This is a genomic window from Embleya sp. NPDC056575 (assembly GCF_042793325.1).
Lineage (GTDB): Bacteria > Actinomycetota > Actinomycetes > Streptomycetales > Streptomycetaceae > Embleya.
On sequence record NZ_JBHTVA010000062.1, the window covers coordinates 1 to 57,671 of the forward strand.

Annotated in this window: 48 protein-coding genes and 1 pseudogene (1 of these 49 running past the window's edge); 21 read left to right on the forward strand and 28 right to left on the reverse strand. The window is 72.8% G+C overall.

Annotation, left to right across the window (positions count from 1 at the left end):
- Window positions 1–178: 178 nt before the first annotated feature.
- On the reverse strand, window positions 179–1,396 hold the full coding sequence (locus tag ACFRCG_RS36480) for a SchA/CurD-like domain-containing protein (RefSeq protein ID WP_380039542.1): 1,218 nt from the start codon (window positions 1,394–1,396) through the stop codon (window positions 179–181).
- 357 nt (window positions 1,397–1,753) lie between these two features.
- Here ACFRCG_RS36480 and ACFRCG_RS36485 point away from each other — a divergent pair, with 357 nt between their 5' ends.
- Window positions 1,754–3,457, forward strand: a complete 1,704-nt coding sequence (locus ACFRCG_RS36485) for an FAD-dependent oxidoreductase (RefSeq protein ID WP_380039545.1) — start codon at window positions 1,754–1,756, stop codon at window positions 3,455–3,457.
- Window positions 3,458–3,543: 86 nt separating this feature from the next.
- Here the strand turns inward: ACFRCG_RS36485 and ACFRCG_RS36490 are convergent, their stop codons facing one another.
- From ACFRCG_RS36490 to ACFRCG_RS36505, 4 genes are all read right to left on the reverse strand, one after another.
- A complete protein-coding gene (locus ACFRCG_RS36490; protein ID WP_380039548.1) occupies window positions 3,544–4,242 on the reverse strand; it encodes a class F sortase in 699 nt (232 codons plus the stop codon).
- A gap of 148 nt (window positions 4,243–4,390) precedes the next feature.
- Complete coding sequence (locus ACFRCG_RS36495; protein WP_380039550.1) at window positions 4,391–4,795, reverse strand: hypothetical protein; 405 nt, start codon at window positions 4,793–4,795, stop codon at window positions 4,391–4,393.
- 263 nt (window positions 4,796–5,058) lie between these two features.
- Window positions 5,059–6,093: a methyltransferase gene (locus tag ACFRCG_RS36500; RefSeq protein ID WP_380039552.1), complete on the reverse strand. Its 1,035-nt coding sequence runs from the start codon at window positions 6,091–6,093 to the stop codon at window positions 5,059–5,061.
- Window positions 6,094–6,354: 261 nt separating this feature from the next.
- Window positions 6,355–7,515 carry a PucR family transcriptional regulator gene (locus ACFRCG_RS36505; protein ID WP_380039554.1) on the reverse strand — a complete coding sequence of 387 codons (1,161 nt, stop codon included), beginning with the start codon at window positions 7,513–7,515 and terminating at the stop codon, window positions 6,355–6,357.
- 92 nt (window positions 7,516–7,607) lie between these two features.
- Here ACFRCG_RS36505 and ACFRCG_RS36510 point away from each other — a divergent pair, with 92 nt between their 5' ends.
- The gene (locus ACFRCG_RS36510; RefSeq protein ID WP_380039556.1) at window positions 7,608–8,798 is read left to right on the forward strand and encodes a M20 family metallopeptidase; all 1,191 of its coding nucleotides are present in this window, start codon (window positions 7,608–7,610) and stop codon (window positions 8,796–8,798) included.
- A gap of 66 nt (window positions 8,799–8,864) precedes the next feature.
- On the opposite strand, the gene aroC is transcribed toward ACFRCG_RS36510, so the two are convergent.
- From aroC to ACFRCG_RS36565, 11 genes are all read right to left on the reverse strand, one after another.
- On the reverse strand, window positions 8,865–10,097 hold the full coding sequence (gene aroC / locus ACFRCG_RS36515; RefSeq protein ID WP_380039558.1) for a chorismate synthase: 1,233 nt from the start codon (window positions 10,095–10,097) through the stop codon (window positions 8,865–8,867).
- A gap of 47 nt (window positions 10,098–10,144) precedes the next feature.
- On the reverse strand, window positions 10,145–10,963 hold the full coding sequence (locus ACFRCG_RS36520; protein ID WP_380039560.1) for a sulfite exporter TauE/SafE family protein: 819 nt from the start codon (window positions 10,961–10,963) through the stop codon (window positions 10,145–10,147).
- The gene (locus tag ACFRCG_RS36525) at window positions 10,960–12,003 is read right to left on the reverse strand and encodes a zinc-binding dehydrogenase (RefSeq protein WP_380039562.1); all 1,044 of its coding nucleotides are present in this window, start codon (window positions 12,001–12,003) and stop codon (window positions 10,960–10,962) included. The genes ACFRCG_RS36520 and ACFRCG_RS36525 overlap by 4 nt, the downstream gene beginning before the upstream one ends.
- A complete protein-coding gene (locus tag ACFRCG_RS36530) occupies window positions 12,000–12,908 on the reverse strand; it encodes an ABC transporter permease (RefSeq protein WP_380039564.1) in 909 nt (302 codons plus the stop codon). Before ACFRCG_RS36530 ends, ACFRCG_RS36525 begins: the two co-directional genes overlap by 4 nt.
- Window positions 12,909–12,923: 15 nt before the next feature.
- On the reverse strand, window positions 12,924–14,060 hold the full coding sequence (locus ACFRCG_RS36535; RefSeq protein ID WP_380039566.1) for an ABC transporter permease: 1,137 nt from the start codon (window positions 14,058–14,060) through the stop codon (window positions 12,924–12,926).
- The gene (locus ACFRCG_RS36540; RefSeq protein WP_380039568.1) at window positions 14,057–15,742 is read right to left on the reverse strand and encodes an ABC transporter ATP-binding protein; all 1,686 of its coding nucleotides are present in this window, start codon (window positions 15,740–15,742) and stop codon (window positions 14,057–14,059) included. The genes ACFRCG_RS36535 and ACFRCG_RS36540 overlap by 4 nt, the downstream gene beginning before the upstream one ends.
- A 7-nt stretch (window positions 15,743–15,749) precedes the next feature.
- Entirely contained in the window at window positions 15,750–16,832 is a 1,083-nt protein-coding gene (locus ACFRCG_RS36545; protein WP_380039570.1) for a BMP family ABC transporter substrate-binding protein, read from the reverse strand.
- A gap of 294 nt (window positions 16,833–17,126) precedes the next feature.
- Complete coding sequence (locus ACFRCG_RS36550) at window positions 17,127–17,486, reverse strand: cupin domain-containing protein (protein WP_126638606.1); 360 nt, start codon at window positions 17,484–17,486, stop codon at window positions 17,127–17,129.
- Between the two features lie 217 nt (window positions 17,487–17,703).
- Window positions 17,704–18,429 carry a FadR/GntR family transcriptional regulator gene (locus ACFRCG_RS36555; protein WP_160161488.1) on the reverse strand — a complete coding sequence of 242 codons (726 nt, stop codon included), beginning with the start codon at window positions 18,427–18,429 and terminating at the stop codon, window positions 17,704–17,706.
- A gap of 5 nt (window positions 18,430–18,434) precedes the next feature.
- Entirely contained in the window at window positions 18,435–18,920 is a 486-nt protein-coding gene (locus ACFRCG_RS36560) for a VOC family protein (protein ID WP_380039572.1), read from the reverse strand.
- A 103-nt stretch (window positions 18,921–19,023) separates the two neighbouring features.
- Complete coding sequence (locus ACFRCG_RS36565; RefSeq protein ID WP_380039574.1) at window positions 19,024–20,541, reverse strand: aldehyde dehydrogenase family protein; 1,518 nt, start codon at window positions 20,539–20,541, stop codon at window positions 19,024–19,026.
- 288 nt (window positions 20,542–20,829) lie between these two features.
- On the opposite strand from ACFRCG_RS36565, the gene ACFRCG_RS36570 reads away from it, so the two are divergent.
- The 5 genes and pseudogenes from ACFRCG_RS36570 to ACFRCG_RS36590 form a co-directional block, all read left to right on the forward strand.
- Window positions 20,830–22,227, forward strand: a complete 1,398-nt coding sequence (locus tag ACFRCG_RS36570) for an amidohydrolase family protein (RefSeq protein WP_380039576.1) — start codon at window positions 20,830–20,832, stop codon at window positions 22,225–22,227.
- A 54-nt stretch (window positions 22,228–22,281) separates the two neighbouring features.
- Window positions 22,282–23,301 carry a zinc-binding dehydrogenase gene (locus ACFRCG_RS36575; RefSeq protein ID WP_380039578.1) on the forward strand — a complete coding sequence of 340 codons (1,020 nt, stop codon included), beginning with the start codon at window positions 22,282–22,284 and terminating at the stop codon, window positions 23,299–23,301.
- Between the two features lie 2 nt (window positions 23,302–23,303).
- Window positions 23,304–24,728: an FGGY-family carbohydrate kinase gene (locus ACFRCG_RS36580; protein WP_380039580.1), complete on the forward strand. Its 1,425-nt coding sequence runs from the start codon at window positions 23,304–23,306 to the stop codon at window positions 24,726–24,728.
- Window positions 24,713–25,102, forward strand: coding sequence for a VOC family protein (locus ACFRCG_RS36585; RefSeq protein WP_380039583.1), 390 nt, complete (start codon window positions 24,713–24,715; stop codon window positions 25,100–25,102). Before ACFRCG_RS36580 ends, ACFRCG_RS36585 begins: the two co-directional genes overlap by 16 nt.
- Before the next feature lie 83 nt (window positions 25,103–25,185).
- Window positions 25,186–25,278, forward strand: a pseudogene (locus tag ACFRCG_RS36590) (VOC family protein); the annotation flags it as partial.
- Between the two features lie 183 nt (window positions 25,279–25,461).
- Here the strand turns inward: ACFRCG_RS36590 and ACFRCG_RS36595 are convergent.
- Window positions 25,462–27,348 (reverse strand): PIG-L family deacetylase, encoded by a 1,887-nt coding sequence (locus tag ACFRCG_RS36595; protein WP_380039585.1) that lies wholly within the window; start codon window positions 27,346–27,348, stop codon window positions 25,462–25,464.
- Between the two features lie 330 nt (window positions 27,349–27,678).
- Entirely contained in the window at window positions 27,679–28,698 is a 1,020-nt protein-coding gene (locus ACFRCG_RS36600; RefSeq protein ID WP_380039587.1) for an aldo/keto reductase, read from the reverse strand.
- Window positions 28,699–28,885: 187 nt separating this feature from the next.
- On the opposite strand from ACFRCG_RS36600, the gene ACFRCG_RS36605 reads away from it, so the two are divergent.
- The 11 genes from ACFRCG_RS36605 to ACFRCG_RS36655 all read left to right on the forward strand — a co-directional run bounded on the left by ACFRCG_RS36605 (window position 28,886) and on the right by ACFRCG_RS36655 (window position 41,958).
- Window positions 28,886–30,085 (forward strand): aromatic ring-hydroxylating dioxygenase subunit alpha, encoded by a 1,200-nt coding sequence (locus tag ACFRCG_RS36605; RefSeq protein WP_380039590.1) that lies wholly within the window; start codon window positions 28,886–28,888, stop codon window positions 30,083–30,085.
- Window positions 30,086–30,175: 90 nt separating this feature from the next.
- Window positions 30,176–30,673, forward strand: a complete 498-nt coding sequence (locus tag ACFRCG_RS36610) for a VOC family protein (RefSeq protein WP_380039592.1) — start codon at window positions 30,176–30,178, stop codon at window positions 30,671–30,673.
- On the forward strand, window positions 30,670–31,116 hold the full coding sequence (locus ACFRCG_RS36615; RefSeq protein WP_380039594.1) for a nuclear transport factor 2 family protein: 447 nt from the start codon (window positions 30,670–30,672) through the stop codon (window positions 31,114–31,116). The genes ACFRCG_RS36610 and ACFRCG_RS36615 overlap by 4 nt, the downstream gene beginning before the upstream one ends.
- 52 nt (window positions 31,117–31,168) lie before the next feature.
- Complete coding sequence (locus ACFRCG_RS36620) at window positions 31,169–31,951, forward strand: class I fructose-bisphosphate aldolase (RefSeq protein WP_380039596.1); 783 nt, start codon at window positions 31,169–31,171, stop codon at window positions 31,949–31,951.
- Window positions 31,952–32,494: 543 nt separating this feature from the next.
- Window positions 32,495–34,363: a 2-oxoacid:acceptor oxidoreductase subunit alpha gene (locus ACFRCG_RS36625; protein WP_380039598.1), complete on the forward strand. Its 1,869-nt coding sequence runs from the start codon at window positions 32,495–32,497 to the stop codon at window positions 34,361–34,363.
- A complete protein-coding gene (locus tag ACFRCG_RS36630) occupies window positions 34,356–35,411 on the forward strand; it encodes a 2-oxoacid:ferredoxin oxidoreductase subunit beta (protein ID WP_380039600.1) in 1,056 nt (351 codons plus the stop codon). Before ACFRCG_RS36625 ends, ACFRCG_RS36630 begins: the two co-directional genes overlap by 8 nt.
- Window positions 35,408–35,707 (forward strand): ferredoxin, encoded by a 300-nt coding sequence (gene fdxA, locus ACFRCG_RS36635; protein ID WP_380039603.1) that lies wholly within the window; start codon window positions 35,408–35,410, stop codon window positions 35,705–35,707. Before ACFRCG_RS36630 ends, fdxA begins: the two co-directional genes overlap by 4 nt.
- Before the next feature lie 66 nt (window positions 35,708–35,773).
- Window positions 35,774–37,924, forward strand: coding sequence for a hydantoinase/oxoprolinase family protein (locus ACFRCG_RS36640; protein WP_380039605.1), 2,151 nt, complete (start codon window positions 35,774–35,776; stop codon window positions 37,922–37,924).
- A complete protein-coding gene (locus tag ACFRCG_RS36645) occupies window positions 37,921–39,525 on the forward strand; it encodes a hydantoinase B/oxoprolinase family protein (protein WP_380039607.1) in 1,605 nt (534 codons plus the stop codon). Before ACFRCG_RS36640 ends, ACFRCG_RS36645 begins: the two co-directional genes overlap by 4 nt.
- Window positions 39,526–39,790: 265 nt before the next feature.
- Complete coding sequence (locus ACFRCG_RS36650; RefSeq protein WP_380039609.1) at window positions 39,791–41,302, forward strand: class I adenylate-forming enzyme family protein; 1,512 nt, start codon at window positions 39,791–39,793, stop codon at window positions 41,300–41,302.
- Window positions 41,299–41,958 (forward strand): RraA family protein, encoded by a 660-nt coding sequence (locus ACFRCG_RS36655; RefSeq protein ID WP_380039611.1) that lies wholly within the window; start codon window positions 41,299–41,301, stop codon window positions 41,956–41,958. The genes ACFRCG_RS36650 and ACFRCG_RS36655 overlap by 4 nt, the downstream gene beginning before the upstream one ends.
- A 66-nt stretch (window positions 41,959–42,024) precedes the next feature.
- Here ACFRCG_RS36655 and ACFRCG_RS36660 read toward each other — a convergent pair whose 3' ends face one another.
- Window positions 42,025–42,864, reverse strand: coding sequence for an alpha/beta fold hydrolase (locus ACFRCG_RS36660; RefSeq protein ID WP_380039613.1), 840 nt, complete (start codon window positions 42,862–42,864; stop codon window positions 42,025–42,027).
- 838 nt (window positions 42,865–43,702) lie between these two features.
- Window positions 43,703–44,311 (reverse strand): helix-turn-helix domain-containing protein, encoded by a 609-nt coding sequence (locus ACFRCG_RS36665; protein ID WP_380039615.1) that lies wholly within the window; start codon window positions 44,309–44,311, stop codon window positions 43,703–43,705.
- A 116-nt stretch (window positions 44,312–44,427) separates the two neighbouring features.
- Here ACFRCG_RS36665 and ACFRCG_RS36670 point away from each other — a divergent pair, with 116 nt between their 5' ends.
- Window positions 44,428–45,246 (forward strand): MBL fold metallo-hydrolase, encoded by an 819-nt coding sequence (locus ACFRCG_RS36670; protein WP_380039617.1) that lies wholly within the window; start codon window positions 44,428–44,430, stop codon window positions 45,244–45,246.
- Window positions 45,247–45,390: 144 nt separating this feature from the next.
- Here ACFRCG_RS36670 and ACFRCG_RS36675 read toward each other — a convergent pair whose 3' ends face one another.
- Complete coding sequence (locus ACFRCG_RS36675; protein ID WP_380011852.1) at window positions 45,391–46,662, reverse strand: aminotransferase class I/II-fold pyridoxal phosphate-dependent enzyme; 1,272 nt, start codon at window positions 46,660–46,662, stop codon at window positions 45,391–45,393.
- Window positions 46,663–46,803: 141 nt separating this feature from the next.
- Window positions 46,804–47,037, reverse strand: coding sequence for a hypothetical protein (locus ACFRCG_RS36680; RefSeq protein WP_380039619.1), 234 nt, complete (start codon window positions 47,035–47,037; stop codon window positions 46,804–46,806).
- A gap of 263 nt (window positions 47,038–47,300) precedes the next feature.
- Here ACFRCG_RS36680 and ACFRCG_RS36685 point away from each other — a divergent pair, with 263 nt between their 5' ends.
- Window positions 47,301–48,380 (forward strand): magnesium and cobalt transport protein CorA, encoded by a 1,080-nt coding sequence (locus tag ACFRCG_RS36685; protein WP_380039621.1) that lies wholly within the window; start codon window positions 47,301–47,303, stop codon window positions 48,378–48,380.
- Between the two features lie 28 nt (window positions 48,381–48,408).
- Here the strand turns inward: ACFRCG_RS36685 and ACFRCG_RS36690 are convergent, their stop codons facing one another.
- Window positions 48,409–49,938, reverse strand: a complete 1,530-nt coding sequence (locus tag ACFRCG_RS36690) for a hypothetical protein (RefSeq protein ID WP_380039622.1) — start codon at window positions 49,936–49,938, stop codon at window positions 48,409–48,411.
- A 563-nt stretch (window positions 49,939–50,501) separates the two neighbouring features.
- On the opposite strand from ACFRCG_RS36690, the gene ACFRCG_RS36695 reads away from it, so the two are divergent.
- Entirely contained in the window at window positions 50,502–51,419 is a 918-nt protein-coding gene (locus tag ACFRCG_RS36695; protein WP_380039624.1) for a 3-oxoacyl-[acyl-carrier-protein] synthase III C-terminal domain-containing protein, read from the forward strand.
- A 48-nt stretch (window positions 51,420–51,467) separates the two neighbouring features.
- Here ACFRCG_RS36695 and ACFRCG_RS36700 read toward each other — a convergent pair whose 3' ends face one another.
- The 5 genes from ACFRCG_RS36700 to ACFRCG_RS36720 form a co-directional block, all read right to left on the reverse strand.
- Window positions 51,468–52,040 carry a TetR/AcrR family transcriptional regulator gene (locus tag ACFRCG_RS36700; protein WP_380039626.1) on the reverse strand — a complete coding sequence of 191 codons (573 nt, stop codon included), beginning with the start codon at window positions 52,038–52,040 and terminating at the stop codon, window positions 51,468–51,470.
- Window positions 52,041–52,555: 515 nt separating this feature from the next.
- A complete protein-coding gene (locus tag ACFRCG_RS36705) occupies window positions 52,556–53,434 on the reverse strand; it encodes an ATP-binding cassette domain-containing protein (RefSeq protein WP_380039628.1) in 879 nt (292 codons plus the stop codon).
- Window positions 53,422–55,401, reverse strand: a complete 1,980-nt coding sequence (locus ACFRCG_RS36710; protein ID WP_380039631.1) for a dipeptide/oligopeptide/nickel ABC transporter permease/ATP-binding protein — start codon at window positions 55,399–55,401, stop codon at window positions 53,422–53,424. The genes ACFRCG_RS36705 and ACFRCG_RS36710 overlap by 13 nt, the downstream gene beginning before the upstream one ends.
- The gene (locus tag ACFRCG_RS36715; protein WP_380039633.1) at window positions 55,398–56,336 is read right to left on the reverse strand and encodes an ABC transporter permease; all 939 of its coding nucleotides are present in this window, start codon (window positions 56,334–56,336) and stop codon (window positions 55,398–55,400) included. Before ACFRCG_RS36715 ends, ACFRCG_RS36710 begins: the two co-directional genes overlap by 4 nt.
- An 8-nt stretch (window positions 56,337–56,344) precedes the next feature.
- Window positions 56,345–57,671, reverse strand: the 3' portion of a protein-coding gene (locus tag ACFRCG_RS36720; protein WP_380039634.1) for an ABC transporter substrate-binding protein. 200 nt of this gene lie beyond the right edge of the window; the window shows 1,327 of its 1,527 coding nt (coding positions 201–1,527); its start codon lies off the right edge, out of view — the gene reads right to left on this strand; it ends in the stop codon at window positions 56,345–56,347.

Below are 57,671 nucleotides of genomic sequence, written 5' to 3' on the forward strand. Positions count from 1 at the left end.
CGGACCGACGGCAACGAGGGCATGGCCGACACCCTCAAGGGCGGCATCGGCGGTGGGGGCGGGGGTGGGCCGGGCCGAAAGGGGGGGGGGGGCAGGGCCCACGGGGGGGGCGAAGGCCCCCCCCAGGGGCAGGGGGGCGCGGGGGGGGGGGGGCGCGGGGGGCCCCCGCCCCGGGGGATCAGGCGTCGCGGGCGGCGCGACGGTCGGTGACGGGGGTCGTCTCGCACGCGGCGAGCAGTCGGCGCAGTCCCTCGTCGGTGTCCAACTCGCCGTCCTCGCCGAGGTCGAGCAGTCGGCTCAGCCGGGCGGCGGATTCCCTGCGGTCGACGCCGAGCAGCAGCGCCGGGTCCTGGTCCGCCGGGCCGCGCAGGTCCAGCACGCGGATCAGGGTGTCGCCGCGCAGGAAGACCTGGCTGTGCGCGATCGGCCCGCCGGCGACGGCGATCGCCTGCTCGTCGTGCCGGCGCAGCAGCGTCGCGGCGGATTCGGCGCAGCCGTGCCGGACCGGGTACAGGAACGCGCGGCGGGTGGTCTCGGTCTTGTCCGACTTCTTGCCCGACGCCTTGTCCGACTTCTTGGCCGGCGCGCTCAGGTGGTAGACCTCGGCCAGCGAGGAGCGCATGAAGAACGCGCGGGCGGCCTCGGAGTCGTTCAGGTCGCGCGCCTCCTCCAGGTGCGGGTTCAGCGCCTCCTCGGCGGCGCGCACCTGGGGCTGCTCGGCCACATGGCGCAGCGCGGCGCGCAGGTCGCCCTCGACCTCGATGGCCCGTACGACGCGGTTGCCGAGCATGAACACCGAGGTGCGGCGCAGCGAGGTGGTCGGGTTGACCCGGGCCTCGGGCGACTCGTAGCCGGCGAGGATGCGGGCCACCTCGGCCTCGCTGCCCGGCTTGACGGTGAAGGTGAGCGCGCAGCGCACCACGCCGGGGGCGGCCGGCGCGGCGGCGCGGGCCTTGTCGGCCGCCGCCTTCGCCTTGGGCGTGGCGCCGGCCTTCGCCTTGCCCTTCGGCGTGCGGGCGCCGGTGGTGATCACCGGGCCGTCGGGCGCCCGCAGGTCGGTCTCGCGGGCCACCGAGAAGCGCAGCGAGCGGGTGCCGCGCACGCAGCCGTGCAGCGGCTGGACCATCACCTGGTGCTCGGGGCTGTCCACCCACGCCAGGTATTGGGAGGCGCCCTCCCACTCGCTGGTGATCAGCCACTGGCTGGGGTCCTCGATGGACTGGCACAGCTGGTCGCGCAGGTGGCCCGGGACGGCGGCCACCTGGTGACGGATGCCTTCGTAGGCCTCGAGGAAACGTTGCTCCGACCCTTCGTGCAGCTCCAGCATGAGCAGCACCCGGAGCTTGGACGTGGTGTCGGCGGTGGGATTCGCCGTGGAGTGGACGAGGGTGTCCATGTCAGTCCTTTGGTCATGGGATTCGGCCGAACGTCGTGCCCGCCCGCCGAGGGCGCTCCCGGGGGACCGGGTCGCACCGACGCCGCCCGGGGAACGGGGAGGTCGAGCGGGTCGCGGTCGGTCGCGCCGCTCGCGCGATCACACCGGATCACCGCCCGATCCGTCCGTGTGGACCCGGCTTCGACTTCGAGCGTGGCGGCCGATCATCACCCTGTGCATCTTTTGATGGCATATGAGTGACATTGGGCGACGACGACCGGCCGGCGGCGATGAGCGGGAACAGGAGGACCCCCGGCGGACCCTCTCCCGCCCGCGACGGCGGCCGGGTCCGCAGTCCTCGCCAACGCAGGAGTAGTGATGAACCCCGAGATCCAACACCGGGTGCCGGTCCTGGTCGTGGGCGGCTCGCTGGTCGGGCTGTCCACGTCCGTCTTCCTGGGCCGACTCGGCGTCCCGCACATGCTGGTGGAGCGGCACTCCGACACCTCGCGGCATCCGCGCGGGCGCGGCAACAACGTGCGCACGATGGAGGTGTTCCGCACCGCCGGGGTCGAGGATCGAATCCGCGCCGCGTCCGCCGTACTTGCCGACAACCACGGCATCCTCCAGGCGGACACCGTCGCCGGCGACATCCAGGAGTGGCTGTTCAAGGAGATCGATCCGGGCGGCGGACTGGCCAGGTTCAGCCCGTCGTCGTGGTGTCTGTGCAGCCAGAACGACCTGGAGCCGGTGCTCGCCGACTACGCCCGCGAACTCGGCGGCGACGTGCGCTTCGGTACCCAACTCCGGTCCTGCGTACCGGACGAGGACGGGGTGACCGCGGTCGTGGAGACCCGCGAGACGGGGCAACGGCTCACCGTGCGCGCCGACTACGTGGTCGCGGCGGATGGGCCGCGCAGTCCGGTGCGCGACGCGCTGGGCATCGACGTGAGCGGTCCGGGCGACCTGTTCCACAACGTGAGCGTCACCTTCACCTCGCGCGACCTGGCCGCGCACGTCGGCGAACGCCGGTTCATCGTCTGCTATCTGACGAACCCTCGGGGCGAGGGCGCGCTGCTGCCGGTGGACAACCGGGAGCACTGGGTCTTCCACCTGCCGTGGCACCCGGAGGAGGACGAGCCGATCGAGGCGTTCTCCGACGAGCGCTGCGTGGCGCACATCCGCGCCGCCGCCGGCGTGCCGGACCTGGATGTGACGATCACCGGCAAGGCGCCGTGGCACGCCGCCGAGCGGGTGGCCGAACGTTACCGCTCCGGGCGGGTGTTCCTGGCCGGCGACTCGGCCCACGAGATGTCGCCCACCGGCGCGTTCGGGTCCAACACCGGAATCCAGGACGCGCACAACCTGGCCTGGAAACTGGCCGCGGTGCTGAACGGGCACGCGGGCGCCGACCTGTTGGACACCTACGAGGCGGAGCGCCGGCCGGTGGCGGTGGCCACGGCCGCGCGGGCGTCCACGCGTTCGGCCGAACACAGCCACCCCGGGTATGCCGCGCCCACGGTCGGCGGCGGCAGGCAGCCGGGAGTGCTCGGCGTGGTGCTCGGCTACCGCTACGCGTCCACCGCCGTGCTCGGGGCGGACCCCGAACTGCCGGTGCTGCCCGAGCGGTTCCGGCCGCCGAGCGGCGAACCGGGCACCCGCGCACCGCACCTGTGGCTGCGCCGCAACGACGCGCGAGTGTCCACCCTGGACCTGTACGAGACCTCGCCGGTGTTGCTGGTCGGAGCGGGTCCGGCCGGGGCCGCGTGGCAGCGGTCGGCGCAGCGCGCGAGCCGGCGCCTGGGCGTGCCGGTGGCGGTGTACCGGGTGGGTACCGAGGCGGAGGCCGCGGTGGTGGACCTGGTCACCGCGTCGGACGTGGACTGGGCCGAGGTGCACGGGGTCACCGACGAGGGCGCGGTGTTGGTGCGCCCCGACGGGTTCGTCGCGTGGCGGGTCCCGGTCGCCGAGCCGGATCCGGAGGGCACCCTGGTGGGGGTGTTGGGCGCGGTGGCGTGCCGGACCGAGCGGGGCGGGCGGGGCGGTGAGACCGCGAAGGTCGGCGGGGACGCGCAGGTGTAGCGCAACGCGCGGCGGCCGGCTCCGGAAGGGAATCCGGGGCCGGCCGCGGTGTGTGGGGGGTGGGTGTGCGGCGTGTGCGGGGGTGGCTACTCCGGGGGCAGCAGGTGGGCGAAGACGACCACGTTGTCCTTGTAGTCCTTGGCCTTGCGGTCGTATGTGCCGCCGCAGGTGATCAGCCGCAGCTGGGCGTCCCGGGTCTTTCCGTACACCCGCTCGTCGGGGAAGTCGTCCTTCGCGAACGCCTCGACCGAGTCGACCGCGAACCTGGCCACGCTGCCGTCGGCGCGCGAGATCTCGACGGTGTCGCCGGACTTGAGGCTGCCGAGCCCCCAGAAGACGGCGGGGCCCATCATCGTGTCGACGTGGCCGAGCACGAGCGCGTTGCCCCGGGAGCCGGGAGTGACGCCGTCCTCGTACCAGCCGGCCAGATTGCGGTTGCCCGCGGGCGGGACGTCCAGCACCCCGGAGGAGTTCAGGCCGAGGCCGATGAACGGGGCGTCCACCTTGATCCGGGGGATCTTGATCCGCACCGGCGCGGAACGTTTCATCCCCGGCACGCCCTCGGGGGTCGGGCTCGGCGAGGGCGCGGCGCTCGCCGCGGCGCTCGGTTGCGCGGCGGCGGGCACGGGTTGGGGCGGCGGACCCGAGTCGCTGCTCAGGTCGTGCTTGATCATCAGGGCGCCCAGGAGGATCGCCACCGCGGCGATCAGCATCAGTCGAGCGGCGCTGGTGCGGCGCGGCGCGGCGGGCTCGGACGTCTCGGGGGGCGAAGCGGGGTCGTGCAAGACGATGCCTCTTTCCTGGCCGGAGGAGTACCGGCGCCGGCTTCGGGGGGAAACCGGCGGTGCGGGCCGGGGCGGGGACGACGTCACCGTGGCCACCGCCCCGAAGAGGGCGGTGGCCACGGCGGGTGTTGCCTTGGGGCGGGACGGGTCAGGCCCGCGCCGCCGAGACGGCGGGACGACGACGCAGCGCGTAGACGCCGACGCCGACACCACCCGCGATCAGGGCCGCACCGGTGCCGAGCGCGGCACCGTCGTCGAGGAAGGAGCCGCCGATGCCGGTGTGCACACCACCGTGCGGGCTCTTGTGCTCCTTCCAGGACTTCTCGTGCGAGCCGCTTTCGCCGCCCTTGTCCTCGCTGGACTCGCCGCCCTTGTCGGGCGTCCACTTTCCTTCACCGGACCAGGACTTCTCCTGTCCGCCGTTTCCGGAGGCCGAGGGGGCGTTGTCCGGCTTCACCGGCGCCGGGGCATCGGCGTAGGCGGCCGGAACCGCCAGGGTCAGGGCGGCGAAGCCGAGGGCGGAACCGGCGACGAGAGCGCGTGCACGACGCATCGTGATATTCCTTCCGGCGCTCGCGAACTGCCGACGGGCATCGGCAACGGGGATCGGCGAGGCGCCTTCATCACCATCGAACGGCGTCGGCGACCCCGCGACCCGCGTGACTGCATTCGGGGCCCCGCTCTGGGCCTCCCGGGCGGATATCCCGACCGGCTTCACCCCCGGGGAGCAGTCGCATGTTTAGCTCACGGTGATCACGCATGACTTTCCGTAGCCGAAGGTGGCGGGACCGGTCGTGCGGCTCGGGTACGGCCCGATCAGCCCGGGACCGTGCACTCGAACATGTGCAGCGAGGGGTTCACCGCGCGCACGTCCCGGCCGCGCAGGCCCGCCTGCTCGATCAGGGTCAGCAGGCTGTCCTTGGTGTGCTTGCGGCCGCCGACGTTGAGCAGCAACAGGAGGTCCATCGCCGCGGTGAAGCGCATCGAGGCGGTCTCGTCGACCAGGTTCTCGATCACCGCGACGCGGGCGCCGGGGGCGGCCGCGTCGACGATGTTGCGCAGCGTGCGGAGCGTGCTGTCGTCGTCCCATTCGAGGATGTTCTTCACGATGTACAGGTCCGCCCGCACGCCGATGTCGACCCGGCAGTCCCCGCCCACCAAGGTCGCCCGGCCGGCGAGTTCGCCGCCGTCGCGCAGTCGGCGATCCGCCGAGGCGACCACACCGGGCAGGTCGAGCAGGGTGCCGCGCAGGGTCGGATTGCGCTCCAGGAGGGTGGCCAGGACCAGGCCCTGGCCGCCGCCGATGTCGGCGACGGAGTCCACGCCGGTCAGGTCGAGCGCCTCGGTGACGTCCTGGGCGGAGGTCCGGCTGGACTGGGTCATCGCCCGGTCGAGCGCGGCGGCCGACTCGGGGGCGTCCTCGTGCAGGTAGTCGAAGAACTGCTTGCCGTGCAGCTCGGGGAAGACGCTGCCGCCGGAGCGCACCGCGCGGTCCAGGTGCGGCCAGGCCTCCCAGGTCCACGGCTCGGTGGTCCACAGCGCCACGTCCCGCATGCTGCGGGGCGCGTCCGCGCGCAGCAGGCGGGAGGCCTCGGTGTGCGTGTAGCGGCCGTCGGGCTCCTCGGCGAAGACGCCCTGGCAGGCGAGCGCGCGCAGCAGGCGGTGCAGCGCCCCGGGGTGCGCGGACACCTCGCGGGCCAATTCCTCGACGGTCGCCGGGGTGTCGCCCAGCGCGTCGGGCAGGCCCAGGCGCAGCGCGGCGCGCAGCGCGCCGGCGGACATCGCGCCGAACGCCAGCTCGCGCAGCCGGGTGGCCGCCTGCGGGGTAAGGGTCACGTCGGTTTCGGTCATGCTGATCGCCTCTCGACCGGTGGGACACCCCGAGCAACCGGCGGGCTCGACCGAATCGGCCCGCGCGTCGACGTCCCGGCGCTCCACACCGGGGCTGGAACGACTGTGACCCACATTCGGCGGCATCGCGCCGAGGCGCGGCCGATCTACCCGAACTCTCGTCCGGGAGTCATCCGGATGGCCCCACTCGGGCGCCGGAGGGCGGACGGCCCGGCGGACTTGCGGGGGCGCCCGGGGCCGCCGCACGCGCTCGCGGGGGTGTCACGGGACCTCTCGGAGGGCCAGGAGGAGTTCGCGGGCGGTCAGGGCGGCCTGGAGTTGGAGGGTGACCTCGGGGTCGAGGGGATTGGCGCCGAGGAGTTCGCGGATCTGGCCGATCCGGTAGCCGACCGAGTTGCGGTGCAGGTGCAGCAGCTCGGCGACCGCGGCGCGGCTGCCGTTGGTGGCCAGCCACGCGCTGAGGGTGGCCACCCATTCCTCACGTTCCAGGATCGGGCCCAGGTGTTGGTCCACGAACGCCTGGAGTCGGGCCGGGGGCACCCCGAACAGCAGTTGGGCCAGGCCGAGCGAGGAGAACATCAGCTGTACCTCGCCGGGGCGGCGGCGCAGCAGGCCGAGCACGGTCTCCGCGTCGTGGAAGGAGCGGGCCGTCCCGCGCGGGTCGCTGACCGTGGGGCCGGCGGCGGCCAGTACGGGGACGTCGCCGACCATGCCCTGGAGCCGGATGCGGATGCGGCTGATCTCGCGTTCGACGTTGCCCGAGAGCACCGCGAGGCCCAGTTCGCCCTCTTGGCGCACCGGCATCTCCAGCCAGGACAGCGCGGTGGTCCAGGTGCGCTGGTTGGGTCCGGAGTAGGCGAACACCACGGCGGAGTGCGGGCGATCGAGGTGCAGGCCGAACCGGGCGGCGGTGCGCGTGACATCGCCCAGGTTGCGCAACGCGCCGTAGCGCAGTTCGTCGATCAGGCGGCCCGCGGTCTCGGCGGTCGCGGTGGCCACCGCGTCCCGCCGGATCGCCTCGATCGCCACCGCCGTGACCGCGGCGCGCAGCAGCGGCTCGTCGTCGCGGGCGCCGTCCGGCTCGCCCAACAGCAGTAGTCCGACCCGGCGTTGGGCCACCCGTACGGGCAGCGCCGAGGCCCGCCAGCCCTCGTCGCAGGTGACCTCGACCACGCGGTCCTCGACGAATACGTGGGCCACCGCGACCGGGGTCATCGACTCGGTGCCGTCGTCGGTCGCGGCGAGCACACCACCGTGCACGCCCACCAGTCGGGCGGTGCGGCCGGTACGCCCGGCCAGGGCTCGCAGGATCGCGAGCCAGCCGTCGCCGGAGAGGGCGAGGACGTTCAGCTCACGCTCGAACGCCTCGGCCCGGTCCGGCACGGAGGTCCGGTTTTCCGTGACTTCTGCCTTGTCGATCATGGATTTCCGCACCTTAGCCGGTCGTTGTTACGCGGAACAGATACTTCGTTCGGTCACTTCCCGTTACGTCCGTCGTGGGGCAGGATGCGCCCATGCGAGCCTTCGACCTCGCGGCACCCGCAAAGGCCGCCGCCCAGGCGGCGGTGGACGCCGCCGCACCAGAGCTGGTTGCACTCAGTCACCGTCTGCACGCCCATCCCGAACTCGGCTTCGCCGAGGAACGCGCCTGCGGATGGTTGGGCGAGCAGCTGACCGAACACGGCTTCACCGTCACCCCGGGCGTGGGCGAGTTGCCGACCGCGTTCGTCGCCGAGCGCGGCGACGGGCCGCTGGTGCTCGGGATCTGCGCGGAGTACGACGCGCTGCCGGGGATCGGGCACGCGTGCGGGCACAACGTGATCGCGTCCGCCGCGGTCACCGCCGCGCTCGCGCTGGGCGCGGTCGCCGACGACCTGGGCGTGACCGTACGCGTGTTCGGCACCCCCGCCGAGGAGAACGGCGGGGGCAAGGTGCTGATGCTGGAGCGCGGCGCGTTCGCCGGGGTGCACGCGGCGATGATGGTGCACCCCTCGCCCCGGGAGCGGCTCGACCCGACCTGCCTGGCCCGCGCGCAACTGCACGTCGAGTACGACGGCCGGGCCGCGCACGCGTCGGCCTGCCCGGAGGACGGGATCAACGCGGCCGACGCGCTGACGCTCGCGCAGGTGGCGATCGGGCTGCTGCGCCAGCACATGACGCCGGATCAGCGGGTGCACGGGATCACCACCACCGGCGGGCAGGTGCCGAACGTGATCCCCGAGCACACCGAGGCCGACTACTACGTACGCGCCGCCACGTTGGCCGGGTTGACCGACCTGGAGGCGCGGGTGCGCGAGTGTTTCCAGGCGGGCGCGGTGGCCACCCGGTCGCGGTTGACGTTGTCCTCGACCTCGCCCGCGTACTCGGAATTCCGGCACGACCCGGGCCTGTTGGCCGCGTACGAGCGCAACGCGCTGGTGGTGGGACGGGAGTTCCCGCCGGTGACCGCCGAGGACGATCGGCAGGCCGGGTCCACCGACATGGCCAACGTGTCGCTGGCGATCCCGTCCATTCAGCCGCTGATCTCCATCGACTCCGGCGATGTGGGACTGCACCAGGCCGAGTTCGCCGCGTACGCGGCGCGTCCGGCCGCGGATCGGGCGCTGTTGGACGGCGGTCTGGCGATGGCGTGGACGTGCGTGGACGCCGCGCTGGACGAGGGCCTGCGCGCGCGGCTGCTCGCGGGGGCGCCGGCCGGGGGCTGAGCCGCCGACGGGCTCCGGGGTGATCACCCCGGAGCCCGTCCGCCGGGTTCGGCCCGGCGTGCGTGCTCACGCGTCGGCGACGGTCACCGGCAGGGCCGCGAGGTAGGCGTCGGCGTTGCGCCGGGTCTCGGGCACGCTGTCACCGCCGAACTTCTCCAGGACCGCGTCCGCGAGGACGAGGGCCACCATCGCCTCGGCGACCACGCCGGTCGCGGGCACCGAACACACGTCGCTGCGCTGGGCGATCGCCTTGGCCGGATCGCCGGTGCGCACATCGAACGTGGCCAGGGCCCGGGACAGGGTGGAGATCGGCTTCATCGCGGCACGCACGCGAAGCGGTTCGCCGGAGGTCATGCCGCCCTCGATGCCGCCGGCGCGGCCGGTCTCGCGGCGCACCCGGGTGGGGCCGGGGCCTCCCGGGGCGACCGGGGTGATCTCGTCGTGCGCGACCGAGCCGCGGCGGGTCGCGGTGGTGAAGCCGTCGCCGACCTCGACTCCCTTGATCGCCTGGATGCCCATCAGCGCGGCGGCCAGGCGCGCGTCCAGGCGGCGGTCCCAGTGCACGTAGCTGCCCAGGCCCGGCGGCAGGCCGTACACCACCACCTCGACCACGCCGCCGAGGGTGTCGGCGTCCTTCTGCGCGGCCTCGATCTCGGCGTTCATCGCGGCGGCGGTCTCCGGGTCGACGCAGCGCACCGGGTCGGCGTCGATGGTGTCCAGGCTGCCGCGTTCGGGCACCAGCGCGGTGGGCAGGGCGACGGCGCCGATGCGGACCACGTGGCTGAGGATCTCCACGTCGAGGGTCTGGGCCAAGAACGCGCGGGCGACCTCGCCGAGCGCCACGCGGGCCGCGGTCTCCCGGGCGCTGGCCCGCTCCAGGACCGGGCGGATGTCGTCGAATCCGTACTTCTGCATCCCGGCCAGGTCGGCGTGTCCGGGGCGGGGGCGGGTCAGCGCCGCGGCCCGGCCGCGATCGGCGAGCCGGCCCGGTTCGTCGTAACGGCGCCCGTCGGCGTCGGCCGGGTCCGGCGCCATCACCTCGGCCCACTTGGCCCATTCGGTGTTGGCCACGCGCAATGCCACGGGCCCGCCCAGGGTGATCCCGTGCCGTACGCCGCCGGTGAACTCCACCTCGTCCCGCTCGAATCGCATCCGGGCCCCGCGCCCGTTGCCCAGCCGCCGCCGAGCCAACGCGTGCGCCAACTCGCCGGAGGACACCTCGACTCCGGCCGGCAGCCCCTCCAGTACGGCGGTGAGCGCGGGACCGTGCGACTCCCCGGCGGTGAGCCAACGCAACATGGGATTCCTTCTTTCACGAGTGCGACGGTCGAACGGGACCGGCGGGGTCAGGTGACCAACAGGACGACCCCCACCACCGTGCCGACGACGATGACGAGGGTGCGCAGGATCGGGGCGGGGACCCGACGGCCGACGTGGGCGCCGACCCGACCGCCCACCACCGAGCCGAGGGCGAGCAACAAAACGGGAGGCCAGGCGACTTCGGCGGTGAGCGCGAACAGCACGGCCGCCACGAGGTTGACCAGCGCCTGGAGGAGGTTCTTCAGGCCGTTGAGCCGGTTCAGGTCTTCGTCCAGCACGATCGCGAGCAGCGCGAGCAGCAACACGCCCTGCGCGGCGCCGAAATAGCCGCCGTACACGCTCACCGCGAACACCGCGGCCGGCAGCGCGACGCCGACGCCGGAGCCGGCCGTGCGGGACGCGGGAGGCGACGCGGTCGAGGATCCGGGCACGGCCGACGGGACCACCGTGTTCGCCGTGCGGCGTGCGCGCAGGCGGGCGGACAACCACGGCTGTACGCCCATCAGCGCCGCGGCGAGCAGGACCAGTACGGGCACCACCGCTCTGAAGGCGCCCGGCGGCAGGCCGAGCAGGAGCAGACCGCCGGTCGCGCCGCCCAGCACGGCGGCGGCGGACAGCGGGAGCAACCGGGGTGCCTGGGCGGCCAGTTCGCGCCGGTAGCCGAGGGTCCCGGCGATCGACCCCGGGGTGAGGCCGATCGTGTTGGAGACGTTGGCGACCACGGGCGGGTGTCCGAGGGCGAGCAGGACCGGGAAGGTGAGCAGCGAGCCGGAGCCGACGACGGTGTTGACCGTGCCCGCGCCGAGGCCCGCCGTCAGCACGAGCAGGGCCTCGGCGGGGGTCACCGGGCGCCGCCCGGGAGCAGGGTGACCTTGCCGAACGCGGCGCCGCTCTCCAGGCGCCGGTGGGCCGCGGCCGCGTCGGCGAGGGGGAACGCGCCGTCCTGTACCGGGGTCAGCTCCCGATCCAGGCAGAACTCGACCATGGCCGCGAAGTCCGCGTCGCCGATCGAGCCCGCGCCGAGCAGGGTCAGCCCGCTGTGGAACGCGTGCGGGAGGTCGAAGCCCGCCTCGGTGCCGGTGGTGTCCCCGCAGAAGACCAGTCGACCGCGCGGGCGCAGCGCGTGCAGCGACGCCTGGAACAGCGCCGGGCCGACGTGGTCGAGCACCAGGTCGACGCCAGCCCCGCCGGTCGCCGCGCGGGCCCGGGCGACCAGGTCCGAGGTGCGGTGGTCGATCAGCACGTCGGCGCCGAGGTCGGCCATCCGGTCCAGCTTGGCCCGCGAACCGGAGGTGACCACGACACGCGCCCCGAGTGCGCGGGCCAGCTGTACCGCGGCGATGCTCACCCCGCTGCCCGCGCCGTGCACCATCAGCGTCTCCCCCGCGCGCAGCCCGCCGCGCACGACCAGGCCCTGCCAGGCCATGCCGTACGCGGTGGGCAACCCGGCGGCCGCCACGTGCGGCACGTGTGCCGGGATCACGTGGGTGCGCCCGGCGGGGACCACGATCGATTCGGCGTAGCCGCCGGGCCGATTCCCGCCGACCACGCGCAGCGCCCCGCACCACGCCTCGTCGCCGCGCCCACAGGCGGCGCAACTTCCGCAGTGCACGGCCGGGTTGACCAGTACCCGGTCACCGACCCGGCGCTCGCGCACGCCGCCGCCGACGGCCAGGACGTCTCCCGCGACGTCCATGCCGGGCACGTGCGGCAGCGTGAAGCCCGGCAGCAGTCCCGGGCCGCGCCGTTGCAGCAGGTCGAGGCGGTTGACCGCGGCGGCGCGCACCGCGACCAGCACCTCGCCCGGGCCCGGTTCGGGGTCGGGCAGGACCACCTGCTCCAGGATCTCCGGGCCGCCGTGGCCGCGGTGCCGCACCGCCCTCATACGATGCCCCGCACGAACGGCGCGCCCAGCGCGGCCGGTTGACGATGCGTCTTGGCCAGGAACATCATCGCGAGCAGCGCCAGCAGATACGGCGCGGCGATCAGCAATTGCGAGTTGAGATGCACGCCGAGCGCGGGCAGCGCGAGCCGCATCGCGTCGGCGGCGCCGAAGACCAGGCAGCCGGCCATGGTGCCGCGCAGCGTCCAGCCGCCGAAGATCACCGCGGCGATCACCACGAAGCCGCGACCGGCGGTCATGTTCTGGTTGAACGCGCCCACTTCGCCCACCGCGAGGTAGGCGCCGCCGAGTCCCGCCAGCACGCCGCACAGCAGCACGCTCTGCCGGCGCCTGCGGCGCACGTCGATCCCGGTGACGTCGGCCGACTGGGGGTTCTCCCCGGCGGCGCGCAACTCCAGGCCGAAGCGGCTGCGCTGCACCAGCCACCACACCAGCGGGATCAGCCCGACGAGCAGATACGCGGGCCAGCGGTGGGCGAACAACACCGGTCCCAGCAGCGGCAGATCGGACAGGACGGGGATGTTCAGCGCATCCACCTGATGCCCGGTCAGGTCGATCGAGTCGAGCAGGAAGCTGGTCAGGCCGAGCACGAGCGCGTTCAGGGCGAGCCCGACCACGTAGGTGTTGACCGACAGGCGGTGGCTGAACTCGGCGTGCACGAAGCCGATGACCAGGCCGGCCAGCATGCCGAAGACCAGGCCGAAGGACGCGGAACCGGTCATCGAGGCGCCCCACACGGCGTTGAACGCGCCGCCGAGCATCATCGCCTCGACCGAGATGTTGATGGTGCCGGCGCGCTCCGCGATGTATTCGCCGCAGGCGGCGAACGCCAGCGGCACGGTGAGCCGGACCGAACTGGCCAGGACCATGGCGAGGTCGTCGATCATGGCATCCTCCCGGTCTCAGGCCGCGCCGGCGGTACGACGGCGTCGCACCTCGGCGTAGGCGGCGGGGAACACCGTGGCCAGCACCATCAGCGCGGTGACCACGGCGACGATGTAGCGCGGAACCCCGGTGGCGGACAGGAATCCGCCGCCCGCGCGCAGCGCGCCGAAGAACAGCGCGACCGGCACGGCGAGCAGCGGCTTGTCCCGGGCGACGAGCGCGACGAGCAGTCCGTCGAAGCCGACGTTGTCGGCGAAGCCGTCCTGCATGCGGTGGCCGTTGCCGGTGAGCATCACGCCGCCGGCCAGGCCGGCGAAGGCGCCGGAGGCGAGCAGCGCACCGCCACCCACCAACACCGCGCCCACGCCCGCCCGATGCGCGGCCTTGGGGTTGAGCCCGAGCATGCGCAGCCGGAAGCCGAGGCGGGTGCGGACCAGGACCAGGGAGGTGCCCACGGCCAACACCAGCGCGACGAAGATGCCCGCGCCGATGTTGAAGTCGGGGTATTCGCCGATCCGGGGCAGCCAGACCGACTCGGCCAGCATGTCGGTCTGCGAGGTGGTGACCTGACCGGCCACCGCCTTCTCGCGCAGCAGCGAAGGGGAGTTGACCGCGTACGAGACGGCCTGGTTCGCGACGAAGATCAGCAGCAGCGTGCTGATCACCACCGCGACGCCGCGCCAGTAGAACAGCAGCGCGGCGATACCGGCCCACAACGCGCCGCCGACGGCCGCGCCGAGCAGGGCCAGGATCAGCACCAGCGGTCCCGGGCCCGGGGTGAACAGCGCGATCGCCGCGCCGACCGCCGCGCCGACCAGGAGTTGGCCCTCCTGGCCGATGTTGAAGATGCCCGCACGGGCGGCGATCACCGAGCCGACGGCGACCAGGAGCAGCGGCGCGGCCTGGTCGATGCTCTGCCCGATGGCCGCGCCGTCGGCCAGGCTTCCGTCGTACATCGCGTTCGCCGCGTCCCACGGGGACTGGCCGACCAGGGCGATCAGCAGGCCGGCCAGGGCCAGTGCGGTGGACAGCGAGAGCAGGTAGAGCAGCGGAGTGCCCAGGTCGGCGAGTCGGGGTCGGCGGCGCGCGTCGGGCTCGGGCGCCGCGACGGCGGGCGGGGGTTCGGAGATCAGCGTCCCGGTGGTCGACGTCATGCCGCCTGGCCTCCCATCATCAGGCCCAGTCGCTCGGTGTCGACGTCGGCGCGGTCCATCTCGCCGACGACGGCGCCCCGGTGGATCACCGCGACGCGGTGCGAGAGGGTGAGGATCTCGCCCAGTTCGGTGGACAGGAGCAGGACCGCGATGCCCTCCCGGGCGGCGGCGTGCAGCCGCTCGGTCATGTACTCGATGGCACCGATGTCCAGGCCCCGGGTGGGCTGGGCGGCGACCAACACCCGCGGTTTGCCCGCGAGCTCGCGGGCGAGTACCACCTTTTGCTGGTTGCCGCCCGACAGTTGCCGCATCGGGGTGTCCGGCGAGGGGGTGGCGATCTCGAACTCCTCGATCAACCGCCGGGCCCGCTCGGCCATCCGGCGCCGACTGAGCAGTCCCCGGCGGGTCACCGAGGACAGATCGGCCATCATCAGGTTCTCCGCGACCGACATGTCGAGCACGCATCCCGACACGTGTCGGTCCTCGGGCACCACGCCGACCCCGGCGGCGTGCATCGCGCCGGGCCGGCCGGCGGCGACGGCGCCGCCGCACACCTCCACCCGGCCGGCGTCCAGCGGCAACAGGCTGGAGAGCAGATCACCCAGTGCCGCCTGGCCGTTGCCCTCGACACCCGCGATGCCCAGGATCTCACCCGCACGCACCTCCAGGCTCAGCCCGCGCAGGAGCGGGCGCCGGTCGGCGGCCCGGGCGTACGCGTCGGTGATCCGCAGGCGGACCTCGCCGGCCGCCGGGCGCGGCTCGGGGGCGGGGGCCGCCGCGGGTTCCCGTACGTCCAGCACGGCGGTGCCGCCGCTCGGTTCGCCGGTGCCGGGTTCGATCAGCGCGTCGAGCGCGCCGACCGCGGACGCGGCGGTCCACTTGGACAGTTCGCGCCCGACCATCTCCCGGGCCAGCGCCCGGACATCGGTGTCGGCGGTGGCCCGCCTGGCCACCACGCGCCCCTGGCGCATGATGGTGACCCGATCGGTGGCGTGCACGATCTCGTCCAGCTTGTGGCTGATCAGGATCACCGCCTTGCCCTCGTCGGCGACCACCCGGCGCAGCACGGTGAACAGTTCGCGCGATTCCTCCAGGGTCAGTACCGAGGTCGGCTCGTCGAGGATCAGCACCCCGGGGTCGCGGCGCAGACACTTGACGATCTCGACCCGCTGCCGCTCGCCGGTGGACAGGTCCTCGACGCACGCGTCGGGGTCCACCCGCAGGCCGTAGCGGTCGCCGACCTCGCGCACCAGCGTCCGCGCCCGGTCCCGGTCGACCCGGCCGCGGTCGCCGAGCACCACGTTCTCCCACACGCTGAGCCGGTCGACCAGGCTGAAGTGCTGGTGCACCATCGAGATGCCGTGCGCCGCCGCCGCCGAAGGGTCGGCGATGGTGGTCTCGGTGCCGCGCAGCACGATCCGTCCGGTGTCGGGGACGACCAGGCCGAGCAGGATCTTCATCAGCGTGCTCTTGCCCGCGCCGTTCTCCCCGAGCAGGCCGTGGATCTCCCCGGCCCGAACCCGCAGCGAGACGTCGGCGCAGGCGCGCACGGCACCGAACCGCTTGCCGATGCCAAGCAGTTGCACGACGGGGACGGTGAGCACCGAGGCGGCGCCGTGGTGTTCGGCGGGCCCGTCGAGGCAGGGGCCCGCGGGCTCGGGTGTCGGTCGGGAGGCGGTCACGGCGGTGTCACTTGCCTGCGGCGACGGCCTCATCGACCTTCACCTTCCCGCTGCCGATGTCCTGGATCAGCGTCTGGAGCTGCTGCGCCTGGTCGCCGGTGGGCTTGCAGAGCTTGACGGTGGGGACCGGGTCCTTGCCCAGGTGCCACTCGCGGGCGACGCCCATCCGCAGCGTGCCCTTCTTGAAGTCCTCCAGCGCGCCGGCGAAGTAGGCGCCGGGGCTGAAGATCACCGAGATCGCGTATTGCGCGCCGGGCGTGCCGCAGCGGTCGGTGCCGGGGGTGAGCGCCGGGACGCCCTTCTCGTTGGCGAGTTGGGTGACCACGTCGGTGGCGCCGCCGAGGTAGGGGTAGATCACCTTGACGCCCTGGCTGATCTGCGCCTGGGCGGCTTCCTTGGCCTTGCCGGAGTCGTTGAAGTCGCCGGTGTAGGTCTGCACCATCTCGGCGTCGGGCACGACCTTTTTGATGCCGGCCTCGAACGCCTTGGCCACGTCGCGGGCGAACTGGAGGTCGGGGCCGGTGATGTAGCCGGCCTTCTTGCCGCCGTTCTCCTTGAGGACCAGTCCGGCGGCGTAACCGGCCACGTACAGCGACTCGTTGATGTAGTCGAGCGACTGGGTGAACTCGGCGGTCTGGGTGACGCCCTGCCCGCCGCTGATGTACCAGGTGGTGCCCTTGCACTGGGGTTCCTTGGCGGCGCTGAGCGCGTCCTTGAGTTCGCTGGCGCCGATGGCGATCATGTCGACCTTCTGCCGACACAGGTTGCGCGCCTGCTGCACGGCGTTGGCCGGGTTGATCTTGTCGACCACCACCAGCTTCCAACCGTTCGCCGCGGCATAGGTGTTCGCCTCGTCGACGAAGCTCTGGTAGTAGCCCTTGTCCTTGGTGTCGCCGGGGCTCATCACCCCGATGACGACCTTCTTGTCCTTGTTGACGTCGGGTTCGTTGGCGGGCAGGGTGCCGGCGCCGGGGGCACCGGCCGAGGCGGGCGCCCCGGCGGGGGTGGTGGAGGACGAGGAGGAACCGCCGCCACAGGCGGTGAGGAGCAGTCCCGGTATGATGACCGAGGCCGTGATGACTCGAACCATGTTCTTCATCGGAAGGTCTCCAGACGAATCAGGGCGCGTTGGTTCGACAGGACCGACGGGTACGCGGCGATCCGGGCGGGCACGGTGGGCGTGCCGTTGCCGGGTGTGCGGCCGCGGGCCGGGGTGGGATGTCGGTCCGGCGGAGGAACCCGTTCCGGTTGCGCGGGGAAATCCGGCCCGGAAGCGGGTGGGGGTCGGTGCGCGGTGCCTTGCGGCGAGCGCAACCGTCCGACAGTGGTGGGGTGTTGCGGTGGTACGGGGACGTCGTGCGGGTGAGTCCGGGCGGGTGGGCCGTCAGCGGTACTCGTCGCGCGGCGGGGTGAAGATGTCCAGGATCCAGGTCTCGCCGTGCTCGGGGTCGCCGATGAACAGGCTGTCCCCGTGGTCGCAGCCCTTGGGCGCCCAGTAGACGTCGCCGGGGCCGAGCACCCGCCGCTCGTCCGAGTCGATCCGGAAGTCGAGCCTGCCCTTGAGCACCATGCCGTACTGCTCGTGGTCGGGATGGTCGTCGTAGGGGGTGGGGCCGCATCCCTCGCGGATCCGCCACAGGGTCAGCATCAATTCGTCGCCGGTGTAGACCCGGCGCCGGAATCCCGGCTTGACCTCGACGAACTCGCTGTCGTCGAAGGCCCAGACGCGTTGCGTGTCGCTCATCTCGATGCGGTCCTCTCCGGGTGGTGCGCACGGTCGCGGGGGCGGTGGCCGGCGGGGCGGCTCGGGCGGGGTTCGCGCGGGGATCCGCGCGGGTGCCGGTGCGGTACCGGGTGCCGTGCCGTTCGCCGTTGCCGTACCGGTTGCCCGTGCCGTACCGGTTGCCGTGCCGTACCCGTGCCGGCCGGGTGTGGCTCGGCGTGGGTCTGGAACGGGGGGTCTAGAACATCCGCGCGGTCATCTGCCGCTCCACCTCGCCGAGGTGTTCGGCGGCGGCGTGGGCGGCGGCGTCGGGGGCGCCGGCGGCGACCGCCTCGGCGATGCCGCGGTGCGAGCGGCAGGACTCGGCGATCACCTGACGGACCGCCTCGGCGTTGCCCTCGGCGGCCAGGAGCGAGGCGAAGTCGCCGGACGCGAATACCGCGTCGAGCACCTTCGCGTACAACTCGCGCAGCGTGGTGTTGCCACACGCGCGGGCCAGTGCCGCGTGGAAGCGGCGGTCCTGGCGGCGGAACGCCTCCAGGCTCATCGACGGGTCGAATCCGGCCGCCAGTTCGCCGATCTCGGCCCGCTGGTCCGGCTCGGCGCGCAGCGCGGCCAGTCGAGCGATGGCGACCTCGGTCACCTGGCGTACCTCGAACAGTTCGGACACGCGCAGCTTGCGGCCGTCGGCCGCGTCGAAGGAAACCCCGGGCAGCCGCTCGGCCACATAGAAGCGGTTGCCCCGCTTGACCAGGCAGCCCAGCGAGACCAGGCCCTGGATCGCCTCGCGCACCGAGGTGCGGGCCACCCCGAACTGCTCGCACAGCGTGCGTTCCGGGGGCAGTTGGGCGCCCGGTCGCAGGTCGCCCTCGCGCACGCTCGCCAGGAGCGCGTCGCGGACCTCCTCGGAGATCGTGCGGCGCGCGACCTTGGCGAACGGGATCCGCTCCCCCGGTGCCCGCAAGGGCACTACTCGCCCGCCAGGTGCGCGAACCGCTCGCGTTCGGCGTCCAGGTCCAGTGGGCGGATGATCGCCTCGTGTTCCTCGTCGCCCCAGTACTCGGGCGGGACCAGCCACATGACCTCGAATTCGAGGCCGTCGGGGTCCTTGGCGTACAGGCTCTTGTTGGCACCGTGGTCGCTCGCGCCGATCAACGCGCCCGCGGTGGCGAGGCGTTGGCGGGCCTCGTCCAGGTCGTCGAGGGTGGGGACCTCCCACGCGATGTGGTACATCCCCACGGTGCGCCGACCGGCCTGGGACTGGCCGGCCTCGGCGCCGATGGTGAAGAACGCGATGTCGTGGTGGTTCTTCGACGCGGGGGCCCGCATGAAGACGTAGCTCCCGGGCGGGCCGTCGATGACGGTGACGAAATCCAGCACCTCGTTGTAGAACCGGGCGGTCTTGTGCGCGTCGCGCACGTACAGCACCGCGTGGTTCATCCCGGTAACGGCCACGATCGGGCCTCCTCAGGGTGTGGGTCAGGCTGTTGGTCTGACAATCAGAAGGTATGAAGCTCGGTCAGGTGTGGTCATTGGTCCCCGAGCACAACCCGGCGCTTCACCCGCTGTGCACCTGGACGTTCACCGCCTTGGTACGGGTGTAGGCGTCCACCCCGGTCCGGGCGAAGCCGCTGGCCCGGCGCGGCTCGCCGCGTCCGCCGTTCATGTCCGGCGCGAAGTGACAGTTCACATTGACCTCGCCGCAGTCCAGCACGTCCGCGAATCGGAACGCGCGTTCGATGTCCCGGGTGAACACGGTGCCGTTGAGGCCGTACCGCGTCCCGTTGGCCAGCGCCACCGCCTCCGCCTCGTCGGCGAACGACATCGCGGCGAGCACCGGTCCGAACACCTCCTCCTGTTCCACCTCGCACCCGCGCCGAACCCGACCGAGCACGGTCGGCGCGACATAGGTCTTCGGCAGGCCGTCGGGCAGCACCGGTTGGCCGACCGCGGCGGCGTCCCCGGCGGCCAGCGCCCGGTCCACGAAGCCCCGGACCCGGTCGGCGTGGCGGGGGTTGATCAAGGGCCCGATGAAGGTGTCCGGATGCAGCGCGTCGCCCACCGGCAGGGATGCCGCGGCCGCCGCCACCGCCTCCACCACCCGCTCGTACACCGTTTCCTGGACCAGCAGCCGACTGCCCGCGACGCACACCTCGCCCATGTTCACGAATGCGGCCATCATCGCCCAGCCGACCGCCTGGTCCAGGTCGGCGTCGTCGAACACCACCACCGGCGACTTGCCGCCCAGCTCCAGATGTACGGGGGTCAGGTTGCGCGCGGCGGCGGCCAGTACGTGCCGGCCGGTGTCGGTGCCACCGGTCAGGCTGATCAGGTCGATCCTGGGGTCGGTGATCAGCCGCTCGCCGACCGTGGCGCCGGGGCCGAGCACGATGTTCAGCACGCCGGCCGGCAGCCCCGCCCCGGTCAGCAACCGGCCCAGCTCGACCAGCGTCACCACCGCGTCGACCGGCGGTTTGGCCACGATCGAGCAGCCGGCCGCCAGCGCCGAGGCGATCCGCTGACTGCCCGTCATCAACGGGCCGTTCCACGGCAACAACTCGACCACCACGCCGGCCGGCTCGCCGAGCCGCAGGGTCAGCAGGTCCGGGCCGCCGCCGGGCAACAACTCGGGCGGGAAGGACGAGCGCCGCACGTCGCCGTGCGCGGTGCGACAGATCGCCGCGGCGTACGAGAACGCGTTGGCCGCCTCGTAAACGTCGTTCGTCAACGCCCCCGAGACCGCCTTGCCGGTGTCCATCGCCTCCAGGGCCGCCAGTCGGGGCGCGTCCGCGCGGATCGCCGCGGCCACCGCCTCCAGCACCTCCGCCTTGCGCGGCCCCGGCATGCGGCGCCACACTCCGGCGTCGAAACTGCCGCGCGCCGCGACGATCGCCGCCTCGACCTCGGCGTCGGTCGCCGCCAGCCAGGACGCCGGATGCCCGCCCGTGGAGGGGTCGACCACCGGCCGCGCCTCGCCGTCGAAGGACTCCCGGCCGGCGATCAACTGCGGGTACGGATCCGAGCGCAGCCAATCGGCACGTATGCGCGGCTCGCTGGTGCTGGTGTCGTCGGTCATGCGGGCAACTCCCTCGACGCGGTGGATGGGCCCCGGCCGGTCCGGTGGGCCCGGTGGGCCCTGGTCGGTCCCGGCGGGTCCGCCGGAGCGGCGCGAACCGTGTCGGGCGCCGCAACCTGGAAGCCTCGCCCGACACGGCACCGGGCCAGGTTTTCCCCCGTCGGCCTGTGCTCGCATTGTGTTCCCGGCATGGACTGGGCGCACTTGATTGTGCTCCGGGCCACGATGCCGGCGGCCGGTGCCGGGCCTAGTGTCCCCAGACATGGCGACTGCGCAGGTGAGAGCAACATGAGCGGCCCCGGGCCGACCCGGCCGGAGCTGCTGGTCGCGGGCGGTGACGTGGTCACCATGAACCCGCGCCGCGAGGTGCTGCTCGGCGGCGCGGTCGCCGTCGCCGGGGAGCGCATCGTGGCCGTCGGCGCCACATCCGAGCTGCGCGCCCGCTGGCCGGGCACCCCCGAACTGGACGCGAGCGACTGCGTCGTCACCCCCGGCCTGGTCAACGCCCACCTGCACCAGACCGGCGACCCGTTGGCCCGCGCGCGCATCCCCGACGACCTGCCGCCGGGTGCGGCCGTCGACACCTGGGCGGTGCCGCTGCACGCGGCGCACCTGCCCGCCGACGACGAACTGTCCGCGCTGCTGGCCGGCGTGGAGAGCCTGCGCAACGGGGTGACCACCGTGATCGAGGCGGGCACCGTGGCGCACCCGGAGCGGGTGGCCGCCGCGATGTGCGAGGTGGGCATCCGCGGCGGGATCGGCGCCTGGGGGTGGGACGTGCCCGGCGCGCCGTTCGCCGCGCCGGCCGGCGAGGTGCTGGACCGGCTCGCCGCGCTGGTCGACGCCCACCCGCCCGGCGGCCGGGTCGAGGGGTGGGTCACGCTGGTCGGACACGGCTTGGCCTCCGACGAACTGCTCGCCGGTGCAGCCGAGTTGGCCCGTACGAGTGGCGCCCGGATGACGATGCACCTGTCCCCCTCCGGCGCCGACCCCGAGGACTACCTGCGCCGCACCGGCCGCCGGCCCGCACTGCACCTGGCCTCGCTCGACGTGCTCGGGCCGCACCTGCTGCTCGCACACGCGGTGTGGCTGGACGACGCCGAGGTCGAGGCGCTGCTCGCCACCCGCACGGCGGTCGCCTACTGCCCGTGGGCGTATCTGCGCCTGGGCCAGGGCGTCACCCGCGCCGGCCGCCATGCCGAACTGCTGCGCCGCGGCGGGCGGATCGCGCTGGGGACGGACGCGGCCAACGCCGCCGACGCGGCCGACCTGCTGCGTACCGCCGCGCTCGCGGTCGGGCTGGCCAAGGACATGGCGCTCGACCCCACCGGACCTGGTGCCGCCGAGGCGCTGGAGTTGGCCACCATCGGCGGCGCCGAGGCGATCGGCATGGCCGACCGGATCGGCTCGCTGGAGCCCGGCAAATACGCCGACCTGGTGGTGCACGACGCCACCGGCCCGCAGTGGACCCCGCGCGGCGACGTCGCGCAGCAGTTGGTGTGGTCCGCCGACGGGCGTTCGGTGCGCGACGTGCTGGTCGGCGGCCGGATCGTGGTGCGCGACCACGCGTGCGTCGAGGTGGACGAGCGTGCCCTGCGCGGCGCCGCCGCGCGCGCCTCCGAGACGCTGCTCGCCCGGGCGGGTGTGCCGGTGCGTTCGCGCTGGCCGACCCTGCGCGCGTACTGAACACCTCCCCCGCTGTTTTCCGCCGCAGTCTTCCCGCAAAGTCGAGGAGCCCCCATGCGAGTTGCCGTTGTCACCGCGCCCGAGCAGGTCGACCTGCGCGAGGAGCCGGTCCCCGAGGTCGGCCCCGACGACGTGCTGGTGCGCGTCGGCCGTACCGGCATGTGCACCATGGAGCGCCGGCTCTACCTGGGCACCAAGCCGATCTACCCGGTCGCCCCCGGCCACGAGGTCGCGGGCGAGGTGGTCGCCGTGGGCGCCGCCGTGGCCGGGCTGCCCGGGGTCGCGGCGGTCGGCGATACGGTCACCGTCGACCTGCTCACCCGCTGCGGTACCTGTACCTCGTGCCGGCGCGGGCGCAGTGCGCTGTGCAAGCAGCCGCAGGGCGGCGCGCTCGCGGATGGGACCATCTCGATGGGCGCCGGCTTCGCCGAGTTCGTCAAGGTCAAGGCGCTCCAGGCGTTTCGCACCGGCTCCGCGCCGATCGCGCACGCCGCGATGGGCGAGCCACTGGCCTGTGTGGCGCATTCGGCCCGGCTCGGCGGACTGCGCGCGGGCGACCGGGTGGCGGTGATCGGTGCCGGGTTCATGGGCCGACTGCACCTGGCCCTGGCCCGGTTCAAGGGCGCGGCGTCGGTCGGCCTGATCGACATCAGCGAGGAACGCCTGGCCGAGGCCCGCGCGGCCGGCGCGGACTGGACGAGCACCCCGGAGCAGGCCGTCGAGACCGGCGGCAGGCAGGACGTCGTGTTCGTCACCGCCGGCGCCCCGGGCGCCCTGGAAAGCGCGTTGTCCCTGTGCGACGACGGCGGCACGGTGGTGCTGTTCGGCGCCTTCCCCAAGGAGGTGCTCGCCGGGGTCGGTCCGGATCTGATCCACCATCACGAACTGAGCATCGTCGGCGTGTACAGCCAGGAGCCGCGGGACTGGACCGAGGCCGCCGCGATCATCGGCTCCGGCCGGCTGGCGGCCGACCTGGACGCGCTGGTCACCGCCACCTATCCGCTCGCCGACGTGGAGGCGGCCTTCCGGCTGGCCGCGAAGTCGCCCGTCTACCGTGTCCTCGTGGGCGGTTGAGCATGCCCGGCATCTCCTCCGTCGTGGTCGGCGTCGACGTCGGCAGCAACTCGGTCCGCGCGCTGGCCCTGGATCCCGACGGCGCGGTCCTGGGCGGTACCTCCGCCGGCTACCCCGGGGCGGCGAACTGGAGCCCCGGGCACGCCGATCCGTACGCCTGGCTGGCCGCGACCACGCAGGCGCTCGCCGAATTGCGCGCGCTGGTGCCCGGTGCGGCCCGTCCCGCCGCGCTGTGCCTGGGCGGGCAGAGCCCGACGACCGTGGTCGGGGGGATCGGGGCGCCGGACGCCGGCTCCGGTGTCGGGCCCGGTGTCGAGTCTGGCGTCGGGTCCGGTGTTGCCGCGCTGACCTGTCGGCATCCGGCGGGGGCCACCGGCTCGCCCGTGGAGCAACACCACGCCCAGCACGCGGCGTTGCGCGCCGAGCACGGGCCCGACGTGCGGGCCTGGCAGCTGTACGACTGGCTGGCCGCCCGGTTCGGCGCGGATCGGGCGCAGGCGCGGTGGCCCGGTGATCCGGCGCTGGGCGGCTACGGACCGGTGGTCGCCACCGGGTCCGTGGTCGGCGTGCTGGGTACCGGGCACGATCTGGCGGCGGGCACCCCGCTGGTGGCCGGTGCGCAGGATGCCTATCTGGCGTTCTGGGCGGGCGGGTTGGATCGCCCCGGGCGCGCCCTGGACCCCGGCGGGCGCACCGGTGGGCTGGCGGTGGCGGTGGCCGCCGGTTCGCCCGCCGCCGACGCGTACGCGCTGCCGGCGGCGGTGCCCGGGGTCGAGATCGTCGGCGGGCCGGTCGCCGCGCACGGGCTGATCCTGGAGTGGCTGCGCGACCTCACCGGGCGCGAGGTCCGCGACCTGTTGGCCCTGGCCGGCGAGGTACCGCCGGGCGCGCGGGGCGTGATGGTCCTGCCCTACCTCGAGGGCGAGCGCGCGCCGCGCTGGAACCGCGAGTTGCGCGGCGAGGTCTTCGGCCTGACCGCGGGCAGCGGTCCGGGCGAACTGGCCCGCGCCGTCCTGGAGGGCACCGCGTACGGCCTCGCGCACATCGCAACGGGCCTGGCCGCGCAGGGAGTTCGCCTGGACACCCTGGTGTGCGCCGGCTCGCCCGCGCGCAGCGCGCTGTGGTGCTCGATCAAGGCCTCGATACTGGGCGTTCCGGTCGAGGTGCCCGCCGAGACGGACCTGGCCGCGTACGGCGCGGCCCTGGCCGCCGGCGCCGGCGCGCGCTGGTGGCCCGCGCCCGGGGCCGGTCGGGCGGGCGACTGGCCCCGCCCGGCGATGACCGTGCTCGACCCCGAACCCCACCCCGAGTACGCGGCCGGACTGCGCCGCTTCCTCGACCTCGGCGACGCCGCCCAGCGGCGCGCGTCCACCGCCGTCACCACCACCCCCACCCGCTCCGAGGAGTCGACGTGCCCAATCCGGTGATCTTCATGGACCTGCCCTCCCCCGACGTGGAGGCCACGTCCGCCTTCTACGCGGCGTTGTTCGGCTGGGAGTTCAAGCGGCGCCCGGCCGACGAGTTCAGCGAGGTGCTGCCCGGGGTCAAGCCCAACCTGGGCATCCGCCGCGAGGCTCGCCCCGCGGTCGGTCCGGTGCCGCGCGTCTACGTGATGGTCGACGAGCCGCCCGCCTACCTCGACAAGGCCGTCGCGGCCGGGGCGAGTGTGTTGTGGGAGGAGAAGCCGTGGGCCGAATTCGAGGCCCGCTACGCCGCGTTCCGCGACCCGTGGGGCAACGAGGTCGTGCTGTGGCGCGACAAGGGCACCTACTTCACGCATGGTCACGCCCACCAGGTCTGACTTCTCGTCATGCGCGGTACGACCCAACCCCTGTTCCGCGCACCGCCCTTCGGCGTAGCCGAACCCCCGGAGAGGATCCACCCGTGACCAACACCCTCGTCTTCGTCGACATGCCCACGCCCGACGTGCAGGCGACCACCGAGTTCTACCGCGAGTTGTTCGGCTGGACGATCAACCCGCGCCCGCAGGGCGTCTTCCACCAGATCGTGCCCGGCGAGGGGCTGCACCTGGGCCTGTTCGACGAAGCCGCCCAGGTGCCGGACCCGGCGCCGCTGCCCCAACAGCCCCGCTCCGGACTGCACTCGCGGGTGTACATCCTGGTCGACGCGGCCCCGACGGACGATGAATGGATCGGCGGATCAGCCGATCAGCGTCCAGGCCGGGAACACGCCGTTGGCGTCCTGGCGGCTGTGCAGGACCTGTCCGCGCGGGTCGACGATGAGCAGTTCCACCCGGCCCTCGCGGTCCACCGCGGCGCCCGGCGTACCGACCTGGAAGCCGCCCCGATCGACCCAGGCGCCGAACACGTTGTTCGGCGTGCTCTGGCGGGCGTAACTCACGCCGCCGCCTCGGTTGCGGGCCATCAGCACGATGCGCCCGGTGCCGTCGGTGACCGCGGCGGGCTCGCCGATGCCGGACTGGCCGCTGCCGACGACCGTCGATCCGGGCCAGTTGCCGCCGGGGGTGGTCTGGTAGCGGACCGCGATCTCGGCGGTGCCCTGCTGGCGGTAGTACAGCTCGATCCGGCCGTCCTGGTCCCGGGCCGGCATCGGGCGGCTCGCGGGCACCACGACCGGGAAGGTGGTGTCCGTGGTCATCGCGCCGTTGGGCGTGGACTGATACCAGTGCAGGACGTGGTCGACCGTCGGCGCGAACAGCTCGATCCGGCCGTCGGCGGTGACGATCGCCGTGGGCGGGCCCTGGATGCCCGAACCACCCATGTCGGCCCAGCCGCTCCAGGCGCCGTTGATCTGGGTCTGCCAGCGCGAGCTGATCCCGCCGCCCGCGTTGCGGACGAAGAACTGGAGTCGGCCGTCCGCGTTGGCGATCACCGCCGGCACGCTCACCAGGAGCGCGTTGGCACCGCCGTTGGGGTTGCCGAAGGCTCCCCAGGACCAGCCGCCACCGCCGAGTTGGTAGCGGGTGACGATCTCGCCGGTGTCCCGCCGCTGGCCGAAGACCTCGAGGCGGCCGTCCTGGTCCGCCGCGACGGTCAGGCCCGCGTCCAGCGGTCCGCCGGGGTTGCCGTGGGTGACCGGCCCGCTCCACACCAGGGCGTCGTCCTGCGACCATTCCAGGAGGTCGCCGCTTTCGACGACGAACGCGCGCAGGCGCCCGGCCGAGTCCCGGCCGATCCAGTTCGTACCGCGCGGCGAGCGCGGGTATTCGCGGCTCGACCACGCCTCGTACTGGGTCAGGTCGGTACCCACCAACTCGCTGTCGTGGGCGATGTACACGTTGGCCGTGGCCCACTTGGCGGCCTTCTCGGCGGGCGAGAGGTTCACCGGCATGTTGCTGATGTTGTAGTCGCGGTACCGATCCAACAACACCCGGTTGTTGGTCGCGCCGTACGCGATGTAGGCGGCCTCACCGAATCGGGCGGCGGCCACGTGGTCGGCGTGGTCGTGGAACAGGTTCGGGTCGGGCGCGCTGTCCTGGACGCGCACCGAGGTGGCGCCGAGCGTGCTCAGCAGTTCCCGCAGCACGTTGATCAGGTCGGCCCGGGTGTAGCTCTGCGGCCAGACCACCCCGGCCGCCTGACCGTTGACCCGGATGGTCTGGAGCGAGGTCTCGGTGCCCGCGAACAGACCCTCCAGCGAGCCGGCCTCCGTGCCGTGCCCGTCCGGCAGGCTGAGGAAGAACAGGTGCACGTCGGGCCGCTGCTTGAGCGCGAACTTCTGCACGGTGTGGCCGAGTACGGTGACCGCGGTCGAGTCCCAACACCCCGCCGGCCCGCCCGCGGCACCGTCACAACCGCTCACCCCGGCCATCTGCGCGTAGGCGGCGAGCACGCCCGCCTGCCGGCCGGCCGCGTACACGGCCGCGTCGTCGCCGGTCTTGAAGCCCTGACCCGCGGTGACATAGATGGTGCTGGTGGGTATCCCGGCGGAGAGCCCCGCCTGGATGTCCGGATTCATGAACAGCAGGTCGTCGTCCTCGTGCGCGACGATCTGTACGAAGTGCGACGCGAGCGGCGCCGTGAGTGACGAGTCCGACGAATCCGAGATCACTTCGTCGGCGGACACGCTCGGACGAAGCTCGGTGGGAATGCGACGTATGTGCACGGAACCCCCTAGGAGAGACGCCGTTCACGGCATGCCGACCACCACCGGAGCGAAGGGCGGTCCACCCGGTCCGGCGCACGGAAGCCCGATATTCGGGGTCCCCCACACCACCGATCCGAGGCATGCACGAGTACGGCTATTTTACACCCCCCACCTGCGGAAACCCTGTACAGACCGGCCCCCCAGGCGGTTGATCGTCGGATCGTACCCGGCCGCGCCGACGAGCGCTCGCCTTCCCCCGCACTCCACCGCGCAGGCGACCGCGCGGCGCGCGACCGCGACCACCCGGCGTCAGGCCCGCTCGGGTCGCGAAAGCGGCGGCGGGTAGGGCGAATCGGCCGGATTGACGTCGACGCCGGGGCGTACCAACGCATCCAGGCGGGCCAGCGTGGACGAGGCCAACGTCACTTCGCAAGCGCCGAGTTGGGATTCCAGTTGATCCGGGGTGCGCGGGCCGAGGATGGCCGAGGTCACCTGCGGGTGGGCCAGCACGAAGGCGAGTGCCAACTCGGGCAGGCTGCACCCGGCTTCGTCGGCGATCGCGGCGAACTCCTCGACCAGGGCCGTCTTCGCGGCCCGGATCGTGGTGTCGGCGTGGTCGAAGTGCTCGGCGTTGCGCACCGCACGCGAGTCGGGCGAAACGGCGGCACCGGCGCGGTACTTGCCGGTCAGCCAGCCGCCGTTGAGCGGGCTGAACACCAGCACGCCCAGACCGTGTCGACCGCAGGTGGGCAGCGCGGCGTGCTCCGCGTGCCGGGCGAAGGCCGAGTAGGCCAGTTGTTCCGTCGCGAACGGCTGGTGCCCGTGCCGCTCGGCGGTCCAGCGCGCCTCCACGATGGCCTCGGCGGGCAGTGCGGAGGAGCCGATCGCGCGCACCTTGCCCTGACGAACCAGGTCGGTCAGCGCGCCCAACGTCTCGTCCATGTCGGTGGTGGGGTCGGGCCGGTGCAGTTGGTACAGGTCCAGGTGGTCGGTCTCCAGTCGGCGCAGGCTGTCCTCCACCGCGCGCATGATCCAGCGCCGCGAGGCCCCCCGGCGCAGCGGCGCGTGCGGGTCCATCGCCTCGCCGAACTTGGTGGCGAGCACCACGTCGTCACGACGGCCCTTGAGCGCCTTGGCCAGGATGCGCTCGCTCTCCCCGAACGCGTACACGTCGGCGGTGTCCACGAAGTTGATCCCGGCGTCGAGCGCGCGATGCACCATGCGTACGCACGCGTCGTGGTCGGTGTTGCCCCACGCGCCGAACATCATCGTGCCCAGACACAGCCTGCTGACCCGGATGCCGGTGCGACCGAGCGGGGTGTACTCCACGGGTGTCCTCCCAGGTGCCGTGCTTCGGACGTGCTCCCCCGAGGCTGGCACGCCGGTACGTGTGCACCGATGTGGTCCGGGCGCAGCGCGAGGGCCGTTTGTTCGTGCCTGAAGCACATATCGGGGCCGATTCGCGCCGCCTACCTTCGGCTGTATCGCAAACATCCCAGGTGACGGGGAGGACGTTGTGCTGACGGACCGGATCGGGGCCGCGGAACATGCCCTGGACGAGCGGGTGGCGGAACAACGCCGGACCGCGACCGCTCGCGAGGGTGACGGCTTGGTGGACGCCCCCCTGCCGAGCGAGATGTTGCAGCCTTGGGAGGTCTGGGATCGGGACCTGTTCGATCTGGAGATGATCCGGGTGTTCGCCCGCTCGTGGATCTGGCTGGGCGACACCGAGGACCTGCGCCGGCCCGGCGACTTCATCACCGGGCGGATCGGCGCCCAGTCGGTCCTGGTGGTCAAGCAGCGCGACGGCTCGGTCAAGGGATTCCTGAACAACTGCCGGCATCGGGCCTCCGGCGTCGCGTTCGACGCCGCGGGCAACTGCGGCAAGGCGTTCGCCTGCCCCTACCACGCGTGGACGTACGGGCTCGACGGCACGCTGTTGTCGATTCCGGACATGAACCGCATGTACGGTCCGGACTTCCCGACGCACCGGTACGGCCTGGTCCCCATCCGGGTGCACGTGGCCTTCGACAAGCTCGTCTTCGCGTGCCTGTCGCACAAGGCGCCGTCGTTCGAGGAGTGGATCGCACCGCTGCTGCCGCGCTACACGGCGTATCGGATCGGTGACTACCACCGCTACCACCGCGAGCTGGACGAGGAGTACCCGTTCAACTGGAAGGCGTTCGTCGAGAACTCCAACGACGACTACCACGTGCGTTTCGTGCACCGCCGGTTGAACAAGGTGCGCAAGCAGATGGACACCGTGGTGCGCTTCGAGGGGCGAACCACCAGCGGCTACAAGCCGCACAGCGACGCGTACGACATGTCGCTGGGTCGGACCGACCTGGGTGAGGAGGACCTGCGGGGCAGCTACGCGGAGTTCGTCTATCCGAATCTGACGCCGCTGCCGTACGCCTCCCAGCTGATCATGGTGCGGGCGGATCCCATCGCGCCCGATCGCACCCGGCTGTTCTCCCGGATCTACGGACTGACCGACGATCTCGACTTGCAGGAGCGGGAGTTGGTCAACCTGGAGCTGACCAACAAAGAGGACACCGACATGGTGACCGTGCTGATGGAGAACCTGCGGTCGCCGTTCTACCGGGTGGGTCCGCCCAGCGCGTGGGAGGGCCGCGCCCAGCACATGATGCGGCAGATCCGTCGGGACGTGGCGACGCCGCTGGCGGCCGACGAGTTCGACGGGCCGATCGACTGAGTGCCGTCGGGCGGCGGCGCGAGCACAGGCGGCACGCACACGGAGCACACGGAGCACACGGAGCACACCGGACCGAGAGGAGCCACCGCGATGGAACCGACGTTGACCGAGGCCCGCTGGACCCATATCGCGCTGCCGTCGTCCGACCTGGAGGCGGCGATCGACTTCTACACCTCGTTCACCCCGCTGGTGGTCGTATCGCGGCACAGCGATGACGCCGGCGCCAACGCGTGGTTGTCCAATCCCAATCAGGTACAGACGCCGTTCGTGCTGGTCCTGGTCGCCTTCGACAAGGACCGGGGCAATCCGCAACCGCAGCTGACACCGTTCGCGCATCTGGGCATGGAGGTGCCGTCGCGGGATGACGTGGACACGATCGCCGAGCGGGCGCGGGCGGCCGGCTGCCTGCACTGGGAGCCGATGGATGTGCCGCCGCCGGTGGGCTACATCTGCGCGCTGAAGGATCCGGACGGCAATGTCGTGGAAATCTCGCACAACCAGCAGGTGTTCGCGGAGGTTCGTGAGCTGTGGGGTGAGCGGGACGGCGGGGATGTTCGGGGCGGTCGGGACGTGCGGGCCGACGCGTGAGTGAGGCGGCGGCGGGGACTCGGGCGGCGGTCGAAGCGTATGTCGCGGCGCTCAACGGGGGTGATCCGGACACGATCGCGGACCGGGTGAGTGTCGACTTCCACAACGAGCACACCTCGGCGCTGGGGCGCGGTCTGCGTGGGCGGGCCGCCTATCGCGAGCGGCTGCCGCGCTTCCTGGCCGAGTTCGAGGAGTTGCGCTATGTCGTGGAGGACCTGCTGGTGGACGGCGATCGGGCCGCGCTCGCCTACACGATGACGTGCCGGCCGCGCGGCTCGCGGGCCGCCGAACCGGTGCGGATCCGTGGGGTGTTCCGGTTTCGGGTGGTGGGCGGGTTGGTGGCGCATCGCGTGGACTACTGGGACGGGAGCGAGTTCGAGCGGCAGGTCGGGGGCGCCGATGCCGCTCGGCCGGCGCCGTCCGCCGACACCGACGTGGACTGAATGTGTTTTCGGCTCCGCCGACTCGGGTGGAGAACGATCGAAGGGAACGACTGTGCAGACCTATTCCGCTACCGGGGCGGGCAAGCTTCGGCGGATGCGTCGGATGTTCGGCGCGGACGGCCGGGCCGTGTTCGTCGCCATCGACCACGCCGCCTACATGGGCGAGGGGCCGCCGCTGGGTGAGCCGATGGCGCAGATCGCCGCGGGCGGTCCGGACGCGGTGCTCGCCACGTGGCACCTGGCTCGGGCCTACGCCGACACCTTCGCCGATGCGGGTCTGGTGTTGCGGATCGACGGTGGCGCCTCGGAGTTGGGCGAGTTCGCGCCGGGGGACGTCACCGACATCATGCATCTGCCCGAGCAGGCGCTGAAGTTGGGCGCGGACTGCGTGGTGGTGCTGGCCTTCCCCGGTGCGCCGGACGAGCATCTGTCGTTGCGGCGGCTGGCCCGGCTGACCTCGGAGTGTGAACAGCTCGGCCTGCCGGTGATGGCGGAGATGATCCCGGGGGGCTGGGGCAAGGCCGTGCCGTGGACCACGGAGAACGTGGCGCGCGCGGCGCGGATCGGTGCGGAACTGGGGGCGGACATCGTCAAGACGGTCTGCCCGGGCCGGCCCGAGGAGTTCGCGGCCGTGGTCGAGGCGTGTCCGGTTCCGGTGGTGGCGCTGGGCGGGCCGAAGTCGGACAGCGAGGACGAGGTCGTCGCGTTGGCGGGCGGCGTGGTCGCGGCGGGCGGGGCCGGGGTGGCCTTCGGGCGGAACGTGTGGGGGTCGGCCAAGCCGCAGTTGCTCGTGGAGCGGCTTCGCGACGCGGTCCATGGGGGCGGGGCGGGCTAGCGGTTTTGGTGGCCGATCCTCAAGCGCGGGCCGGGCTGCGGGCCGGCCGTCCTCAAACGCCGGACGGGCTGAAATGGCTCGGTCGGCCTCGCCCAGAGCCGGGCTCGGGCCCGAGCCCCCGGGCCGGCCTGCGGCCCGCTTGTCCTCAAGCGCCGGACGGGCTGAGGGGGGTTGGGGCGGCCCCGCCCAGGGCTGAGCCCCGTGCCCCCGGGCCGGCCTGCGGCCCGGCTGTCCTCAAGCGCCGGACGGGCTGAAATGGCTCGGTCGGCCTCGCCCAGAGCCGGGCTCGGGCCCGGAGCCCCCGGCCGGCCTGCGGGCCAGCCGTCCTCAAACGCCGGACGGGCTGAGGGGGTTGGGGCGGCCCCGCCCAGGGCTGAGCCCCGAGCCCCCGGGCCGGGCTGCGGGCCGGCTGTCCTCAAACGCCGGACGGGCTGAGGGGGGCGGGGCGGCCTCGCCCAGGGGTGGGTCCGGTGCTGCCGGGCCGGGCTGTGGGTGGTTGGTATCGGACGTTGGACGGGCTGGAGTGGATCGGGAGTTGCGATTATGTTTCAGCGGGTTTCCTCCGTGTCTCGGGTGGTCGTTCGGTTTGCCGGGGATTCCGGGGACGGGATGCAGCTTGTCGGGGATCGGTTTACCGCGCAGAGCACGCTTTTCGGGAATGACGTGTCCACATTTCCGGATTTTCCCGCGGAGATTCGGGCGCCGGGCGGGACGTTGCCCGGGGTTTCGGCGTTCCAGATTCAGTTCGCGGATCATGCGGTCAGCACTCCCGGTGATGCCGCCGATGTTCTGGTGGCGATGAATCCGGCCGCGCTGCGGGCGAATCTGGGTGGGCTGCCGCGTGGGGCGGACGTCATCGTGGATACCGATGAGTTCACCGCGCGGAATCTGGTCAAGGCCGGATATCCGGCGGGGGTCGACCCGCTTGTCGATGGGTCGTTGGCCGGCTATCGGGTGCACGCGGTGGCGTTGACCGGGCTGACCGTGGGCGCGTTGCGATCCTTTGATCTGCCCCGACGGGACGCCGAGCGGGGTAGGAACATGTTCGCGTTGGGACTGCTGTCGTGGATGTATCACCGGCCGACCGAGGCGACCGTGGCGTTTCTGCGGGAGAAGTTCGCTCGGCGACCGGAGTTGGCGGCGGCCAACGTGGCGGCGTTCACCGCGGGTTGGAACTTCGGGGAGACGACCGAGTCGTTCGGCGGTGGGTATCGGGTCGCGTCCGCGCCGCGGGCGCCGGGTCGGTATCGCACCATCACCGGAAATCGTGCGCTGGCGTACGGGTTGATCGCCGCCGCGGATCGGGCCGGACTGCCGCTGTTTCTCGGGTCGTACCCGATCACTCCGGCCTCGGACATCCTGCACGAGCTGAGCCGGCAGCGGCATTTCGGGGTGACCACGTTCCAGGCCGAGGACGAGATCGCCGGGATCGGGGCGGCGCTCGGTGCGGCCTTCGGCGGCTCGCTCGGGGTGACCACCACGTCCGGGCCGGGGCTGGCGCTGAAGTCGGAGACGATCGGACTCGCGGTCTCGCTCGAACTCCCGCTGGTGGTGGTCGACGTACAGCGCGGTGGGCCCTCGACCGGGCTGCCCACCAAGACCGAACAGTCCGATCTGCTCCAGGCGTTGTACGGGCGCAACGGCGAGTCACCGGTACCGGTACTGGCCGCCTCCTCGCCCGGCGATTGTTTCGCCGCCGCCGTGGAGGCGGTTCGGATCGCGGTCACCTACCGCACGCCGGTGGTGCTGCTCTCCGACGGCTACCTCGCCAACGGTTCCGAGCCCTGGCGGGTGCCGGACGTCGACGAACTGCCGCTGATCGACCCGGCGTTCGCGACCGGGCCGAACGCGGTCGACGCCGCCGGCACGCCGTGCTTCCAGCCCTATCTGCGCGATCCGGACACGCTGGCCCGGCCCTGGGCGCTACCCGGCACGCCCGGCCTGGAGCACCGGGTGGGCGGTCTGGAGAAGGCCGACCGCACCGGGGAGATCTCCTACGACGCGGCCAACCACGATCACATGGTGCGCACCCGGAGGGCCAAGGTGGACCGGATCGCACGCGACCTGCCGCCGCTGGTGGTGGACGATCCGGGCGGCACCGCCGAGGTGTTGGTGCTCGGCTGGGGCTCCACGGCCGGGCCGATCGCCGCCGCGTGTACCGAAGTCCGCTCCGCCGGAGGCGCGGTGGCCCGGGCCCAGCTGCGCCACCTCGACCCGTTCCCGGCCGACCTCGGCGAACTCCTCGGCCGCTACCGGCGGGTGCTGGTCCCGGAGATGAACCTGGGCCAACTCGCGGGCCTGCTGCGGGCCCGGTACCCGGTCGACGTCGAATCCCTCACCCAGGTGCGCGGCATGCCGTTCAAGGTGGCCGAACTGCGCACCGCGATCGAGAAGGTCGCCGCCGATGTCTGACACGCCCCTGCTCACCATCGCCGAACGGCCGGCATCCCCGCCGACCGCCCGCGACTTCCGCAGCGATCAGGAGGTGCGCTGGTGCCCGGGCTGCGGGGACTACGCCATCCTGGCCGCCGTCCAGGGCTTCCTGCCCGAACTGGGCTTGCGCCGGGAGAACATCGTCTTCGTCTCGGGCATCGGCTGCTCCAGCCGCTTCCCGTACTACCTCGACACCTACGGCATGCACTCGATCCACGGCCGGGCACCGGCGATCGCCACCGGCCTGGCCGTGTCCCGCCCCGACCTGAGCGTGTGGGTGGTCACCGGTGACGGCGACGCGCTGTCCATCGGCGGCAACCACCTGATCCACGCGCTGCGCCGCAACGTCAACCTGAAGATCCTGCTGTTCAACAACCGGATCTACGGTCTGACCAAGGGTCAGTACTCGCCCACCTCGGAGACCGGCAAGATCACCAAGTCCACCCCCATGGGCTCGCTCGACCACCCGTTCAATCCGCTGTCGGTGGCCATCGGCGCCGAGGCGTCGTTCGTGGCCCGGTCGATCGACTCCGACCGCAAACACCTGACCTCGGTGCTGCGCGCGGCGGCGGCCCACGAGGGCACGGCCCTCGTGGAGATCTACCAGAACTGCAACATCTTCAACGACGGCGCGTTCGAGCGGTTGAAGGCGCCCGGTACCCGGGACGAGCACGTGTTGCGGCTCGAACACGGTGCGCCGATGCGGTACGGCCCGGCGGGCGCCCGCACGGTGGTGCGCGATCCGGCGGGTGGGTTGCGACCCGGGGCCGGGGACGACGCGGCCGTGGTGCACGACGCGCATACGAGCGACCCGGTCCCGGCGTTCGCGCTGTCCCGGTTGCCGGAGGCGGGTGGGCCGACCCCGATCGGGGTGCTCCGCAGCGTGCGCCGACCCACCTACGACGGTGCCGTGGTCGAGCAGGGCCGCCGGGTGCGCGCCGCGCGCGGCCCCGGCAGCGTGGCCGACCTGCTCGGCGGCGGCGATACCTGGACCGTGCCGGCGCCCACCGGAAGCGAGGCGAGATGACCTACGTCATCGGCGCGAACTGCGTCGACGTCAAGGACCGTACCTGCGTGGCGGAATGTCCGGTCGCCTGCATCCACGAGGGCGATCGCATGCTCTACATCCACCCCGAGGAATGTGTGGACTGCGGCGCCTGCGAACCGGTCTGCCCGGTCGAGGCCATCCACCACGTGGACGACCTGCCCGCCGACTGGTTGTGGCACCTGGACGCCGCGGCCGAGGCCACCGCCGGACGGACGGACGCGGAACCGGTGTCCGACCCGGCGACGGTGACCGCGCTGCCGCCCGCGGTCCAGTGAACCTCCTTGCTGTTGAACCGAGTTGATTCAGCTCTCCGTACCCCCGAGAAGAACAGGAGGCCCGAGATGACCGACTGGCGCCTTGCCGTGGACATCGGTGGCACCTTCACCGACGTGGTCCTGTTGGATGCCGACACCGGCCGTGTGGTGGTCGAGAAGACGCTGACCACCCCGGCCGCCCCGCTCGGCGGCGTCCGGGCGGGAGTGACCTCGGCGCTGGCCAAGGCCGGCATCACGCCGGCCGACATCACCCGGCCGATCGTGCACGCCACCACGCTGATCACCAACGCCCTGATCGAGGGCAAGACCGGCCGGGCCGCGCTGGTGACGACCCTGGGCTTCGGCGACACGCTGGAGATCCGCAACGAGCACCGCTACGACATGTACGACCTCCAGATCGAGTTCCCGGCCCCGCCGATCCCGCGCGAGCTGGTGTTCGAGATCGACGAGCGCACCACCGCCGCCGGCGAGGTCCGCACCGCCCCGAGCGAGGACGAACTCGACGCGCTCGCGGAGCGGTTGGCCGCGCACGAGGTGGAGTCGGTCGCGGTGTGCCTGCTCAACTCGTACGCGGACGCGACCAACGAGAGGGCGGTCGCCGAGGGGTTGGCCAAGCGGCTGTCGGTGCCGGTGTGCGCGTCGCACGAGGTGACGCCGCAGATCCGCGAGTATCCGCGCATGGTCACCACCGCGTGCAACGCGGCCACCATGCCGGTGATCGGGCCCTACCTGGCCGAGTTGCAGGCCTGGTTGAGTGCCGAGGGCTTCGGCGCGTCGGTGCTGATGATGCTCTCCAACGGCGGGGTGGTCTCCGCCGACGACGCCCGCCGGGTACCGATCCGGCTGGTCGAGTCCGGGCCGGCCGCGGGCGCCCTCGCCGGTGTCTGGTATGCCCGACGGCTGGGCGAGGAACGGCTGTTCTGCTTCGACATGGGTGGCACCACCGCCAAGTCCTGCCTGATCGAGGACTATCGGCCGGAGTTGACCAACGCGTTCGAGGTGGCCCGGGTCTACCGGTTCAAAAAGGGCTCGGGCTACCCCTGTTCGATCCCCTCGGTCGACCTCGTGGAGATCGGCGCGGGCGGCGGCAGTCTCGCCCGGGTGGACGAACTCGGGCTGCTCAAGGTCGGTCCCGACTCCGCCGGCGCCGATCCGGGCCCGGTCGGCTATGCCCGGGGCGGCACCGTGCCCGCCACCACCGACGCGGACCTGGTGCTCGGCCTGCTCGACCCGCACTACTTCCTGGGCGGCGAGATGCCGCTCGATCTGCCCGCCGCCCGGGCCGCGTTCGCACCGCTCGCCGAACGGCTCGGCGCCGGCGCCGACGCGGACCACGTCGCGGTCGGCGTGTACGAGGTGATCAACCAGAACATGGCCGCCTCCGCGCGGATGCACGCCGTCGAGCGCGGCATCGACCTGCGCGGCGTCTCGCTGATCGCGTTCGGCGGCGCGGGACCGGTGCATGCGTGCGGAGTCGCCACGCTCCTGGAGGCGCCCCGGGTGATCTTCCCGGTCAACGCGAGCGTGTTGTCCGCGTTCGGCACGCTGGTCAGCCCGGTGCGCATCGACCTGGCCCGCAGCATGGTCCGCACCCTCGACGAGGGGGTGTCCGCCGACCGGGACACGCTGCTGGCGGACATGCGCCAGGAGGCGCGGCGGGTACTGGCCGCCGCCGGGGCGGAGGCGGGCGATGTGCGCTACCGCTACGGCCTGGACGCGCGCTACGAGGGCCAGGGCAACGAGATCACCCTGTGGGTGGGCGAGGGCGACGCCTGGCCGACCACGCTCGCGGACACCGTCGAGCAGTTCCACACCGAGTACCAGAAGATCTATGGGCTGCGGATCCCCGACGTCGGCGTCGAGGTGGTCACGTGGCGGGTCGCCGCGTGGTCGGACGCGCCGGGCTTCGAGGTACCCACGGTGCCGATCGGCGAGGGCGAGCCCACGCCGAATCGGTACCGCGCCGCGCGCTTCCGGCTGGGCGCGTCCGCCGTCGACGTCCCGGTGTACCGGCGGGCCGAACTCGGCGCGGGCCACCGGTTCGTCGGACCCGCGCTGGTCGAGGAGCGGGAGACCACGTCGGTCATTCCCGACGGCTGGACCTGCGAGGTCGCGCCGGACGGGTCGATCGTGGCCACCGCGACGGCCGCCGCTCCCGCTGCTCCCGCTGTTTCTGCTGCCGCCGCCACCGCTGCCACCGAGGAGGGATCCGCGTGACTCGCACCTTCGACGCGATCGAGTTGGAGGTCCTGTGGGGCTCCCTCGTCGCGACCGTCAACGAGCAGGCCAAGGCGCTCCAGCGGGCCGCGTTCAGCCCGATCGTGCGCGAGGCGGGCGACCTGGCCAACGCGCTGTTCGACCGGCGCGGTCGGATGGTCGCCCAGGCGGTCACCGGTACCCCCGGGCACATCAACTCGCTGGCCATCGCCTGTCGCAACATCCTGGACCGGCACCCGGTCGACTCGCTCGCCCCCGGGGACGTACTGGTCACCAACGACCCGTATCAGACCGCCGGGCAACTGCTGGACGTCACCGTCCTGGTGCCGGTCTGGCGCGGCGGGCGGGTGATCGCCTTCTTCGGCTCCACCATCCACCACACCGACGTCGGCGGCTACGGCATCGGCGCGGGCGCGCGGGACGTGTTCGAGGAGGGCCTGTGGATCCCGATCAGCAAGCTCATGGTCGGCGGCGAACGCAACGAGCCCGTCTGGGACTTCATCCTGGCCAACGTCCGCCAACCCACGCACATGGCCGGTGACCTGCACGCCCAGATGGCCTCCGGCGAGGTGGGCGCGGCGCGGCTGAAGACACTGCTCGACGCGTATGCGTTGGCGGACATCGAGGATCTGGGCGACGAGGTCATCCGCCGCTCCGAGGAGGCCACCCGGCGGGCGATCCGGGCGTTGCCGGGCGGGACGTACGAGGCCGCGTCGGTGCTGGATCTGGCGGACGGCTCGGAGATCACCATCAAGGTGGCGGTCACGATCGATGCCGAGGCGGGCGAGATCCTGGTGGACTACGCCGGTTCGTCCGGGGCGAGTCCGTTCGGGATCAACGTGGTGAAGAACTACACGCACGCCTATACGACGTTCACCCTGCGCAGCCTGCTCAATCCCGATGTGCCCAACAACGCGGGCTCGCTGGCGCCGATCCGGGTCGAGGCGCCGGTGGGCAGCATCGTCAACGCGGTGTCGCCGGCGCCGTGCACCGCGCGCCACGTGGTGGGCATGTTCCTGCCGATGCCGCTGCTGAACGCGATGTCCCAGGCGCTGCCGGAGGCGGTGATGGCCGAGGGTTCGGCGGCCGTGTGGACCATGCAGGTCAGCGGACACGACGCGGAGGGCAGGCCGTTCATCACCGCGATGTTCACCTACGCGGGCGGCGTCGGCGCGCGGGCCGGCAAACCCGGACTGTCCACCACGTCATATCCCACCGGCGTGTCCGCCGTGCCGTTGGAGGTGGTCGAGGCGTCGGCGCCGATTCGCTTCCTGCGCAAGGAGCTTCGGCGCGGTTCGGGCGGACTCGGCGCGCAGCGGGGCGGGATGGGGCAGACCATCGAATTCACCGTGGACTCGCCGTCGCCGTGGGTGCTCAACGCGGTCGCCAGCCGGCTCGCGCGCGGCCCGCGCGGGATCTTCGGCGGCGGGGAGGGGGCCACCGGGCGCTTCCTGGTCAACGGCGAACCGGTACGCACGCAGGCCCGGATCACGCTGCAGCCGGGGGATGTGGTGCGGCTGGAACTGCCCGGCGGTGGGGGATATGGCACGCCGGTGACGGCGGGAGCGGCCGGGGCTGCGGGGGCGGACGGCTCGGCGTGACGTGAGGGCGTCGGCGCGCGGCTCCCGCCTGGTCGCGCGCCGGCGCCCGGTGGTGCGTCGGCGCCTGGTTCTGCGTCGGCGCCTGGTTGTGCGTCGACACGCTTGGTTGTGCGTCGGCGCTTCGCTGTGCGCCCGGTTGGGCTCCGACGCCTGATGGTGCGTCCATGCCCGATTGCGGCGCACCCGTACGGTGGCGAAGTTCCGTGGGATTGGTGCCGTCATCCGAAGTCCTCACGTCTGTTCGACTGTTGCCTTGGAGGTTCATGTGGCGTCCGAAGCGCCCACCTTCGCCGCGCGCTGGTCCGCGACCGCGGCCGGTCGGCCGCATGCGCCGTTCCTGATCTGGGAGGGACCGGACGGGGAGGTGACCCGCTGGACCTATGGCGAGTTCGACGCCCTCGTGGCGCGGGTGGCCGGCGGGCTGACCGCACGTGGCGTGCGGCCCGGGGACCGGGTCGGCATCGCGCTGCGCAACTGCCCGGCGTACGTGGCGTTGTGGCTCGCGCTGGTCCGGATCGGCGCGGCGATGGTCTGCCACGATCCGTCGGCGAGTGCCCCGGAACTGGCCGCGCACCTGCGGCGGACGGGGGTCCGGCTCGGGTTCTGCGCGCCCTCGCGTGCCGCCGACTACCGGGCGGCTGCGCGGGATTCGAACCCGGCGGCGGTCGTGGTCGAGGTCGGGGAGGACGACACCGCGCTTGCGGTCCTGTCGGGTCGGCCGGCAGTGGCCGGTGATACTCCCCCGCCGGGGCCGTACGACCTCGCGGGGCTGATGTTCACCTCCGGTACGACGGCGGCGCCCAAGTGTGTGATGGTCACTCAGGCCAACTACGCCTTCGCCGGCGACGTCATGGCCGCTGCCGCCGAACTTGGCCATGATGACCGGCAGTTCGTCGTACTGCCGATGTTCCACGCGAACGCGCAGTACTACTCCTTCGCGGCGGCGATCGCGGTGGGGGCGAGCGTGGTGTTGTTGCCCACGTTCTCCGCGAGCCGCTTCGTCGCCCAGGCCGCTCGGCATCTGGTCACCCACGTCAGCCTGTTCGCCGCGCCGATCCGGATGATCCTGACCCGGACGGCGCGGCGGGAGCCGGTCGCCGGTCTGCGGGTGCGGCATTGCTGGTACGCGCAGAACGTGACGGACGAGCAGTACGAGCGCTTCGCGACGCTGCTCGGCGGTTGTCGGCCGCGCCAGTTGTACGGCATGACCGAGACCATCCCGGCGGTGCTGAGCAATCCCGTCGCGGCGCCGATCCCGGGGTCGATGGGTCGGCCGACGCCCGGGTGCGTGGTGGCGGTGCACGACGGGGAGATCGTGGTCGGCGGCGAGCCCGGGGTGAGCCTGTTCGCCGGGTATCTCGACGATCCGGCCGCCACCGCCGCCGCCTACCGGGACGGCTGGTTCGTCACCGGCGACCGCGCTCGGGTGGACCCGGACGGGCACTTCCACTTCGCCGGTCGGCGTGGCGATGTGCTCAAGGTGGCCGGGGAGAATGTCTCGATCGTGGAGATCGAGGCGGTGTTGGCCGAACATCCGGCGGTGCTGGAGGCGGCCGTGGTGGGTGTGCCGGACGAGATGCGCGACGAGGTGCCGGTGGCGTTCGTGGTGGCCGCGCCGGGGGTCGAACCGGCCGCGCTCGACGACCTGGCCGAGTGGTGCGCGGCGCGGCTCGCGAAGGCGAAGCGGCCGGTGCGCTTCGAGCGGGTGGCGGAGTTGCCGCGTACCTCCGTGGGCAAGATCCGCAAGTTCCTGCTGAGCGAGAGGACTTCTTCGTGACCGACGTCGTGCCCGGGCCGCTGCCCGCCACCGCCGCGCTTGCCGATGTGCTGCAACTCCGGGGTCGGGCGGGGTGGTTGACGCCGCCGTTGCGGCCGTTCCACCGGGGTTCGGGTGTTGTGCTCGGGTCGGCGCGTACGGTGCGGTTGGCGGCCGGGGCGGGCACGCACGGGCTCAAGCCGCTGCATGCGCTGCTCGCGGAGGACCTGGCCGGCCGGGTGGTGGTGATCGGCGGCGCGGACGCGGCTCCGGGGGCGGTGTGGGGCGAGATCCTGAGCACCGCCGCGCTGGCCCGGGGGGCGGTCGGCGCGTTGATCGAGGGGGCGGTGCGGGACGTGCCGGCGGTGGCCCGGCTGGGGTTGCGGGTGTGGGCCCGGTCCGAGGCGACGGCGGGGCCGGGCGGGGCGGTTCATGTGGCCGAGATCGGCGGCCCGATCCGGATCGGCGACACCGCGTTGGTGGAGGGCGATCCGATTCTGCTCGACGAGGGCGGCGCGGTGGCGCTGCCGGCCGCCGACGCGGACGTCCTGCTGGCCGACGCGCTGACGTATCACCACGCGGAGGAGGAGGTGCTGGCCGCCCTGACGGCGGGCCTGCGCCTCCCGCGGGCCTACACCCCCAAGGCCGAAGCGATCACCCGTCTGCGCAGCCGCTGAGGCTCGGGACGCACGTGTGGGCCGCCGACGCGGTGGTCGGCGACCCGCTCGTGATCGGGGCGGACGTCAGTCGTGGGCCGGCTGCTCCAGGAAGGAGCGGATCGCGTCGGCGACCCGGTCGGGGAACTGGGCGTGCGCGTAGTGGCCCGCGCCCTCGACGAGTTCGAGCCGGGCGAGGCCCTTGGGCATGGCGTCGACGACGGCCCGGCCCTCGGCGCCGGCGTCGGGCCAGTCGGGGTCGAGGGTGCCTTCGAGGACGAGCGCCGGGCACTGGATGTTGCCCAGTTCGGCGCCGGCGTCGGTGGGCGGGACCATGCCCATCCTGGCCATCACGGCCATCCGTCCCGGGCGGCGCAATTCGGCGTCGAGCGTGGCGATTCGGGCGTCGAAGTCGGCCGGTTTGGTACCCGGGTAGGCGTGGTGGAGGTAGCGCTTCCACAATCCGACGTTGCGGAGCATGCCGGCGCCCATCAGCAGGGTCATGCCCTTGCGGTAGCGGGCGTTGGACCCCAGTGCTCGGAAGTCGATCTTCTGGGCCCGGGTGAACGGGGCGATCTCCACGATGGCGTCGACCAGCTCGGGTGCCCGAGCCGCGGCGATGGTGGCCGATCCGCCGGAGAAGGAGTGTCCGACGATGACGGCCGGGCCGCCGCCCAACTCCCGGATCAGGGCGAGCAGATCGTTCGCCGTGTCGGTGCGGGTGTAGGAGGACCATCCGACGGTCGATTCGCCGTGACCGCGCAGGTCCACGCAGGCCACGCGGTATCCGGCGGAGAGCAGGATGTCCGCAAGCTCCCGAAAGGCCGACCGATTGTTGCCCATGCCGGGCGAAAGCACCACCAGCCGTCCCTCGCCGCGCACATCGTAGGCAAGCCGCCCACCCTCGATCTCCAGGAACTCGGTCATCGCCGTCGCCTTCTTCCCCGTGCCGTACCCTCGAACACCTCGAAGCTAACACCGTTAGCCAGCCAAAGTCAACGACCCCACCCACCAACAGCCACACACGAAGCCGGAGCACGACACGGTCGAGCGCGAGCGCGGTCGAGCGGTGAGACCGGGCGGGCGAGCGCGAGCGCGGAGAGGTGGCGCGCCGTGTGGCGCAGCGTGGCGGTACCGGCGGCGAACCAACGGCGGCGCGGAGCGGCGAGGGAACGCGGCGAGACGACCGAGCGGGTTGCGCGGCGCGGAGACGTCGGCAAGGCGACAGCGAACCAACGGAGCTTCGCTGCACCCGAGTCGCGCCGCGAAACCGCGTGACGGGGCAGCGCAGCAGCGTGGCGCGCGGGGGCTGGGCGAGATGCGGCGCCGCGGGCGCGGTGCGGGATGCGGCCAGGGACTCCGGGCCGACCGGTGGATATTCACCGGGTGACCCAGCGGATCTCCCGAGGCGGCGGATCGGCGGGCGGGTGCGGGCGCAGAGCCGGGGGCGCAGGCAAGGAGCCGAGCGGGTACGGCGCGAAGCCGGGCGGGTGCGGGCGCGAAGGCGAGCGGGCACGGGCGCAGGCGAGCGGGCACGAGGGCGAAGCCGCGCGGGCGTAGGTGCAGAGGCGAACAGGCACGGGTGCGGAGCCGCGCGGGTGGGGGCGGGCTCTGGGGTGGAGCCGCGCGGGTGCGGGTGCGGAGCCGGGTGGGAGTGGCGTGGTTGGGGGGGCGGCCGGGTGGCGTGCGGGCGTACCCCGTGGATCGGGGTTTGGGCCTTGGCCTCGTGGTGTGTGGCCCTGTGGGGGCTGGGGTCCGGTGTCGATCAGGCTCTGCGGGAGATGACCATGATGTATTCGCAGGGGGCGTTCGTGCGGTTGGCGAAGCCGTGGTCCGCGTCGGCTTGGAAGAACAGCGAATCGCCCGTGTCCAGGGTTTCGTTGATCCCGCCGATCGCGACCGTGAGGGTGCCCTGGAGCACCACGAGTTGTTTCTCCGTACCCGGCGGGTACGCGGGCAGCAGCCCCGTGGAGACCTGCGCCGGGAGGTGGTGGACGACCATCTCGGCTCGCCCCGCGCCCGGCGCCGCCGACACGATGTGCCGCTCGAAGCCCGTTTCCGGGTCACGGAAAACCGGGCGATCGTTCCTGCGCATGGCAACGGCCACCCCGGCCCCGGCGGCGGCCGGCGCACCGATCAGGTCCGAGAGCGACGCGTCGAGCGCGTGGGCGATCCTGGACGCGACGCCGATCGTCGGGCTCTTCTCACCGCGTTCGACCTTGGACAACATCGCCCGGCTGACCGACGACCGCGTGGACAACTGCTCCAGCGTCAGACCCGCCTCCTCGCGGCGTCGCCGCACATTGCCGCCGAACGCGCCGGCCAGGTCGTCACCGTGCCGTGGCTCGGCCGCGTTCTCGTCTTGCTCGACCACCGTGCTCCTCGATCGATGGATGCCGCACTGCCCACAGTGTAGGGTTTCTTCTATAGGAGATTCAGCGTCTTCTATCAGAGACTCACGGTGTGCGTTCGACACGACGGAGGGGTTCCATGCGTTTGATCTCGAGTGGCCGGCACCATGCCACGTTCGAATTCGGCGATCTGCGGGTGGTCGCGTTGCGAGACGGGTACATCGACATGCCGCCGACCCGGCTCCGCGACGAGCACGGGTGCACGCTCGACGAGCTGCCGGCCGCCGTACCGCTGGCCGGCGACAACCTGCGGCTGGCGGTCAACGCCTTCTTCTTCACCGACGGCACACGGTCGGTGCTGGTCGACACCGGCGCGTCCGACGTCTGGCACGAGCCCACCATGGGATTGCTCCACGACGCGTTCGACGAAGCGGGAATCGACCGCGCGCAGGTCACCGATGTGGCCATCACCCACAGGCACGAGGACCACGTGAGCGGCCTGATCGCGCCGGACGGTTCGGAGGCGTTCCCCAAGCTCGAACGCGTGTGGATCGGCGCGGGCGACGCCTCGGTGTGCACGGGACGGCTCGAACCGATCCGCGACCGGGTCGTACCGGTGACGGAGACGGTCGCGATCAACGACTGGACCACCGCGATCCCGACGCCGGGCCACACCCCCGGTCACACCGTCTACGAGGTCCGGAGCGGCGCGGCCCGGTTGCTCGCCTGGGGCGACACCGTGCACGTTCCCACGCTTCAATTCGAACGGCCGAAGGTGTCCTGGGAGTTCGACGGCGACCAGTCCCAGGCCCGCGCCGCACGGGCGGCGCTGCTCGAACGACTCGGCCGGCCACACCACTTCGTGGCCGGCGCCCACCTCGACTCACCCGGCATCGCCCGCGTGACCCCCTCCGGCGACGGTTACGCGCTGGAATACCTCGCGCCACCGATCGGCTGATCGAACCCGCCGGCGCCGCACCGCGCATGACAAGTGCTGTACCCACCCCTGTACAGCACCCGCGCGAGGTGTCGGCGCGAAAACGCGACCCGGCCCGACCCCGTTCGGGGGGGGCGGGCCGGGTCGTCGTCGGGTGTGGCGGCGTTACTTCGCTGCGGCCTCGGCGGCGGCGAGCTTGACGCAGACCGCGACGGCCCGCATCGCGCGGTGCACCTCGTCGACCGTCGGGTAGCTGGGGGCCAGCCGGATGTGGTGGTCGCGCGGGTCGTTGCCCTCGGGGAACGCGGCGCCGGCCGGGGTCAGCGCGACGCCGACCTCCTTGGCCAGCCGAACCACCTCGGCGGCGCAGCCGTCCGGCACCTCCAGGCTGACGAAGTAGCCGCCCTCGGGCCGGGTCCAGCTCGCGATGCCGAGCGCGCCCAGTTCGCGATCCAGGACCTCGTACACCGCGGCGAAGCGCGGCTCCAGCAGTTCGCGGTGCAGCTCCATGTGCGCGAGCACGCCCTCCGCGTCGCCGAAGAAGCGCACGTGCCGCAGCTGGTTGACCTTGTCCGGGCCGATGGTCTGCTTGGCCAGCAGCCCGGTCAGCCAGGCGGTGTTCGCCGCGGAGGAGCCGAAGAAGGCCACCCCGGCGCCGGCGTGGCTGATCTTCGAGGTCGAGCCGAAGACGAACGCGCGGTCGGGGTTGCCCGCCTCGGCGCAGGCGTCCAGGATCGACAGCAGCTCGACCGGCTTGTCGGTCAGGTGGTGCACCGCGTAGGCGTTGTCCCAGAACAGCCGGAAGTCCGGCGCGGCGGTGGGCATCGCGGCGAGCCGGCGCACCGTCTCGTCGCTGTAGCTCTCCCCGCTCGGGTTGCTGTACTTGGGCACGCACCACATGCCCTTGATCCGCGCGTCGGCGGCGACCAGCGCCTCGACCGCGGCCAGGTCCGGGCCCTCGCCGGTGAGCGGGACCGGGACCATGCCGATACCGAACCGCTCGCACAGCGCGAAGTGCCGGTCGTAGCCGGGCACCGGACACAGGAACAGCACCTCGGGCTCGTCCACCCAGCGACGCTCGGCACCGGGCACCTTGGACAGCAGCGCGTGCGCGATCACGTCGTGCATCAGGGTCAGGCTGGCGTTGCCGAGGGCGAGCAGCTGCGCGGCCGGGACCTGCAGCAGCCCGGCGAAGATCTCCCGCAGCTCGGGCAGGCCGTTGAGCCCGCCGTAGTTGCGGCAGTCGGTGCCGTCGGCGGCCTTGAAGTCGTCGCCGCCGGGCAGCGAGAGCAGCCCGTTCGCCAGGTCCAGTTGTTGCGGCGAGGGCTTGCCCCGGGTGAGATCGAGGCGAAGTCCCTCGGCCGCGAGGGCCGCGTACTCCTCGCGAACGGCCGCGAGGTCGATTTCCGGACTGGACACGTCGGTGCTGAGCGGCACGAGATCCCCAAAATAGGCGGAGGCCGCAGACACGTGCGGCGGGGGCGCGCCCAATCTAGCAATACCCGGGGCCCGGCTCCGCCCCGACGGCGGCCTCGCTCCCGGATCGGGGATCGCGCGCCGCCGCGACTCCTCGTTCGTTCATCCGTTCGGGAATTCCGCCCGCGCGAAGCGCAGCTCGCGCCGGGAGCGGTGGTCGTTGATCAGGCTGTGCGTGTCCACGAACAGGGTCGGCGCGTCCTCGGCGAGCCGACCCACGTACTCCACCGTCCCAAACCCGTCGGTCGCCGCGAACGAGATCGCGGCCCCGTCGAGGTGGTCCGGCTCGACGTCCACGTACAGCCCGTCGCGGCACGGCACCGGCGCGCCTGCCACGCGCGGCGCCGCCTTGGGATGCGGGTCGGTCGGTCCACGGAACTCGCCATCGCCGTCCGACGGTTGCTCCTTCGGTCGATTCCGCAGGACGCTACCGCTCGCGCGCGGCGGCGCCCGTGCCCCGGGCCGGCGGGTCCGCGCGGATGGGGCCGCGGCCCGCCCCGCGGGGGGCGTGCCGCCGGGATTCCTGCGATGTAGGCCCCCCGCAAAGGGGTGGTGCCGCCTACGATCGGGCGGGACATCCTCGATTCGGGAGCAGGACGATGAGCTCGTGGCGGACGACGAAGCGCTTTCGGCCCGGCGGCGCGGTACCGGCGGGCGCGGATGCCGCGGGGGCTCGGCGGGCGCCCGTGGTGGTGGACTGCGCGCTCTACGACAAGGGGGTCCGGCGCCCCGGTGAGGTGCCGTTGCAGGACGCGCTCGACGCGGCCGAGGCGAGCGAGGACTGCTTCGTGTGGATCGGGCTGCACGCCCCGCTCACCGAGGACCTGGCCGAGATCGCCGCCGCCTTCCACCTGCACCCGCTCGCCGTGGAGGACGCGGTCGAGGCACATCAGCGGCCCAAGCTGGAGCGCTACGACGACACCCTCTTCCTGGTGCTCAAGACCATCGTCTACGTCGAGCACGACGCGCTGACCGCGACCAGCGAGGTCGTGGACACCGGCGAGATCATGGTCTTCGCCGGCGACAAGTTCGTCGTGGTCGTGCGCCACGGCAGCGCGCCGCCGCTGGTCGAGTTGCGCCAGGCCCTGGAGGCCGATCCCGAGCGGCTCGGGCACGGCCCGGCCGCGGTGGTGCACGCGATCACCGACCGGGTCGTGGACGACTACCTGCTGGTGGCGGACAAGGTCGAGGACGACTTCGAACGCCTGGAGGAGGAGGTCTTCTCGCCCCGGCCGAGCAACGACGCGGAGCGCATCTACCAGCTCAAACGCGAGCTGATCGAGTTCAAGCGCGCGGTACTGCCGCTGGCCCGGCCGCTGGAGCGGCTGGCCGACGGGGGCCTGCCGGGGGACGGTACGGTCTTCGACGCCTATCTGCGCGATGTGGCCGACCACCTGGCCCAGGTGCGCGAACGGCTCGTGGCGTTCGACGAACTGCTCGACTCGATACTCTCGGCGAGCCTGGCCGGGGTGACGGTCCGGCAGAACACCGACATGCGCAAGATCGCCGCCATCGCGGCGATCCTGGCCGTCCCGACGCTGATAGTGGGCATCTACGGGATGAACTTCGAACACATGCCCGAGTTGAAGTGGACGTACGGCTATCCGAGCGTGCTGGTCGTGATGGTCGGTGCCTGTGTCCTGATGTTCCGCGCCTTCCGCCGCAACGACTGGTTGTGAGTCCCGGCCGCCGCGGCCGGGGTTCGGCTCAGCGCCGGGCCGGTACGGCTGCCGCGGGGACCGGTTCCGGGGCCGGTCGGGGTCGGTCGAGGGCGGCGGGCCCGGCCGGGCCGGGCGGCGGGCCCGGGTGGGTGGGTCGACGCAGCCGGATGTGCGCCGGCGCGGCCTCGCCGGCGCGGTACTCGACCAGGCGCGCCCGTACGCCCGCCCAGGTCACCCCGGCCGCGGCCAGGACCAGGAGCGTGGCGATCGGGCCCAGGTCGGCGAGCGCGTCGCGGCTGGCGTTCGCCTCGGCGTCCATGTGCGTGCGGTTGATCGCGGTGACGGCCTCCAGCGACTCGATCAGGTGGTCGAAGGCCCAGTTGGAGTTGTTCTCCCGGTGGCTGGTGTCGAAGTCGATCGCGCCCCGCAGGTCGCCCCGGGCGACCATGGTGCGCAACTGCCTGTCGTAGTCCTGGTATCGGGCGTACCAGCGCAGCGCGTCCTCGGCCGCCGCACGCTCGCCGGCGAAGGTGATGTTGCGGAACTCCCGGCCGAACCGCCCGTCGAACGGCGGGGTCGCCCCCTTCGCGAGGCCCGGGAGGCCGGTGATCGCCGAGCGCAACGCCTCGGCGTAGCCGTCGAGTCGCACCCCGTCGAAGCCGGCCAGCTCGCGGGACTTGGCCTCGAACGCGCGTTCCGCGTCCGCCGCGCGGGCGCGGTCGAGCAGGAATCGGCTCTCGTCGCGGTTGGCGTCCGTGGCCACGGCCCGGGCCCTGGTGAGTTCGAGGACCGAGTCGAACGCGTCCTTCTTGGCGGTACGCAGGTGCTCGGCGCCGGCCAGGGTGGATCCGGTACCCGTCCACACCAGCGCCACGACCACTACGGTCGCGATCAGCATCCCCGGATTGACCACCCGGCGCGTGCGCACGGCCACGAACGCCTGCCCGCAGAGCAGGACGCCGATCGCGCCCAGGCCGAGCGCGAGCGACCAGCCGCCCAGGTCGCGGGCCCGCCCGTAGGTGTCGCGATAGGTCGCCTCGACCGCGCCGGCGTTGGCCGCCGAGAGGCGATCGGCCTCCGGCAGCAGGGTGTCGCGCATCAGGTCGGCCGCCTGGCGCAGCACCGGCAGCGCGGGTGAGGCGTCGGTCAGGGCGCGAGCGTCCGACTGCCGGTCGAGCAGGGTCGCCTGCCCGGCCAGGTTGTCGTAGAGCCCGACCTTGTCGACGAGGTCGGCGAGCGTGCGCCGGGCCTCGTCGCCCTCGATGCCGGCGCCGGTCTCCTCGATGGCGTCGCCGAGCGCCTTGCGGTCGGCCGCGTAGTTCGCCGCCGCCTGCTCCCGGGCGAAGCCCAGCCCCGGCTCGTCGCCGACCAGGACGGTGTCGGCCAACTCGGCGTCCATCCCGGACAGGGCCCCGTGCAGCGCGTTCGCGGACACCACGCGCGGACCGGCGCCGGCGCCGACCGTACGCAGCCCGTCGTCGGCGGCGGAGACCGCCGCGAGCAGGACGCCGAGGTAGGCGACGAGCGCCACGACCACGCCGGTCGTCAGGAGCCGCAGCACGGCGGGCGTGGTCAACCGCCTCGCGCGCCCACCCCCGGCACCCACCGGATGGTCGCGGCGAGGCCGACCCCGGAGCGCCATCCCCCCGCCACGACCACGCCGAGCACGCGGTCTCGGACCCGAATTCCCGCTGTTCCCCGTGCTGTTGCTCCCCCGCATGACACCGACGCTAGGCAGCACCGACGACTTGCACCTTTGCCGGAACGAACCCGTACGCCCCGCATACGCGTTCACCCGGAATCCGTACGCGTCCTTGATGCGGAAGGAGGCGTTCACGGGAGTGGGGTGCTGCCGGAGCTGCGGGGGTGTGGCGCGTTGGTCCGCGGGCGCGGGGGCGGGTGTGTCAAGAGGGCGTCAGGTGGGGGTGGTTCGGACGTCAGGGGGGCGTGAAGGCGGGGAGTGGGGGTGGCTCGGGGGACGTAGCGTCGGATCCACGGCACGGCCCTCGGGGCTCGCTCTGGACGCGTTCCTCAATGCGTGCCCCGGGTGGGCTCGACGGTTTCCCGGGGGTCGTGCCCGATGCCGAGCGGTGGTGTCGGGCACCTGGGGCCGCCGTTTCGCGCCGGGAGGAGAACCCCATGAAGGTCACGGGCTTGGGTATCGCCGCCGTGGGAAGCTGCTCGGCCCCCGCGCCGACGTCGTCGCTGCTCCTCGACGAGGCCGCCGTACGCGAGGCGTTGGACCGTTGCGGGCTGAGCGGCGGCGACCTGGACGGGCAGTACTGCCTGCTCTGTGACGAGGCCGCGGCCGGCGCGCCGATCGCGTTGTCCGGGCGGCTGGTCCTCGACCGGGTCGGCGTCGGGCGCATCCACGCCTATCACGCGGTGCACTGCGGCGATCATCCGCTGTCCGCGCTCGGCACCCTCGCCGCGCACCTCGCGGTCGACCCGGCCGCGCACCGCGGCATCGTGCTGGCGCCCGCCCACGACGAGCACCCCGCGGCGGCGGCCCTGGTCCTGGAGAAGGGGCTGGAACGGCATCGCCTGCTGGCGGTCTCCGTACGCGACCCACACCGTGCCGGCGCCGCTCACCCGCGGCTGCGGCCACCTGCCCGGGAGCGCACCCCCGCCGCGGGCCCGCGCGTCGGCGCCGGCGCCCGCCGGGTCGAACCCGGCCGGTCCGTCGTGGCCACCATGGTCGACCGGGTCCACGTGTCCTGGCGGGAACACCACGGCTCGTCGCTGCGGGACGACCCGATCGCCGTGTCGGCCGTGGTCGCCCAGACCCTGCGCCAGGCTGGCATCCCCTGGTCGACCATCGACCACGTCGCGCTGCACACCCCGTCCGCCGAGACCAACCGTGCCTTCCGCCGCCACTTCGGCCTCCAGCACCACCAGGTCACCGACATCGGCCCGGAAACCGGTCGCCCGCGCGCCACCGGCCTGCTCATCGCCGCCCGGATGGTGCTCGAATCCGGCCGCCCCAGCGGCACCCGCGTCCTGCTCACCTCCCTGGGCGGCGACGGCGCGGTGGCCGCCGCCGTAGTGGAGATCTGAGCGCGCCGAACCCCCGCGGCACCGTTTCGCCCCCGCAGCGGGCCTCGGCTAAGGCTTCGTCCGCAGGCCGGCGATCAGGATCTGCACCAGCCGCCGCGCGTCGTAGCGCGAGTCGTTGTCGGCGCCGATGCAGAGGTTGCCGACGCCGCGCATCAGGTCGTACGCCTCGATGTCGGGGCGGATCTCGCCGGCGGCCGCCGCCGCGGCCAGCAGTTCGGCGCACACCGGCAGGAGCCGATCGAGGAAGTAGTGCAGCAGCGCCTCGAAGCCGGCGTTGTCCGACTGCAACACGGCCGCGAGCCCGTGCTTGGTGACCAGGAAGTCGACGAACAGGTCGATCCAGCGCCCCAGCGCGGCGTACGGCGTCGCGCTGGTCGCGAGCAGCTCCGGTCCGGCCTCGGCGCAGGTCTGCACCTGGTGCCGATACACCGCGATGATCAGGTCCGCCCGGGTCGGGAAGTGGCGGTAGATCGTGCCCGTGCCGACCCCGGCCCGGGCCGCGATGTCGCGCACCGGGGCCTCCACGCCCGAGGTCACGAAGACCGCGGCGGCGGCATCGAGCAGGATCTCCTCGTTGCGCCGCGCGTCCACCCGCTTGGGCCGCTCCACGCCGTCCTTCACCCTGCCGCCCTTCTCCCGCCGGATCCGCCGTCGGAACAGGGTTCCGCTTGTCCATGATGCCAGAGCGGGTACGGCCGGCCCGCTCCCGCTCGGCGCGACGATCGCGGCGCCGGCCCGGCGTGGCCGCCGGTGCGCGATGCCGTACGGGCGGGCCGACCGTGTCGGGCACGGCCCGTTCGCGGTCGGGGCATCGCGGCGCGGCGGACACCCGGATCCGGGTTCGCCGGCATCGCCCCGGGCGGCCGCACTCGCCGGGCGCGAGCACCGCACAGGGCGCCGTCACCGTCGACGGCCCGGCCCGCGCCATCGTCACGGCGGTCCACGCGGGCGCGCGGCGCCGAGGCGGGCAGTCCGCAGAGCGGCCCGGCGGCGTGCCCCGACGTGCTCGCGGCCGGCGCGAGCGGCCCGGACGGCGCATGCGAGGCGTACTCGCGGACCCGACCCGTGCCTGGACTCGGACCCACCCCGCCGGCTCGGCCCCGAGCGCGGGACCGGCCGGTCCGGGCCGATCCCGACTACCCCAGCGGCGCCCCCTGCGCCGCCAACCGATGCCGGGCCGCGCGCCGTTCCGCCTGGCGGGCCGGGTTCGGCACCGGGGCGGCCAGCAACAGGCTGCGGGTGTAGGGGTGTTCGGGGTCGGTGGTGACACGCGCCGCGTCCGCGCATTCGACGATCTCGCCGCGCGACATCACCGCGACCCGGTCGCTCACGTGGCCGACCACCGACAGGTCGTGCGCGATGAACAGGTAGGCCACGCCCGTGGCCTGCTGGAGTTCGACGAGCAGGTTGATCACCTGCGCCCGGGTGGACAGGTCGAGTGCGCTCACCGGCTCGTCGCAGATGATCAGGCGCGGCCCGGGCGCGAGCGCGCGGGCTATGGCGACGCGTTGCCGCTGGCCGCCGGAGAGTTCGCGGGCCGAGCGGGCGGCGGTGTCCGCCGGGAGGCCGACCGCGTCGAGCAGTTCGCCGATGCGCTCGCGCGCCGCCCGGCGGGTGTGCGTGTGCCGCGCGGTGAGCGGTTCGGTGAGGATGTCCCCGATGGTCATCGACGGGTTCAGCGAGCCGTACGGGTCCTGGAACACCACCTGGATGTCCCGGCTCAGTGCGCGCCGCGCCCGGCGGCCCAGGCCGTCGATTCGGGTGCCGGCGAAGGTGATCGTGCCGCCCGCCACCGGCGCGAGGCCCAGTACCGCGCGCCCGAGGGTGGTCTTGCCGGAGCCGGACTCGCCGACCAGGCCGACCGTTTCGTGCGCGTGCACCTCCAGGCTCACCTCGTGCAGCACGCGCAGCGGCGGGCGGCGCCGACCGCCGGTGCGGTACTCCACCACCAGTTCGTCGATCGCGAGCAGCGGCCGCGCCGGGTCCGCGGCGGCCGTCGTGTTCACCGGTTCCATACGATCACCTCGTTCTCCACCCGGACGCAGCGCACCGCCCCGTCCCGGTGGGTGGTCGGCTCCGGGTGGACCGCGCAGCCGGGTGCGGCGTACGCGCAGCGCGGGGCGAATCGGCAGCCGCTCGGCCGGTCGTGCACCGAGGGCACCCGGTCCGGGATGGTGGGCAGTCGGCTCCGGGCGCCGGCGCCGTCCGGGACGGCGGCGAGCAGCGCGGCGGAGTACGGGTGCGCCGGGCGGGCGAACAGGTCCGCCGAGGTCGCGGTTTCGACGATCTCCCCGGCGTACATCACCGCCACCCGGTCGCAGATGTCCGCGACCACCCCCAGGTCGTGGGTGACCAGGATCATCCCCATGCCGTGCTCGCGTTGGAGCGAGCGCAGCAGGTCCAGGATCTCGGCCTGCACGGTGACATCGAGTGCCGTCGTCGGCTCGTCCGCGATCAGCAGGTCGGGTTCGGCGGCGACCGCGCCCGCGATCAGGATGCGCTGGGCCATGCCGCCGGAGACCTGGTGCGGGTAGGCGGCGAACACCCGGGCCGGGTCGGCGATGCCCACCCGGTCCAGCAGTTCCAGGGCCCGGCGGCGGGCGGCGTCGCGGGACAGGCCCAGGTGCGCGCGCAGCGGCTCGACCAGTTGGCCGCCGATCCGGAAGCTGGGGTCGAGGTTGGACATCGGGTCCTGGGGGATGTAGCCGATCCGGCGCCCGCGCAGCGCGTTCACCTCCCGCTCGGACAGCGCCGCGAGGTCACGCCCGTCGAACACCACCCGCCCGGCCCGGATTTCGCCCCCGACGGGCAGCAGGCGCAGTACGGCCAGCGCGGTTTGCGTCTTGCCGCACCCGGACTCGCCGACCAGGCCCAGGATTTCGCCCCGATCCACGCTCAGCGACACCGCGTCCACGACGGCGGCCTCGCCACCGGGTGCCGGGTAGGCGACCTCCAGGCCGTCCACCACGAGCAGCGCGCCGGTGTCGACGCCCACCGCCCGCTCCCGGGCCGGCCCCCGTACCCGCCGGCGGCGCGTGGTCGGGGCGGGCTTCGGCGCGTCCTCGAAGGCGTCCCGAAGTCCCGCGCCGAGCAGGGTGACCGCCAGCACGGTGAGGGTGATCGCCGCGCCCGGCCACACCGACAACATCGCGTTGTCGTACACGTGGACCGAGGCGTCGTTGAGCATCGCCCCCCAACTGGCCCGGTCCGCCTCGCCCAGGCCGAGGAAGGCGATGCCGGATTCGATGATCAGCGCGAGGCCGAAGATCAGCGACGCCTGGGTGATGATCGGGACCCGCACCACGCGCAGGACGTGCCGCCCCATGATCCGCGGGTCGGACAGGCCGGCCACCCGCGCCGCGTCCACGTACGGCTCCCCGCGCACCCGTTTCACCTCGCCGCGCACCAGCCGAAAGACGGGGGCGGCGGTGAGCACGCCGAGCACGACCATCGAGCCGACCAGGCCGGGCCCTTCCACCGCCACGAGCGCGAGCAGGACCACCACGCCGGGCAGGGCCAGGAACAGGTTGGCCACCCAGCTCGACAGCGCGTCCCACCAGCCGCCCACGTAGCCGGCCGCGAGCCCGGTGGGCACGCCGATCAGCAGCGCCACCCCGGTGGCGATGGCGCCGGCGAGCAGGCTGGTGCGGCTGCCGTACAGCAATCGGCTCAGTACGTCACGACCGGAGCCGTCACCGCCGAGCGGATGGGTGCCGGACGGGTCGGCCAGGACCGCGTCCAACGCGGCCTTGTTGGGTCCGTGTTCGCTCAACAGCCCCGCGAACACGCCGGTCACGATCACCAGCAGCAGCATGGCCGACGCGGCGACCGCGATCGGGTCCCGGAGGAAGCGCCCGGCGGGCCCGTGCCGGCGCGGCGCCGAGGCCGGCGCGGGCGCGGCCGCGGGCTTGCCCCGGTCCGCGCGCTCCACCGGGGCCTCGGCGGTCGGCGGCGCGACCGCCGCGGTCTGGTTGTCGTTCATCTCATGCCGACTTTCGGATCGAGCACGCCGGTCGCCAGATCGACGACCAGGTTGACGGAGACCACGACGCACACGCTCACCAGGACGACCCCCTGCACGGTGGGTACGTCCGACTGCGAGGTCGCGCCGATGGCCAGCGAACCGAGCCCGGGCAGCGCGAAGATCTGCTCGATCACCAGCGCGCCGCCGAGCAGCCCGATGAACTGGAGGCCGACCACGGTCAGCGCGGGCGGGGTCGCGTTGCGCAGCACGTGGACCAACAGCACGCGCCGTAGCGGCAGTCCGCGGCTGCGCAGGGTCCGCACGTAGTCCCGCTCCAGGACCGTGGCCACCGCGTTTCGGGTCTGCTGGGCGATCGCGGCGATCCCGGAGACGGCGATGGTGGCCACCGGCAGCACCAGCGAACGCGCCCAGTCCACGGGCGATTCGGCGAGCGGTACATAGCCGGTGGCGGGCAGCCAGTCGAGCTTCACCGCGAACACGGCCACCAGCAGGATGCCCACCCACAGGCCCGGGATCGCGAAGCCGGCCACGGCGAGCACGTGCACCGAGCGGTCCACGATCCCGCGCCGGATCGCGGCGAACAGCCCGAGGGCGATGCCGAACAGCGCGCAGACCACGGTCGCGGTCAGCGTCAGGGACAGCGTCACCGGCAGTTTGGTGCCGATCGAGTCGGCGACGTCCAGGCCGGTGGTCCACGAGGTGCCCAGGTCGCCGCGCAGCGCCGCCCACAACCAGTCCAGGTAGCGCGGCACCACCGGCCGGTCCAGGCCCAATTCCTCGCGTTTGGCGCCCAGTTGTTCGTCGGTGGCGGATACGCCCAGGATGCCGCGGCCCGGGTCGGGCAGCAGGTCCATCAGGAAGAAGGTCAGCGCGGAGACCACGAGCAGCAGGGCGACGGCCGAGATCAACCGACGGGTGAGGAACGTGATCATGGCGACGCTCAGCCGGCGAGCTTGTAGTCGGACAGGGAGAAGAAGGTCTGCCCGGGCTGGTTGCCCAGCGTGATCCGCTTGGCCGAGAACATCACCGTCTCACCGCGGAAGAGCGGTGCGAACCAGGCCTGTTCGACCACGTGTGCGTTCAACTGCCGGTACAGCGGGCCCTGGTCCCGGTCGCTCGCCGTGGCGATCCGCGCCAGCAGGTCGACGGCGACCGGGTCGTCGACCTTGAACGGGTTGGTCGGCGCGGTCGGCGACAGCAGCGCGTTGGCGTCGATCCAGTTCTGCGTGGTGCCCCAGACGTACATGAACGCCGGGAATCGGCCGCTGAAGTACTGCACGGAGAGCTGGTTGGTGCTCACCGGGGTGTACTCGACCTTGATGCCGACCTGGTTCAGCTGCTCGGCCAGCACCGGGTAGATCGCGGGCACGAAGGCGTTCTCGCTGGGCAGGCTGAGCTTGAAGCCGTCGGGGAAGCCGGCCTCGGTGAGCAACTGCTTGGCCCGGGCCGGGTCGTAGGGATACTTGCGGTCCAACTCCGGGTCGTAGGCCGGGGATCCGGCCGCGAACATCTGCGTGGTGGGGGTGCCGACGCCGGCCATGATGGCCTTGAGGATGCCGGGGCCGTCGACCGCGTGGTTGATCGCCTGACGCACGCGGGCGTCCTTGAGCGGCGGGGCGATCCTGCCGTCGCGGTCGACCAGCCACAGGCCGGTGACCTGGCCGGGTTGGCGGGTCACGGTCAGGCCCGCCTGTTTGGCGGCGTCCATCCGCGCCGGGGCGCCGATGCCGGCGTCGGCCTGGCCGGTGAGCAGTGCGGTGGTGCGGGCGTTGGTGTCCGGGATCGCCTTGATCACGACCTTGTCGAAGGGGTACGCGGCGGGGGTGCGGTAGCGCGGGTTGCGGGTGTAGGTGTAGCGGTCGCCGCGGGTGGTGTGGCCGGTGTCCAGGATGTACGGGCCGGTGCCCACGGGTTGCGCGTTGGCGTCGGCGAACGCTTTGGGGCCGACCATCATCCCGGCGACCAGGCCGAGGTTGAACAGCAGCGCCGGATCGGGGGTCTTCAGGGCCAGTTCGACCTCGGTGGGGCTGTTGACGGTGACGCCGGCGACGGTGGCGACGGCGAACGAGCTGGGTCCGTTGCTCGTGGCCATGCGGTCCAGGTTCTGTTTGACCACGGACGCGTCGAACGGGGTGCCGTCGCTGAACGTGACGCCCTCGCGCAGGGTCATCCGCAGGTGCCGGCGCTCGGGGTCGGTGTAGGTCCACGCGGTGGCCAGGCCCGGGCCCACGCTCTGGTCGGGGTTGACCGTGGTGAGCGCGTCGTAC

What these genes read in the sequence shown, in the direction of transcription:
- ACFRCG_RS36685 (WP_380039621.1), top strand. Translation starts at nt 47,301, where the DNA reads ATGAGCTCGTGGCGGACGACGAAGCGCTTTCGGCCCGGCGGCGCGGTA.
- ACFRCG_RS36710 (WP_380039631.1), bottom strand. Translation starts at nt 55,401, where the DNA reads ATGAACGACAACCAGACCGCGGCGGTCGCGCCGCCGACCGCCGAGGCC.
- ACFRCG_RS36485 (WP_380039545.1), top strand. Translation starts at nt 1,754, where the DNA reads ATGAACCCCGAGATCCAACACCGGGTGCCGGTCCTGGTCGTGGGCGGC.
- ACFRCG_RS36495 (WP_380039550.1), bottom strand. Translation starts at nt 4,795, where the DNA reads ATGCGTCGTGCACGCGCTCTCGTCGCCGGTTCCGCCCTCGGCTTCGCC.
- ACFRCG_RS36640 (WP_380039605.1), top strand. Translation starts at nt 35,774, where the DNA reads ATGACCGACTGGCGCCTTGCCGTGGACATCGGTGGCACCTTCACCGAC.
- ACFRCG_RS36670 (WP_380039617.1), top strand. Translation starts at nt 44,428, where the DNA reads ATGCGTTTGATCTCGAGTGGCCGGCACCATGCCACGTTCGAATTCGGC.
- ACFRCG_RS36570 (WP_380039576.1), top strand. Translation starts at nt 20,830, where the DNA reads ATGAGCGGCCCCGGGCCGACCCGGCCGGAGCTGCTGGTCGCGGGCGGT.
- ACFRCG_RS36505 (WP_380039554.1), bottom strand. Translation starts at nt 7,515, where the DNA reads ATGATCGACAAGGCAGAAGTCACGGAAAACCGGACCTCCGTGCCGGAC.
- ACFRCG_RS36480 (WP_380039542.1), bottom strand. Translation starts at nt 1,396, where the DNA reads ATGGACACCCTCGTCCACTCCACGGCGAATCCCACCGCCGACACCACG.
- ACFRCG_RS36715 (WP_380039633.1), bottom strand. Translation starts at nt 56,336, where the DNA reads ATGATCACGTTCCTCACCCGTCGGTTGATCTCGGCCGTCGCCCTGCTG.
- ACFRCG_RS36530 (WP_380039564.1), bottom strand. Translation starts at nt 12,908, where the DNA reads ATGATCGACGACCTCGCCATGGTCCTGGCCAGTTCGGTCCGGCTCACC.
- ACFRCG_RS36630 (WP_380039600.1), top strand. Translation starts at nt 34,356, where the DNA reads ATGTCTGACACGCCCCTGCTCACCATCGCCGAACGGCCGGCATCCCCG.
- ACFRCG_RS36695 (WP_380039624.1), top strand. Translation starts at nt 50,502, where the DNA reads ATGAAGGTCACGGGCTTGGGTATCGCCGCCGTGGGAAGCTGCTCGGCC.
- ACFRCG_RS36625 (WP_380039598.1), top strand. Translation starts at nt 32,495, where the DNA reads ATGTTTCAGCGGGTTTCCTCCGTGTCTCGGGTGGTCGTTCGGTTTGCC.
- ACFRCG_RS36565 (WP_380039574.1), bottom strand. Translation starts at nt 20,541, where the DNA reads ATGACCGACGACACCAGCACCAGCGAGCCGCGCATACGTGCCGATTGG.
- ACFRCG_RS36500 (WP_380039552.1), bottom strand. Translation starts at nt 6,093, where the DNA reads ATGACCGAAACCGACGTGACCCTTACCCCGCAGGCGGCCACCCGGCTG.
- ACFRCG_RS36580 (WP_380039580.1), top strand. Translation starts at nt 23,304, where the DNA reads ATGCCCGGCATCTCCTCCGTCGTGGTCGGCGTCGACGTCGGCAGCAAC.
- ACFRCG_RS36660 (WP_380039613.1), bottom strand. Translation starts at nt 42,864, where the DNA reads ATGACCGAGTTCCTGGAGATCGAGGGTGGGCGGCTTGCCTACGATGTG.
- ACFRCG_RS36545 (WP_380039570.1), bottom strand. Translation starts at nt 16,832, where the DNA reads ATGGTTCGAGTCATCACGGCCTCGGTCATCATACCGGGACTGCTCCTC.
- ACFRCG_RS36510 (WP_380039556.1), top strand. Translation starts at nt 7,608, where the DNA reads ATGCGAGCCTTCGACCTCGCGGCACCCGCAAAGGCCGCCGCCCAGGCG.
- fdxA (WP_380039603.1), top strand. Translation starts at nt 35,408, where the DNA reads ATGACCTACGTCATCGGCGCGAACTGCGTCGACGTCAAGGACCGTACC.
- ACFRCG_RS36575 (WP_380039578.1), top strand. Translation starts at nt 22,282, where the DNA reads ATGCGAGTTGCCGTTGTCACCGCGCCCGAGCAGGTCGACCTGCGCGAG.
- ACFRCG_RS36525 (WP_380039562.1), bottom strand. Translation starts at nt 12,003, where the DNA reads ATGAGGGCGGTGCGGCACCGCGGCCACGGCGGCCCGGAGATCCTGGAG.
- ACFRCG_RS36550 (WP_126638606.1), bottom strand. Translation starts at nt 17,486, where the DNA reads ATGAGCGACACGCAACGCGTCTGGGCCTTCGACGACAGCGAGTTCGTC.
- aroC (WP_380039558.1), bottom strand. Translation starts at nt 10,097, where the DNA reads ATGTTGCGTTGGCTCACCGCCGGGGAGTCGCACGGTCCCGCGCTCACC.
- ACFRCG_RS36535 (WP_380039566.1), bottom strand. Translation starts at nt 14,060, where the DNA reads ATGACGTCGACCACCGGGACGCTGATCTCCGAACCCCCGCCCGCCGTC.
- ACFRCG_RS36610 (WP_380039592.1), top strand. Translation starts at nt 30,176, where the DNA reads ATGGAACCGACGTTGACCGAGGCCCGCTGGACCCATATCGCGCTGCCG.
- ACFRCG_RS36705 (WP_380039628.1), bottom strand. Translation starts at nt 53,434, where the DNA reads ATGGAACCGGTGAACACGACGGCCGCCGCGGACCCGGCGCGGCCGCTG.